This window comes from Pseudofrankia asymbiotica (genome assembly GCF_001983105.1).
GTDB lineage: Bacteria > Actinomycetota > Actinomycetes > Frankiales > Frankiaceae > Pseudofrankia > Pseudofrankia asymbiotica.
In genome coordinates this window covers 115,343-173,013 of sequence record NZ_MOMC01000024.1, presented here as the reverse complement: position 1 = coordinate 173,013, position 57,671 = coordinate 115,343, and the positions used below count along the sequence as shown (strand labels likewise).

The following is a 57,671-nucleotide window of genomic DNA, read 5'->3' as shown; positions in this document are numbered from 1 at the left end:
GCAGCACGGTCATGGTGTGCGCGTAGACGTCCTTGTGCTGGTGATGCTCGTCGATCTCCATTCGCAGTCCCGGCAGCTCGGGCAGCGTGGCGGCGGCGGCGCCGACGTCGACCAGCCGTCGCAGGCCCGCGACCGGGTCGGCGGAGATGATCAGCTTGCGCAGCTCGTCCCGGATCCGCTCCGCCGAGACGATCTTCAGCCGCTCGGCGCGCGCCGTCATCGCGTCGACCAGCTCGGGGGTGGGGGCCAGGCCGAGCTGCGCCTCGAACCGGATCGCCCGCAGGATCCGCAGCGGGTCGTCGTCGAGCGAGACCTCGGGCGGACCGGGGGTGCGCAGCACGGCACGAGAAAGGTCGGCCATGCCGCCGAACAGGTCGACGAACTGGTGGTCGGGGACCGACACGGCCATCGCGTTGACGGTGAAGTCGCGCCGGACCAGGTCGCCCTCGAGGCTGTCGCCGTAGGAGACGGTCGGGTTGCGCGAGTCGCGGTCGTAGTTCTCGGCGCGGTAGGTGGTCACCTCGAGGCGGGCGCCGCGACGGGCGAGGCCCACGGTGCCGAAGGCGATCCCTGCCTCCCAGGTGGCCTCCGCCCAGCCCCGGGTCATCTCCAGGACCCGCTCGGGCCGCGCGTCGGTGGTGAAGTCCAGGTCCGGGGCGCCACCGGTTCCGCCGATCCCGGTCAGGCGGCCGAGCAGGGCGTCGCGGACGGTGCCGCCGACGAGGTGCAGCGCGTGCCCGTGCGCCGCGAAGATCCGCCCGAGCTCGTCGGCGAGCGGCGGTACCTTCAGCATTCCGGCGACCACGCGCTCAGCCGAGTCGCGCGGATTGTCGAGACTGATCACAGACACCTGACCAGGGTAGCGGCCACCGCCGGCACCCCCTAACGGTTATCCGATCATGACCAGGACCGGTGCCATCACGCGGACCGCGCTGTTCTCGCGGGGCCCGGCCGGGGCTCTCGCCGGGGCCAGCCTGGACGCGATGACTGCCCTCCGGCGCCAACCCGCCACCCCACCGCTCCTGAACTGGTACCAACTGCCGCCATATGCGCCAACCCAGCGGCCAGGCGGCGCCCAGCTCACGCCCCATTCGGACAAGCCGGACAGTCGCCGGGGACGACTCATCCGATGCTCGTACGATCGTTTTATGCCGGCGTCGTCGTCCCCCCGTGGCCGTCGCCGGCTGCGTCGGATCGAGGAGACGTCGGCAGGTGGTCTCGTGCTGGACGCCCGCTCCAACCACGCGAAGGCGGCCCTGATCGCCCGGCGGGACCGACGTGGCCGGCTGCTGTGGTCCCTGCCGAAGGGGCACGTCGAGGGCGGCGAGACCAACGAGCAGGCCGCGGTCCGCGAGGTCGCCGAGGAGACCGGCGTGACCGGGGAGATCGTGGCGGCGCTGGGCACCATCGACTTCTGGTTCGTCACCGGCCGCTCGCGCGTCCACAAGACGGTGCACCACTACCTGCTGCTGCGCACCGCCGGCGAGCTCTCCGACGCGGACGTCGAGGTCACCGCCGTCGCCTGGGTCCCGCTCGACCAGGTGGCCGGAAGGCTCGCCTACGCCGACGAGCGGCGGCTCCTGCAGGACGTCCCCGCGCTCCTGGCGGCCGGCGCGTGACCCGTCCCGGCGCGCGGCGGGTGAGAAGGCCCGCGTACCTGGCGGTGGCGGTGGCCCTGACGGCGGCGCTGACCGGGCTGCCGGCGGTTCCGTCATTTGCTTCATCCACAGCATCCACAGGGTTGTCCACAGCCTCATCCACAGGTCGGACCGCCAGCCCGACCGCCGGTGCCTCGAGCTCTTCCGGTACATCGGGCGCGGGCTCGGCGGCGGACTCGACGCCGGCAGCGGGCTCGGCACCTGCGACGCCACGGACCAGCGTCGTCCTGGACAACTACCTGCCGGTCGCCTCTCCGGGGGTGYCGCTCACCCTGAGCGGGCACGTGGACCTCGCGCCCTCGGATCCAGGGCAGGACCTCGAGGTCGAGGTGCGGGTGATGAGTGGGGGCATCAGTCTGGACGCGGGCGGCCGCGCCAAGCTCGAACAGGTGCGAGCCAAGCCGACGAGCGTCAGCTACCTCCCCACCCCGCTCACCGACCCGAGGCCTGTCGGGCCCGATCACAAGTTCACGTTCGACGCCACGCTGGATCGCCAGAAGATCAACAAGATTCAGCTGACGATCTACCCGATGCAGGTCTCCGTCCGGCGGTCGGGGACCCTGATCGCGGCCGCCTACACGTTCCTCGTCTGGGCGCCACCGCAGCCGACGCTGAAGGCGACCGCGGTCTCGACCGTGCTGCCGCTCTCGGCCCCGCCGAAGCTGCGCTCGGACGGGATGCTGACCGACGACAGTCTGGCCAAGGACATCGCGCCAGGCGGTCGGCTGTCCCGGCTGCTGGACGCGCTCGACCCGACCAGCGGGCAGAAGTCCGCGGTCGCGCTCGCCCTCGACCCGACGCTGTTGAAGACCCTGCGGGTGATGGCTGCTAAGGACGCGTACGGCACCCCGGCGGTGTGCGCGACGGGTCCCGGGACCTGCTATCACTTCGCGAGCCCGAGCGGTGTGCGGGAACAGCCCTTGAGCACGAACGCGGCCAATTTCCTGGACCATCTGACCGCGTTCGCCAAAACCCGGGGCAACGTCGTGTTCGCGTTGCCCTGGGGCGACGTCGACCTTGCCGCGCTCGTCCACGCGGGCGAGCTCAACGACGCCCTCCTGGCGGTGAAGACCGGTCGCATGGCCGTGGCCAAGGCGCTCGGTCTCGACGACGAGGACACTGTGAAGGCCGCTTACCCGGTGGACGGGCTCGCCGACAGCGCGACGCTGGCGTTCCTCGCCGCCGAGGGCGTCGACATGACGACCGTCATCATGGACGACCGGCTGCTGCCGGCGGCGAGCAGAGGCGTGACCCCCACCGCGGTCACCACCCAGTCGACCTCCGCGGGCCAGATCCGCGCGCTCGCGGCCGACTCGAAGCTCACCCAGCTGGTCACGGCGCCGGGGGCCGAGTCCAACGAGCCAAAGGCCCTGGGCGACATGTTCGCCGAGCTGGCCATGATCACCTCGGAGAAGCCGAACCAGAACCGGCTCGCGGTGCTGGCGCTCCCCCGCGACTGGAACCCGTCGGCACAGGTGGCCCAGCAGGTGCTGCATGCCCTCGGCTCTCCGGCGGGCTCCGGCTACCAGCCCTTCTTCCAGCCGACGGCGCTGCCCGTCACCCCCGTGAGCACGGGCGGGGCCGCGAGCGGAGCCGGCGGCGACTCGACCGGGAGTACCCCGCCATCGGTCACCACGGTGCCCGCGGACAAGACCCGCCTCCGGCTCACCTACCCGCAGTGGGCGGCCGACCGCGAGATACCGACGGACTACGTCAAGGCGGTGGAGCATCTGCGCGACGAGGCGGAGCTGCTCGACCCGGTCCTGTGCGCGCGGATCGACGACCGGGTCAATCCTGCGGTGATCATTCACCCCGCGACGTGCACGCTGCGCGACGACGTCATCAGTCCCATGAAGAACACCCTGCTGACGGCGCTCTCGGTGCAATGGCGTGCGGACAGGCCTGGCGCCGTTCATCTGAGCCAGGAGGTCGACGGCCGGACCAACCTGATCCGCAGTGGCATAGAGTTCCGCGCCTCGGAGAAGGTCACCCTGACCAGCCGCGAGGGCACGGTGCCGCTGACCGTGAACAACATCAGCGACACCCACCCGGGCAACGCCTACCCGATGACCGTCGTGCTGCGACTGTCATCCAACGACAAGACCCGGCTGCGCTCGCCCTCCACAATCCCCATCACCGTGCAGCCACACGGTGTCCAGCAGGTACTGATCTCCGTCAGCTCCGACGCGGCCGGCACGTTCCCGGTCGACGTCCAGGTGCTGACGCCGGACGGCAAGCGGCTGACGACCCAACCGGCACGGGTCCTGGTGCGTTCCACCGCCTACGGCACGATCGCCTCCGCGATCACCTACGCCGCCGTCGGGCTGTTCGCCGCGGCCGTCCTGCTGCGCCTGGTCCGCCGGCGCCGCCGCCGAGGCGCGAATCGCCACGGCGGCGATGGACCCGGCGAGCCACTGGCCGGTGGTCCGCCGACCGGCGAGCCGCCGACGGTGACCGATGGCACCCGAACGGACCCGAACGCCTCGCAGGTCACCGACCCTCCGACAACACCTGTGCGCCGGATCCAGGCGAACGCGGCAGGAACACAACGGACCGAGTCCGAACGCGCCTACGCTGGCGGGGTGCCAGCCAACCCGAGCGAGCCGTGAGCCCGGCCGACGGTCCCGACGGCCCCTCCGGGCCGCGGCACCGCCGGGGGACCGGCCCGACCCGCCGGGACGACCTGTACCGCGAGGAGCAGCCCTACCGGGACGACCGCTACCCCGACGTCGAGCACCCGGATGCCGGCTACGGCGACGCCCACCGCCCCGGCGCGCGGTATCGGGACGACCAGTACGAGGACGGGCGCTACCGCGACGGCCAGTACCAGGGCCGATACCGCGACGAGCGCCACCCGGACGACGGCTACCGCGGGCCTCGCCGCGCCGACGAGCGGTACCGCGAAGACCCGTACCAGGACGACCGGTACCAGGACGACGTCCCGGCGGGCCCCACTCGCCGGCTGCCGGCCGTGCCGCGGACGCCTCCGCCGTCCGTGCCACCACCCCCATCACCCCCGCCGGCCGCGCAGCCGCGACGGCCCTCGGTGCCTCCCCCGTCTCCCGCTCCGTCGATGCGGYCACGCCAGCCCTCCGTACCCCCGCCACCGCCACCGCCGCCGTCGCCGTCCAGGCGGTCCGTGCCGCCCCCCGTGTCACCGCAGGGGCCGACGAGTCGGCTGCCGGGGCCGCCGGGCACACCGCCACCGGGCACACCGCGCCCGGCCGAGGCACGCCCGACCACCCCGGTCCGCCGCGACAGCCGCCCGCTCGGCTCGCACCGCGCCGACGGCCGCCGCGGCACCCCGCCGCCCGAGCCGCCGCGCCAGCCGCGCCAGCGTGGAGACGATCCGGGCCGGCAGGCTCGACCGGCCCGACCTCCCAGGTCGGTGCCGCCGGACCGTCCGGTGGCACGCACGGACCGCGCCGCCGGCCGGATGGCCGACCAGACGATGGTGGTCCCCCGTACCGGGCGCACCGGCCCGCGCCCAGCGCGGAACGCCGGGCAGGCGGGGTCCTCCGGGCCGGCGGGCGGGCAGCGGAAGGGCGGCCTCGGCCGGGCCAGCGGCGTGATGGCGCTCGGCACGATCGCCTCGCGCGCGACCGGCTTCCTGCGCACCATCGCGGTCGCGGTCGCGCTCGGCACCGGTGCGGTCGGCGAGGCCTACAACGTCGCGAACACGATCCCGAACATCGTCTACGACCTGCTGATCGGCGGCATCCTGACCAGTGTCGTCGTGCCGGTGCTGGTCCGGGCGTCCAAGGAGGACCCGGACGGCGGTGACCGGTTCGCCTCGTCGCTGCTGACGCTGATGATCCTGYTGCTCGGCGGGGCCGCCGTCCTCGGCATGATCCTGGCGCCCCAGATCGTCGCGCCGTACATCGGCCATCCGGGTCCGGAGCGTGACCTCGGCGTGGAGATGCTGCGCTGGTTCATGCCGCAGATCGTCTGTTACGGCATCGGGGCGACGATCGGCGCGATCCTCAACGTGCGCGGCTCGTTCGCGGCGCCGATGTTCACGCCCGTCCTGAACAACCTGGCCGTCATCGCCACCTGCGTCGCCTTCACCTATGTGATCTCCGGGCCGCGCCCGCCGCAGATCGACGGCCCGAAGACGATCACCAACACGCAGACCGTGGTGCTCGCGGGCGGCACGACGCTCGGCGTCGTGCTGATGACGATCGCGCTGCTCCCATCGCTGCGCAAGGTCGGTTTCCGCTACCGCCCGCGGCTGGACCTGTCCCACCCCGGACTGCGCAACGCGATGCGACTCGCCGGCTGGACGGTCCTGTGGGTGATCGTCAGCCAGCTCGGCTACGTGGTCATCACCCGGCTGTCAACCGCCGTCACCGCGAACGTCATCTACGCCTACGGCTACCAGCTCTTCCAGCTCCCGTACGCGATCATCGGCGTGTCCGTGATCACCGCGCTGCTGCCGCGGATGAGCGCGCACGCCGCCGACGGCAAACGCGCCCTGGTGCTCGACGACCTGTCGACGGCGACCCGGCTGAGCCTCACGGCGATCGTGCCGGCGGCGCTGTTCCTGCTGGCGCTGGGCCGCCCCATCGCGGTGGCCGTGTTCAACCACGGCGCCGTCGAGCACGACTCGGCGGTCGCCATTGGCGACACGCTCTCGGCGTTCGCCGTGGCCTTGGTGCCATTCTCGGTGTTCCAGCTGCACCTGCGGGTCTTCTACGCCCATCAGGACAGCCGGACGCCATCACTGGTGAACATCGGTGTGGTGGCGGTGAACGTGCTGGCCGCCGTGGCGCTGAGCCACCTGCTGCCGCCGGAGCACCGGGCGATCGCGCTGGCGCTCGCGTTCAACGTCGGCTACCTGGCCGGGCTGTGCGTGACGATCGCGCTGCTGCGCCGCCGGCTCGGCGGGATGGACGGCGATCGAGTGATCGCGACGCTCGCCCGGATCAGTGTCGCCGCCGGCATCGGGGCGGCTGCGGCCAGCGCCGTCGCTCACGGGCTGCGCGACGTCCTCGGCGACGGGCTCCTCGGCTCCTTCACGGCGGTGTTCGTCGGCGCGCTGGTCGGCCTGCCCCTGTTCGTCGGGACGGTCACGCGGATGGGCATCCCCGAGGTCCGGGCGCTGACCCGGATGGTTTCCCGACGTTTCCGCCGGGGCTGAGAGAGCCATCGGGGCGATCCCCGTAAACTAATCTGGGAACATCGCCAAACGGCCAGCAAGAGCCATCGCGGGTGCGCCAGACTCAGGTCGAGTGGCGCCAGGGCGAGCGGCGCGGGAGGACGAGGCCATCGGGTGCGCCGTCAGGAGGCGCTGCCCGCGGGCATCGACCGCCGCTGGCCAGGCGATCACAGTGGCGACGGTGCCACGGATCCGGGGACGACGGAGGCGTTGTGGTCGAGGCAGGCAACCGGCCGCAGTCCGCGGACGTCGACAACGACGTGACAGTCAACGCCTCGTCCGGCGCGGGAGCGGCCGATAACGGCACCCTCCTCGCGGAGTCCGTCCTCGACCGCCGCTACCGCCTCATCGGTGTACTTAGCTCGCGCGGTCCGGTCACGCTCTGGCGTGGCGACGACACGGTGCTGACCCGGCCGGTCGCGGTCCGCGTCGTCGAGCACGTCGACGACGACCCGGCGCGCCGTGAGGCCGCCCAGTCGCTCTTGTCGGCCGCGGTGAACTCCGGCCGGCTGGTCCACCCGGGCGCCGCGTCCACCTATGACGCGACCGTGACGACGACCGACAACGGCCAGGTCTCCTACGTCATCACCGAATGGGTCGACGGCCGCACGCTGCGCCAGCTCGCCCAGGAGGGCCCGCTGCGGCCGGAGCAGGCCGCCGCCGTCGTCCTCGGCGCCGCGCGCGTGATCGCCGCCGCGCACGAGCGCGGGCTACGCCACGGTGGGCTGCGCCCCGGCGACGTGATCGTCTCCAGCCATGGCACGGTCAAGGTCATCGACCTCGAGGTCGGTGCCGTGCTGGCGAACATCGACGGGACAGGGCCGACCGAGCCCGAGGACCGTGCCGGCACCGAGGCCGCCGACGTACGCGCGCTCGGCGGGCTGCTCTACGCCGCCCTGACGGGCGCCTGGCCGCTGTCCGGGGACACTGGCCTACCGGAAGCCCCCTACGGCACGTACGGCCGCCTTCAGAGCCCGCGCCAGCTCAACCACACGGTCCCGCGCGACCTGGACGCGATCACCATGGCCGCGCTCAGCGGCGACGAGTCGGCCGGCGAGCCCATCACCACCGCCACCGACCTGATCGCCGAGCTGGAGGCGGTCACCCCGGTCGAGGCGCTGCACGACACCGGCCTGATGACGTTCGGCGACGAGCCGCCGGGCACCGAGGCGATGACGCCGGGCTACGGCGGCTCGGACGGCTACGGCCCCGACACCGCGAGTCTGCCGTCGACGGCGGGCTTCGCGACGCCGGCGCCGGACCGGGACGACTACGGCCGCGGCGGCTACGACGACGGTGGCTACCGGGGTAGGCGCTACCAGGACGACTACGACGACTACGACCGCGGTCGGCGCGGTGGCGGCTACGACGACAACGGCTATCCGCCCCAGCAGCGCGGCTACCCGCCGGCCGGGACCGGCGGCCAGCGGCCGCGCTCGGGCCGGCCCCCCGCCAACCAGCAGCCCCGGCGACGCGCACTGCCGATCATCATCGCGATCGTCGTCGTCGCGGTCATCGCCGGCGGCATCGTGCTCGMCCTCCAGCTCAGCGGCGGAGGAGACGGCGACAACACGGCTGACGGTCCGACCCCGTCCGTGACGGCGACGCAGGGGGCCGTCCTCCCTCCGGCGAATGTCACCTCCTACGACCCGCTGGCTACCGGTGCGGACAAGCTGGAGAACGAGGACGTCGTCCACAACGTCATCGACGGCAACCCGCAGACGCAGTGGACGACCGAGCGATACAAGTCGGCCGCGTTCGGCTCTCTCAAGGCCGGCCTCGGGTTCCTGGTCTCGTTCGCACAGCCCCAGCACCCGAGCTCGGTCGTGGTCACGATCGGCTCCCTGGGGCCGGTCACGTTCGAGCTGCGCGCCGGCGACACGGAGAGCCCGGACATCAACGGCGCGTACCAGGTGGTCGGCCAGCCGGTCACCGGGCAGGCCAACACGGACGTGACCATCCCGGTCCCGAGCACGACGACAGCCAAGTACTGGGTGCTCTGGATCACCGGGCTGCCGCCGGACGGGTTCAAGGCCTCGATCGCCGAGATCAAGTTCCTGTCCTGACCTGGCCGTCGGCGAGCACCGTCCCGGCCGCATGCGATGCCTGACCAGACCGGCGAACCCATACCGGGCACCTCTCTCGACGTGTCCGGCGGGGCCGCCGGGGCTCAGAGCACGGCGGTCCCGGCGGAGCCGCCCCCACCGGCACAGGTCGGACGGGCCGACCGGGACGACCATGCCGAACCGGTCGAACTGGCCGACTCGACGTGGTCGTCCGATCCGGACGCGGAGCTGCTGCGCAGGCATGTCGACGGCGACCCGGCGGCGTTCGCCGAGCTGTTCCGAGCCAATGCCGACCGTCTCTGGTCAGTCGCCTACAGGCTGCTGCACGACGCCGAGGACGCGGCCGACGCGGTCCAGGAGGCGATGCTCTCCGCCCACCGCCGCGCGGCCGGGTTCCGCGGCGAGTCGACGGTGCGCACCTGGCTGCACCGGATCACGGTGAACGCCGCGCTGGACCGCCTGCGTCGCAGGGCCGCCCGCCCGATGACCGTGCCGATGCCGACCGGCCCGGACGGGGTCGAGCACGAGCCCGCCGACCCGCGCGACGCGCACGCCGAGGGTGAGCTTCGCCGCGACATCGAGAGCGCTCTGGCCAGGCTGCCACCGGCGTTGCGGGCCGCCGTCGTGCTCGTCGACATCGAGGGAATGCCCGTGGCGCAGGCCGCGGCGGCGCTCGGCGTGCCGGTCGGGACGGTCAAGAGCCGGGCCGCGCGCGGCCGGGCGCGGCTCGCGGAACAGCTGGGCTATCTGCGTCCGGGGAACCACCAGGCCGTCCGCTCCGTCTTGGAGAGGGGGGAGGTGATGGGCGGTGGAGCCTGACGCACGCGGCGAGCCGACGCCGCGCCATCCTGACGGCGAGCTGCTGGACGCGTACGCGGACGGCGAGCGCACGCCGGGCTCCGTCGACCGTCATGTCCGGGCCTGTGCCGACTGCCAGCGGGCCGTGGTCGCGCTGCGCAACGTACGCGTCGAGCTCTCCCGGCTCGCGCCCATCACCATGCCGCCGGACGTCGCCCGCCGTATCCAGGCGGCCCTGTCCGCGGCCCCGGCGTCGACGGCCCCACGGCCCGATCCCGCCGGCTCGGATGACCGCCGCGACCGCCGCGACCGCCGCGCCGAGCGACGCGCGCCTGGCCGGGTGAGACGGCCACCGACCCACAGCGGCACCGTCAGGCACCTCACGGCCCCGCCGCACGCCAGGTCGCCCGTTCTCCCCCGGGCCGTCCGGCCCGAACGGCTCGCGCTGCTGGCTGCCTGTCTGCTGGTCGTGGTCGCCGGTGCGGGGCTGTTCGTCGTCTGGGGGCACAACAGCGCGTCCTCTGACCTCTCGACCTCGAGCGCCGCCATGTCCGCGGACGACAGGGCCGCCGACGCCGGCGGCTCCGTCACCGAGGCGGGCGGCCAGGGCGCCGCCGCGCCGTCAGCGCCGTCAGCGGCGCTTCTCGCCAGCAACCTGATAAACGTCGCCGACAGTCGCGCCGTGCTGAGCCCGGACGCCGTGGCCCGGCACGCCAAGGACCTGCTCGCCGGCCGCATAACGATCGCCGGCTACACCAGCCTGGGTACGACCGTGGTGGCCGATGGCCAGGCCACCGGCGACCCGTCCGCCACAGCCGCCACAGCCGCCACAGCCGCCTGGAAGGCGGTCGTCACCCCTGGTCTGCTCGGCTGCTACGGGAAGCTCGCCACCAGCGTTGGTGCCGTGCTGGCGATCGACCGAGTCAGCTACCGTGGCCGCGATGCCGTGCTGGTCGTCTTGGACATTCAGGATGTATCGGGCACATCGGGCGTTCCCATGACGCCGGAGACGGGGCCCGCGGGCCAGGGTGGTGCGATGGYCGCGGCGCCCGGCGCGGTGCCGCCCAGCCAGGACCGGGTCCAGCTGACCGTCGTCGACCTCGGCTGCGACGTCAGCCACCTGGCCGGCCACACCTGGTACGACGCGTCCGCCACCAGGGCTTGAAACGATATTGTCGATGCCTGTCCCTGGCCGCCGGAGTTCCCGCTGGATCAATGACCCCCCAGCTCGCCGACCCCCCAGATCAGCTTCGCCGGCCCGCCGCGAGGTTCGGGGCGGGTACGAAACCCGCGGAGGCGGTGGGAAGCCATCAGCGGTCGCTGCCGGCCCCGCTCGTACCGTCGGCCCCGGGGCAGGGCCAGCCCTGCCCCGCACGACTGTCTCCAGCTGCCGGGTCGGCGCGAGGCGTCCGACGACGGGACACGGAGTTCCCGCCTTCCGGCCGGTGGTAGAGACAGGAATCTCTGGTAACCCCGCGCGGTTAGCGTGACAGCGGCTTCGGCCGCGATGTGAAGGGAGCAGCGCGTGACAGCGCAGGACAGCGGAGTCCGGGACGTCATCATCATCGGCTCCGGGCCGGCGGGCTACACGGCCGCCATCTACACGGCGCGCGCCAACCTGCGACCGCTGGTGTTCGAAGGCGCCGTCTCGGCGGGTGGCGCGCTGATGACCACCACCGAGGTCGAGAACTTCCCAGGATTTCCCGAGGGCATCCAGGGGCCCGAGCTCATGGACGACCTGCGCAAGCAGGCGGAACGCTTCGGAGCGGAACTGGTCCCCGACGACGTGACGGAGGTCGACCTCACCGTCACTCCGAAGGTCGTGAAGGTCGGCGAGGAGGTCCACTACGCCAAGGTGGTCATCATTGCCACCGGCTCGGCCTACCGGAAGCTGGACGTCCCGGAAGAGGACAGGCTGCTCGGCCGCGGGGTCTCCGCCTGCGCGACGTGTGACGGCTTCTTCTTCCGTGACCAGGACATCGCGGTCGTCGGCGGTGGCGACTCGGCGATGGAGGAGGCCACCTTCCTCACTCGGTTCGCGAACTCCGTGACGGTCGTCCACCGCCGGGACAAGCTGCGCGCCAGCGCCATCATGGCCGACCGCGCGCGCGCGAACCCGAAGATCAAGTTCCGCTGGAACGCGGTGGTGACCGGGCTGGAGGGCGACCACAAGCTCTCCGGTGTCCGGCTGCGCGACACGGTGACCGGCGCGGACGACAAGGTGGACGTGACGGGCCTGTTCGTCGCGATCGGCCACATACCGCGCTCCGAACTGTTCCGCGGCCAGGTAACCCTGGACGACGAGGGCTACGTTCTCGTCGACGCCCCGTCGACCAGGACCAACCTGGACGGCGTCTTCGCCGCGGGCGACGTGGTCGACCACATCTACCGGCAGGCGATCACCGCCGCCGGTACCGGCTGCGCGGCCGCCCTCGACGCCGAGCGCTGGATCGCGGACCACGAGACCGGCGACAGCTCGACCGCGCCAGCGGCCTGAGACGACACCGTCCCCACGACACAAGGAGAGATTGATGGCAGGAGCCACCACCCCGGTGACGGACAAGACGTTCGACGCCGAGGTGCTCAAGAGTGACAAGCCCGTACTGGTGGACTTCTGGGCCGAGTGGTGCGGGCCATGCAAGATGGTCGCCCCCGTACTGGAGGAGATCGCGGCGGCCCACGCGGACTCGCTGCGGGTCGTCAAGCTCAACATCGACGAGAACCCGCAGACGGCGCGCGCGTACCAGATCATGTCGATCCCGACGATGGCCGTGTTCGTCGACGGCGCGATCGCGAAGAGCATCGTCGGCGCGAAGCCGAAGCGTGCTCTGCTGAACGACCTCGCCGAGTTCATCTGATCTCGCGCCGCTGCATGGCCATGGCCTCCATGCCGGTCCCGGCCGCCAGGCCCCCTCGGCCCGTCGGTGTCATCCCTCGCGGAGACGCCGGCGGGCCGAGTCCGTTTCCGGTCGCTCCGTCCGGYGATCGAATCGCCGCTCAGCGGAACCGCCGGCCGATCCAGGCCCAGAACGGACCGCGATGGTGGGGCCGGGTGGACTTGGGACGAGCAGGAGCTCGGCGGCGAGAAGGAACTAGGCGGGACAGTCACGCCCGCGACCGCGGGTGGCCCAGCCGCATCGCCTACGCTGGTGACCCGTGAAGCTGCTCCGGCTCGGTGACCGTGGTCCGGGCGTGGCCGATGTACGCGCGGCCCTGACGCATCTGTCGTTCCTACCAGCGGCCCCCCGGCAGCCCGGTGGCGAGGGCTCGGAGAGGCCTGGCGCAGATCTGTTCGACGAGAGCCTGGACCGCGCCGTGCGCGCGTTTCAGCAGAGCCGCGGGCTGTCCGTCGACGGGATCATCGGGCCGGACACCACCCGCGCGCTCGACGAGGCACGTCACCGGCTGGGTGACCGGCTGCTCTATTACGTGGCCAGTCGGCCGTTCGTCGGCGACGACGTCGCCGCGCTGCAGACGCGGCTGTCGAGCATGGGCTTCGACATCGGCCGTAGCGACGGCATCTTCGGCCCGCGCACGGAGGCGGCCGTCCGCGATTTCCAGCGCAACCGGGGCCTCGAGCCGGACGGGCGCTGCGGCCCCCAGACCCTCCGCGAACTCAAGCGGTTGGAACGTACGGTCACTGGCGGCCGCCCGGATGTGCTGCGCGAGTCGACGCGGCTGCTTGTCCGAGGACCCTCGCTCCTCGGCACGGTCGTCGCCATCGATGCCGGCCACGGGGGCGAGGACGCCGGTGCCGTCGTACCCGGGCTGAACGAGCGGGACGTGGTGGCGGACCTCGCCGGTCGGCTGGAGGCCCGGCTGCGGTCGTCCGGCCTGGAGACCTTCCGGGTGCACGCCGACGACGAGTCGCCGGACGACGCCGAGCGGGCCAGGCGGGCCAACGAGCKCGGCGCCGACGTGCTTATCTCACTGCACGCCGACGCCAGCGACTCGCCCAAGGCCGAAGGTGTCTCCTGCTACTACTTCGGCAATGCCCACGGCTCGTCCGCGGTGGGCGAGCGCCTCGCGATGCTCATCCAGAAGGAGCTCGTCTCCCGGACAGACATGCTCGACTGCTGGACGCATCCCAAGACCTGGGAGCTACTGCGCCGGACCGCCATGCCGGCGGTCCGGATCGAGGTCGGCTACCTCACGAATCCCCGCGACGCCGCCGCCCTCGGCTCAGCCGATTACCGCGCGACCATCGCCGAGGCCGTCCTCACCGCCATCCAGCGGCTGTATCTGCCGCCCGAGCAGGACGCGCCGACGGGTCAGCTCCGGGTTCCCCGGGTCGCCACCGGCCCCTGAACTCACGCCGTCTGTTTCACGTGAAACGGGCGGCGACGTCCACCGCTCCGGCGCTAGCGCGATCGGGGCGTCCGGATGGCATCGCACACCGAAGTCTCCTTGAACCGAAGAAGACCATGGCTCCGCGACGTGCCATCCCGGCTGAACGATGTGACCTCCACGCCCTGTCGGCGTTTCACGTGAAACGCCGACAGGGCGTGGGGCGCCTCACTGACCCTCCGCCCCGTCAGGAAGATTCCCGGTGCGGCGCCTAGGCTAGAGCCAGCTGCCTGGATCCCTCGACGTGMGGAGCGCTACCGATGAGTCGTCGCGTCGCGAACATAACGCTCGACAACATCGACGACCTGCCTCAGCGGTGTCGCCGATGTGTGTTCTGGGAGCTCGAACCGGTTGCCCGCAGCCGGGCCGAGGAGGCCGGCGGCACCGATCTGGAGAAGGAAGCCTGGGTCTCCTCGGCGCTGCTGGAATGGGGAAGCTGCGGGAAAGTCATCTACGTCGACAACGCGCCCGCGGGCTTCGCGATGTATGCGCCGCCTGCCTACGTACCCCGTTCGATCGCCTTCCCCACCAGTCCCGTCAGCTCGGACGCCGTTCTCCTGATGACGGCGAAAATCGTCGACGAGTTTGCCGGGCAGGGCCTTGGGCGCGTACTCATTCAGGCGATGGTGAAGGACGTCATTCGACGCGGTTACCGCGCGATCGAGGCATTCGGCGACCTCCGCCAGGACGAGGGCACCCGCTGCGTCGTGCCGGCCGACTACCTGCTGGCGGTGGGCTTCAAGACCGTCCGCCCGCACCGCCGCTGGCCCCGGCTACGGCTCGAGGTGAAGAACGCCGTCACGTGGCGCGAGGACGTCGAGGTCGCCCTGGAGCGCCTCCTCGGTTCGATGACCCCCGAGGGCATCCTCCGCCCCATCGGCGGCACGCCGTCCCCGACGCCCGCGCCGGCATGAGAAAGGGCCATCTTCCGCCTAGGTGGAAGATGGCCCTTCGAGGGCGTGACCGCGCTCAGATGGTCTCGCTGGGGACCATGGCGGCGACGATGCGTTCCAGGTCCTCGAGGCTTGCGAACTCGACGGTGATTTTGCCCCGGTTGCGGCCCATGTCGACCTTCACCTTGGTGTCCAGCCGGTCGGCCAGGCGCTCGGCCACCTGGGAGAGCGCCGGGGGAGCCTGGCGCGGTGCCCGGGGTGCGCGCTTGCGTGGGCCCTCGTCGCCCAGAGCCACGATCTCCTCGACCGCCCGCACGGAGAGTCCCTCCGCGACGATCCGGGTGGCGAGCCGGTCCTGGGCTTCCGGATCCCCCAGGGCCAGCAGTGCCCGGGCGTGGCCCGCGGACAGCACGCCGGCCGCGACCCGCCGCTGGACCGCCGGCGGCAGGCCGAGCAGCCGGATCGTGTTCGTGACGTGCGACCGGGACCGACCGAGCTTCGTGGCCAGCTGGTCGTGGGTGGCGCCGAACTCCCGTAGCAGCTGCTCGTAGGCGGCCGCCTCCTCCAGCGCGTTGAGCTGCTGGCGGTGGAGGTTCTCCAGGAGCGCGTCGCGCAGCATCGCGTCGTCGGCGGTGTCCCGGATGATGGCCGGTATCTCGGTGAGGCCCGCGAGCTTGGAGGCGCGCCAGCGGCGTTCGCCCATGACCAGTTCGTACTGGTCCGGCAGCACCTCGCGGACGACGATCGGCTGTAGCAGCCCGACCTCGCGCAGGCTCACCGAGAGCTCCTCGAGCGCCTCCTCGTCGAAGTTCGTCCGGGGCTGGCGCGGGTTTGGCGTCACCGAGTCCACCGGAACCTCCCGGAAGACCGCGCCGTGGACGGGCACCGGATCGGTGCCGATCCGGGAGCCATTCGCGCCGCCGTTGCCGTTGCCCGCGTAGCGGTCGTAGCCACCCTCCGGCGCGGTCGGGATGAGCGCGCCGAGCCCCTTGCCGAGTCCGCCGACCCGCCGGGCTGGCGGGCTCACCGGTTCACCGTTCCGCGCGGCGCCTCGACGCCGCGCTCGGCCAGTTCGCGGGCCGCCGCGAGGTAGGAGAGCGACCCGCGGGAGACCGGGTCGTACGTCAGCGCCGACTGGCCATAGCTGGGGGCCTCGGCGAGCCGGACGTTGCGAGGGATGGTGGTGCCCAGCACCCGGTCGCCGAAGTGCTCCTTGACCTCCTGGACGACCTGGTCGGCCAGGCGCGTCCGAGAGTCGTACATGGTGAGCAGGATCGTGGTGAGCCGCAGCTCCTGGTTCAGGTGGGCCTGCACCAGGTCGACGTTACGAAGCAGCTGGCCGAGGCCCTCCAGTGCGTAGTACTCGCACTGGATCGGGATGAGGAGCTCCTTGGCCGCCACCAGCGCGTTCACGGTCAGCAGGCCCAGCGACGGCGGGCAGTCGATGAAGACGTAGTCGACCTCGTGGGTCAGCGACGCGATCGCGCGGCGCAGCCGGCCCTCCCTGGCCACCATCGAGACCAGCTCGATCTCCGCGCCAGCAAGGTCGATCGTCGCGGRGGCGACGAAGAGACCCTCCGCCTCGCCCGACTTCGCGACCACCTCGTCCAGCGGTCGGTCGCCTAGCAGCACTTCGTAGATGGACGGCACCCCGGAGCGGTGATCCACGCCGAGCGCCGTGGAGGCGTTGCCCTGCGGGTCGAGGTCGATGACCAGCACGCTGACGCCGTGCATGGCCAGGGCAGCCGCCAGGTTGACGGTCGTCGTGGTCTTGCCGACGCCGCCCTTCTGGTTGGCGACCGCGAAGATTCGCTGTCGGGTCGGTCGTGGGAAAGGTCGTCGCCGTTCCATAGTCAGTGCTTCCACCGCCGCTGCCGCCGCCGCTCCGATCGGGGTCGATGGGTCCAGAGGGTCCAGCCCCAGCCCCGTCGACGCTGTTTCACGTGGAACATGTCCGTCCGCGTGCCCGCCGTTGCTCTCGTGTCGTCTGTCCCCGTTGCTGTTCACGCTKCCTGCCATCGTGCCGGTCTCCGACGCCGCGTCGCCCCGCCCCATCGGCCGCTCGTTCCGCGGAGATCAGGCGAGTGGGTTCAGCCAGCCGATCATTTCCACACATCAGGACCCGCGGATCCCGCCATCCCTGCGAAAGCAGGCCGTCTCGCGCCTCGGCAAGCTCCTCGTCGACTCGCGAACCGCGCATGGCAAGCATGACACCCCCCGGTCGAACGACCGGAAGCAGCATGCCGCCCAACCGTTCCAATGGAGCCACCGCTCGGGCAACGGCTACATCCCACCGTAGCCCGTCTTTCCCGACACCGACATCAGGAGCGCGCCCACGCAGCACGGACATCCGGTCCGCGCCGTCCAAAGCGGCGACCACCTCCCGCAGGAAGATCGTCCGGCGCTCCATCGRCTCGAGGAACACCACCCGGAGATCCGGCCGGACCAGCGCCAACGGCACCCCGGGAAGTCCGGCGCCACTGCCGACATCGACGACGGTCACGCCCATCGGGACGACCTCGGCGAGCACCGCGCAGTTGAGCAGGTGCCGGTCCCACAGCCGGTCGGTCTCACGCGGGCCGATCAGCCCGCGCTCGACGCCCGCCGTGGAGAGCAGCTCGGCATACCGAACCGCGCGGTCGAGCGCCTCACCGAACACCTCGGCCGCCATCGGCGGTGGGGCCACGACCTCGCTCACCGGGCCACCGCGCAGGGGAGCCGGAACTCGGACAGGGACCAGGACAGAGGACAGGCCGCCAGGCAGCCACGCAAACGCCGCACCCACCAAGCATCCACGACGTGCCCGGCTCTCGTCGCGAATGGTCAGTGGCAGTGCACAAGTGTCGTGAGTGTTCCGGTCAACGGGAAGGCGCGAACCTCGCTGGGGCACCARCCGGCGCGGCGGAGGTCGGCGAGGTCCGCGCGCGTGGCCGCCACATCCGGCTCGAAGACGAAGAGCAGGACGCGCCGCGGGGCGGGCGAGCGGGCCGCGACGTCACGGGCGACCTCCCCCTCACCGGGCCGGGAGAAGAACAGCGTGTCCGGCCGGGGTATCCGGGCGGGCTCGCCGTGGGCGGTCCGAGCGGGGAGAGCGGCCGGCCGACGGGGCGCGTCGTCGCTGGCCTCCATGGCGTAGATCCAGCCGGGGCGCATCAGCCGACCCCCCACGACCACGAGGTCGCCCGGCCGGTAGAGCCGGCGGGCCGCGATCGCGGCGTCGATGGTGAGGTCCAGGCCGCGCAGCCGGTCGCGCTGCTCGTAGAGCCGGCCGTCACGAGCCGCCGAGGACACCTGGGCGCCGATCCCGGCGGCGACGAGCGCCACGACGACCACGACCCCCGCCGCGCGCCAGAGCGGCCTCCGGCCGGGCACGGCCTCGCCGCTGTCGGCTCCGGGGTTCGCCGAGATCCGGGCCGCGTGCCCGCCGCCCGCTGGGAGAGCGCCTTGGCCGGCGGCCGGGTCTACCTGGGCAGGAATCTCTCGCGGCAGGGAACGGACGTCGTCCGCCGAGATAGTCACTGAAAGTGACTCGACAACTACGTGTCGCCTAGGGGTAGGAGTACCAGTCCTGACGATCTTCAACATGCGGTGAATCAGGTCCGCGGCACCCGCGACGACCACAAGAACGATCAGCGGGACCAGGAAGAGATTGGTCCGGGTCGGGCCGAAGGGCCAGAACCGGACCGCGCTCGCGGCGAGCATCGCGAGCTGCGCGCCGCCGAGCGCGGCGAGCACCTGCCGGCCGTCGTGCCGCCGGGCGAGCAGCGCGACACCCGCCAGCCCGCAGAGGACGACGGTCGGGGCGAGCAGCCAGAGCGACACCCAGGTCCCGTCGGTCGGCGGGTGCAGCAGGCTGGGGTCGTAGCGGTCGATCCCGGGCGGCGTACCGGTCACGAAGTCGCGCAGCTGTCCGCCGATGAAGGAGAGACCGCCGCCCAGCCCCCGCCCGGCGAGGAACTGCGCGTCCCAGTAGTGCCCCAGCCGCTGGCTGGACTGATGACCGACGAAGAACAGCGTGTTCGCCCCGGTGAGCACCAGGGCGGGCAGTGCCTCCAGTGCCCGCCATCCGCCCGCCGCGAGAGCGCCGCCGGCATCCGCCCGAGAAGCCCGGCGAGCGCGGACCATCGCGGTCACCAGGTCGGCCGCCACGAGCGGAGCGATGACAAAGACTGCTGGGACGGAGAGCAGGCTCACAAGGCCGGCAGCCGTCCGTCTGGCCAGCCGCCCGTGGTCCAGGCCGCCGCCGGCCCGCCCGTCCGAGACACCCGCGGACCCGGCGCCGCGGGCGGTCCCGCCCTCGGCACCCATCCACAGCAGGACCGCGACGACGGCGGCGAGCATCTCGACGGTGTAAGGCTTGAGCTGCGTGCCAAGGTCGAGAAGCGTGCTGTTCAGACAGATCCACAGGGCGGCGAACGCCGCCGGCACCGGGCCGGTGAACCGGGCCGCGAGCAGCACGATCCCGATGCCCAGCAGGGGCAGCGCGACGAACCCCGGGAGGCGCAGCACCCACGCGTGCCAGCCGAGCAGGTCACCGCCGAGGCGTTCTATGACCACCCAGCCGACGGCCGACGGGGTGTTGGCCCGCGCCAGCTCCGACCAGAACGACCCGAGCGGCTCGCCGACGAAATGGCCCCGCCAGATCTCGTCGTACCAGAACGGCCGCCGCAGGTAGGCCCGTAGCACGACATCCAGGGCGACCAGTACCAGGCCGACCCCGCCGGCCCACCGGAGGTCGCTTCTCCCCGTGCGGACGACGCGGGCCGTCAGGCGGCGGCGCGCGTCGCCGCCTGAGACGTCGCCGCCTGAGATACGGACGGCGCGCGCGGAGTCGCCGGGCTCGGCGCGGTCATCATTCCGGGTGGGCAGCGGGGAGCCTCGGTCAACGGACAAGCCCGATCGCCCTCCAGAAAAAGTCGGTCCGGCACGGGTGCACCCGTGCCGGACCGACCCAAGCCAGGCCGTCGGGCATGCCGACGGCTTCTGACGATCGCCTCAGACTGGCATGACGACGACGCAGCGGTTGGGCTCCTCGCCCTCGGACTCACTGCGCACGCCGTCGACGCTGGCGATGACGTCGTGGACGACCTTGCGCTCGAACGGGGTCATCGGCGCGAGCTTCTCCTTCTTCGTCCCGTCGACGACCCTCCTGGCCACCTCCGCCGCGAGCTCGCGCAGCTCGGCGCGGCGGCGGGCACGATGGCCGCCGACGTCGAGCATCAGCCGGCTGCGCTCGCCCGTCTTCTGCAGCACCGCGAGCCTGGTCAGCTCCTGCAGGGCCTCCAGGGTCTCCCCGCTCGGGCCGATCAACTTCTCGAGGCCGTCGCCGACGACCGCCACGACCGCGCGGCTGCCCTCGACGTCCAGGTCCAGGTCGCCGTCCATGTCGACGATGTCAAGCAGACCCTCGATGTAGTCGGCGGCGATCTCGCCTTCCTGCTCCAGGGCAGTCAGCCGCTCCTGCGTGCTCGTCGACTCGTCTGCCAGCGACAGGTCCTCGTCGACGTGGGCGGCGAGGTCGGAACCGCTCATCAGCGCAACTCCATGGGTAGGTGGGCCGCCGTCGGCGGCGGTCCCTCGTTCAGGACACACCAGGTCGGCCGGCTGCCGGGGGAGGAACCACGATCGCTCACCGCCGTCCGCCGGGACGCTTCCCCTTGCCGCCACTCTTGCGCTTCGCGGCCGGGCGCGACCCGCCGACATGCCGGGTGACGCCGGCCGGGACGGGTGTCGGAGCGGCGGCGGCGTCCGCCGATGGCGAGGCCTCCGGGCCGGTGGTGCCCACGTCCTTCACGGCGGCGTCCTTCACCGCGGCGTCCTTCACGCCGGCGGACGGCTGCGCCGCCCGGTTCGACGCACCACGCGGCGACCTGGTGCCAGCTGGAGCGGAGCCGCTCTTGGCGGCGGTGGAGCCGCTCGCCGGCGTCGCGTTCCGCTTCGCTCCCGCTCCGTTCGTGGTGGCCGGCGGCGTCGCCTTGGTCATCGAGGTCTGCCGGGTGCCAGCGGCGGTGCCCTTGCCCTTGGCGCGGGCGCCAGGAGCCGGCTTGGCGCCCGGCGCCGGCCGCGAGGGGGCCGGGCGGTCACTCACGGCGGCGGCGGTCGCCGGGCGGGCGCCGGGCAGCCGGCCGGAGGCGTCCGGAGTCGGTGCCGGCATCCGCTTGATGACGTAGAACTGCTGGCCCATGCTCCACAGGTTGGTGGTCAGCCAGTAGATCAGGACGGCGATCGGGAACCGGAAACCGAAGATGGCCAGCATGACCGGCGAGCCGTAGAGCAGGACCTTCTGGACCATCGCCTGCTGCGGGTCGGTCGGCCCGGTACGGGCCATGATCTGGCGCTGGGTGAAGAACGTCGTCGCGCCCATCAGGACGATGAGCACGACGGCGACGATCTTGACGTGCGTGCCGTTCGCGTGCAGGAAGTCCAGCAGGCTCGACTTCGACGTGAACGACGTCGCCAGCGAGATGCCGAACACCTTGGCCGACGCGATCTGCTCGACCTGATCGGCGCTCAGGCCGACGCGCGGCCGCCAGATCAGCGCGCCGCCCGGGCCCTCGTTCATCGGCGACAGGTGCGTGAAGACGTGGAACAGCGCCAGGAACAGCGGGATCTGCAGGAAGATCGGCAGGCAGCCGAGCAGCGGGTTGCCGTGCTCCTTCTGCAGTTCCATCATCTTCTGCTGCATGACCTGCTTGTCATGCCCGTACTTCTCCCGGATCTCCTTGATCCGAGGCTGCATCAGCTGCATCGTCCGCTGCGACTTCACCTGCCGGACGAACAGCGGGAAGATCAGGATACGGACGCAGACGACCAGGAGGACGACGGAGAAGGCCCAGGCGAAGAAGCTGTCCTGGCCGAAGATCGGACCGAAGCCCTTGTGGAAGAAGACAATCGCGTTCGCCGCGAGATGGTAAAGCGGATCCAGCACCGGTCTAACTCCTCCAGGCCCCTCGGGCGGACTGTACAGGTACTGGGTCGTACCCACCGCGGGATAGCGGCTGGCAGCGCAGCAGGCGCCAGCAGGCAAGCAGGCCGCCTCGTACCCCGCCATGCATACGAACGGCCGACAGCGCGTAGGCGCTGCACGACGGCTCAAATCGACAGGCGCCGGCCGAACGTGGCGACCAGACGAGCTGATAGCCGCGGACAAGGGCGGCGAGCAGCCACGCGAGTGGGCCGCGGACGGCGCCGGAACGGTCACGCGCGACTCGCGGCAGCCACCGGCTGACGGCGGCGGACGCGAGCGTGAGATCGAGGAGCGCGAGCACCCCGAGCACGCACAGCGCGCAGGCGGGGCCGCTCATCGCCGGCTCCGTCGCCGCTCGTCCGAGCCCGCCGGCGGGCTCGCGGCCATGTCATCCGGGACGCCGGCGGTCGCGCCAGGTCTGGTCATGGCGGCGCTGCCTTTGGCCGGGTCATCCGACTGGCCCGTGGCCGGACGCGGCTTCGCCGTCGTCGCGCGGGCACGGGCCGAACGGTCCTGGCCGGACCGTGCCCGGCCGGCGCGCATCGCCGCGAGGCCGCGGTCCAACGCGCTGCCCAGTTCGGCCGAGCTGGCCTCGGCCGAGGCCGGCAGCGCGCGGATGACCAGCAGGGTGCCTGGCGGCACCGAGGCGAGCCGGGAGCGGGTCTGCTCCCGCAGGCGACGACGGACCCGGTTACGAGTCACCGCCGTACCGACCTTGCGGCTCACCACGAAACCGGCCCTGGCCGGGCCGGAATCACGGGTGCTGAGGGCATGAACGATCAGCGGCGAACAGCTGAACCGGCGGCCTTCCCGCCCAATTCGGGCGTGCTCCTCCCGGGAGCTGACACGCGAGCGGACGGGAAGCATCGGAGCCGGTAACCGAGCGCCGGCGAGGTCCGCCTCAGGCGGACAGTTCGCGGCGACCCTTGCGGCGGCGGTCGGAGATGATGGCGCGGCCGGCACGGGTACGCATCCKCAGCCGGAACCCGTGGGTCTTGGACCGCCGACGGTTGTTCGGCTGGAAGGTGCGCTTGCTCACGTGACGACTCCGGGTAACAGGCGGTCAGGGACGCGACAGGCAGACGCTGTCCGTACTCAGGCTACGCCAGTGGCGGCCCCAGTTCGACGCACGCATCGATGTAGAGGGCGCCACGCGCCCGATGGACGTACTCGAGGTACCCCTCGAGCGGTCCGGTGGACGCGCGCTGACCCCAGTTGGGGATGAAACCGCTGGCGACGCTCTAGTTTACACAGCCTCCGGGTCGCCCCTTGCCGACGCTCCCGCTGACCGCCCCGCCGTCTTCCTTCTCCCCAGAGGTGCGGTCGGTAGAGAAGGCGCAGTCGGTGGGATAGGGGCTGCCGTGCCGGCGGCACGCCGGATGCGGTGTCATGTCCGTACACAGGTTGTGGACGACGATGTGGAGAACCCGGCGCGGCGCGTCGTGGTCCCGTCTGAGTCCCACCGAGTCCACTCGTCGTGCGCTGGTCGAGGGACGCGACCCCGCGTCGCGCTCCCGGACCCCGCGTCCGCCGACCTGGCCAACCCGCCAAGGAGTACCCGTGACCGACCGCGAACCGCCCTCCGTCACGGGTTCTCAGCGTCAGCTGCCGCTGGGGGACGACCCTGACCTGCACGCGGTCTGGCGGCAGGCGGTGGCCGGGGTGGCCGACGGGACGCTGTCCGCTCAGCAGCGGGCCTGGCTGCGCCTGACCAGGCCACTCGGCCTGGTTCAGGACACCGCGCTGCTCGCGGCCCCGAACGAGTTCACCAAGGATCTGCTCGACTCCCGGCTGCGCCCGTTCCTGGCCACCGCGCTGACCGCCGCGTACGGCCGGGAGATCCGGGTCGCCGTCACCGTCGAGCACCAGACGGATCCAGAGCCGATGACGGGCCCGATGGTGCTGCCGTCGCCGCCGGTAGCGGTCACGCGCGAGCGCGAGGATCTGGGCCACGACGGCATCGGCCGCGGGGGCGGAGCCCAGGACCATTTCCTCGACGCGTCGGCGCCGCCGATCCAGCGGGTCGCCGCCGGGCTCGGCCGCGACCCGGAGCCGCGGCCGTCCGAGCCGGCCCGGCTCAACCCCCGGTACGTCTTCGAGACGTTCGTCATCGGCGACAGCAACCGGTTCCCGCACGCCGCCGCGGTGGCGGTCGCCGAGGCACCCGCGAAGGCATACAACCCACTGTTCATCTACGGGGACTCGGGGCTGGGCAAGACCCACCTGCTGCACGCGATCGGCCACTACGCGCTGAAGCTCTACCCGGACTCCCAGGTGAAGTACGTCAGCACCGAGGAGTTCACCAACGACTTCATCAACTCGATCCGGGACGACCGGCAGCAGGCCTTCCAGCGGCGCTACCGGGACATCGACGTGCTCCTGGTCGACGACATCCAGTTCCTCGAGAACAAGGAGCGGACGCAGGAGGAGTTCTTCCACACCTTCAACGCCCTGCACGACACCGAGAAGCAGCTGGTCATCTCCTCGGACCGCTCGCCCAGGCAGCTCTCGGCCCTCGAGGACCGGCTGCGCAGCCGGTTCGAGTGGGGACTGATCACCGACGTCACGCCGCCGGACCTGGAGACCAGGATCGCGATCCTGTCGAAGAAGGCGGCCACCGAGCGGCTGCCGGTCCCGCCGGACGTGCTGGAGTACATCGCCACCCACATCGAGCGCAACATCCGTGAGCTCGAGGGCGCGCTCATCCGGGTGGCGGCGTTCGCCAGCCTGAACAAGTCCCATGTCGACCGCACGCTGGCCGAGATCGTGCTGCGTGACCTCATCCCGGACGCGACCAGCAGCGAGATCACCGCGACCTCGATCATGAACGCGACCGCGGCGTACTTCGGGGTCTCGATGGAGGACCTGTGYGGGACGTCACGCAGCCGGGTACTGGTGACCGCCCGCCAGATCGCGATGTACCTGTGCCGTGAGCTGACGGACCTGTCACTGCCGAAGATCGGCCAGCAGTTCGGCGGCCGGGACCACACGACGGTCATGCACGCCGACCGCAAGATCCGCGGYCTGATGGCGGAGCGCCGCGCCATCTACAACCAGGTCACCGAGCTGACCAACCGCATCMGCGCCGAGACCCGCCACCTCTGACCTCTGCCGCCGGTCACCGCGCCCTCCGCTCCACGGCACGTCACGCCGACGCCCCAAGATGCCCACAGGCTGTGGACATCTTGGGTATACGGAGTTGGCGGGTGTTCGCGCGCTCGAAGACCTCGTCGCCAGGTCTCGAGGGCGTAAGCGTTCGCCCTGATTCTGGCTGACTAGTCCGTTCTGATTCCAATTGACTAGGACGCCGGGGTCCGATAGGCCCCGTTCTCATTACTTCGCTCATCGATCCGTCGAGCGAGACCCTTCTCGCGCAACCAGCCCGGACCGTCCACAACAAACCGCCGAGCGCTCCCAGCTGCCGCGAGACCACTTGGGTGGTATTCACCCACAGCTTGTGGACAAGCCTGTGGACAAGCTGGGGGTGACCTGCGGACAACCGGGCCGAGAAGCTGTGGAGAACTGGGGGGCAGCCTGGGGACGACGTGGGGGCAACCGGTGGATGAACGGTGCATGGCGCCTGGGGACAAGACCGCCCTGTGGACGAAGACCGGGTTGGCCCACAGCTCCACCCACACGATCTCCACCGGGCTCCAGGGCCTCTGACCTGCGCGAACGCTGGTTATCCCCAGTTTCCACAGGCCCTACTACTACGACGATCATTTAAATTTTCAGAGAGATCAAAGTCTGAAGAGCTAGGGCCTGGGGATGAAGCGCTCGGTGCCTCGCCCGGCTCGCCGCCGCCGCACCGGCCGCACCCGCCGCACGAGGGCAATGCCCACGGCGGGGCCGCTCTGGTTCCCAAGCGGACAGCCCGCCGCTGCCCTGCCGGCAGCGGCTATGGGACGCTTTACCCCCGATGGCGGGTCCACACGCCTTTCGACGAGGGACACAGCGGGAGTACCGAGCGGGCGTCCGTCGTTGGCCCTTCACCGTTGGCCAAGGTGTTTCATGTCGGTGCCCATCTGGCCGCACCCCGGTGAGACCGGAGCTGGGCCGGCGAGGTGGCGGGCTGACGGCCGCGGCGTCTGGTTGTGGCCACGTCCCGGTCCTGACGGGAAGCGGCTGGGTTCTTCGTCGGGCCGCCCGCGTCGATAGTTGCTCTGTGTGATCGCCTGCTTGCATGAATGACTGGACCGCTCGCAGAGCTGTCGGAGGGCTCTGAGATGCTGGTTCGGTTCGTCGCCGCCAGAGGGAGGCAGGCATGAGGTTCCGGGTTGAACGGGACGAGTTCACCGAGGCGGTCGCCTGGACCGCGCGCAGCCTGCCGAGTCGCACGGCTACGGCGGCCCAGCAGCAGGTGCTCACCGGCCTGCTGCTCGACGCGAGCGGGCCGGGCCTGGTGGTCGCCGCCTTCGACTACGAGGTGGCCGCCCAGGCGAAGCTGGAGGCGACGATCTCCGAGGAGGGCCGGGCGCTCGCGCCGGGCAAGATGCTCGCGGAGATCACGAAGCAGCTGCCGGCCGCGCCGGTCGAGGTGTGGACCGAGGGCAATGGCCTGGTGATCGCCTGCGGCAACGCCCGGTTCACCCTGCGGACCATGCCCGTCGAGGAGTACCCGGCGTTGCCTCCGCTGCCGCCGATCACCGGCTACATCGAGGGTGGCGCGTTCGGCGCCGCGGTCTCCCAGGTGGCGGTCGCCGCCGGCAGGGACGACACGTTGCCGGTGCTCACCGGAGTGCGGCTGGAGATCGAGGGCGATGTCCTGACGCTCGCCGCCACCGACCGCTACCGGCTCGCGGTCCGCACCCTCAAGTGGCGCCCGGAAAGCCCCGACGCGGCTGGTGTCGCGCTCATCCCGGCACGCACGCTGCTCGACACGGCCCGGTCGCTGTCCGGCGGCTCGGTCGAGGTCGCGATCGCGCTTGGCACCGGTCCTTCCGGCGAGGCGCTGGCCGGTTTCGCTGGTAACGGCCGGCAGACCACCACCCGGTTGGTGGACGGTCAGTTCCCGCCCTACCGCAAGCTGCTGCCCGACTCGTGCCCGCTGATCGCGGCGGTGGAGAAGGCCCCGCTGCTGGAGGCGGTCAAGCGGGTGGCGCTGGTGGCACCGAAGACCGCGCCGGTGAAGCTCGCGTTCACCGAGGACCACCTGGAGCTGGAGGCCGGTAGCAACGGCGGCGAGGCCCAGGCGTCCGAGACGCTGCCCTCGACCTACTCCGGCCCGGACCTGGCGGTCGCGTTCAACCCGGCCTACCTGCAGGACGCGCTGAACGCGATCGACTCCGACCAGGTCGAGTTCGGTTTCGCCAGCGCCGACGACGCCGAGGTCGCCGCGAAGAAGCCGGCGATCCTCACCGGCAAGGGCGCAGGCGAGGGCGAGGCCCCCGACTACCGCTACCTGCTCATGCCAATCCAACTGAACGGCTGACGCTCAGCGACCCATCGCACCCGGTCCAGCGCAACCAGCCCGGCCAGAAACGCGAGGAGGCGTAGGAGGCCGGCAAACAGCGCGCCCGACGGCTGGAGACGCGCCAACCACGGGGCAGCCAGGCAACCCAGCCCCATCGCACCCAGGCAGGGCACCCAAACCAGCTGAAAACGCAAGGAGGCAGTAAAAAGCGACCAGCAACGGGACCGGAGGGAGCAGCCAAAAGCGTGCACATGACGCATCTGCAACTGGTTGATTTTCGGTCCTATCCGTCGCTTGAGCTGACCCTCCCGCCCGGGGTGGTCACGTTCGTGGGATCCAACGGCCAGGGCAAGACGAACCTGCTCGAGGCCGTCGGCTACGTCGCGACTCTGGGCAGCCACCGTGTCTCGGGCGACGTGCCGCTGATCCGGGAGGGCGCCGAGCACGCCGTGATCCGTTCCCGCGTCGTGCGCGGTGAGCGGGCGGCACTGGCCGAGATCGAGATCCTTCCCGGCCGGGCGAACCGGGTCCGGCTGAACCGTCGCCAGCTCTCCCGGCCTCGTGAGCTGCTCGGCCTGCTGTCGGTCGTGCTGTTCGCGCCGGAGGACCTTCAGATGGTGAAGGGCGACCCGGCTGCCCGTCGTCAGTTCCTGGATGAGCTGCTGGTCGCGCGCTCTCCCCGGCTGGCCGGGGTGATCGCCGACTACGAACGGGTGCTGCGTCAGCGGACCACCCTGCTGCGCGCCAGGGGCGACCTGCGCACCCTGGACTCCTGGGACGAGTCGCTGGTCCGGCACGGTGCCGAGCTGCTCTCCGCCCGGCTCGCGCTCGTCGACGAGCTGCGCCCCCAGATCGCCGCGGCCTACGCGGCCGTGGCCGGAGCCGAGACGTCGACGCCCGTCGGCGTCGACTACCGGTGCTCGGTGCCGCTGCCCGAGGGCGCCGATCGGGAGGCGATCGCGGACGCGATGCTCGCGGAGCTGGCCACCCTGCGGCCGCGGGAGGTCGAGCGCGGCGTGACGCTGGCCGGCCCGCACCGCGACGAGCTGGTCCTGTCAGTGGGCGGCCGCCCGGCCCGCGGCTACGCGAGCCATGGCGAGTCGTGGTCGCTCGCCCTGGCGCTGCGGCTGGCCGCCTTCGAGCTGCTGGGCGCGGACGACCGCGGCCCGGTGCTGCTGCTCGACGACGTCTTCGCCGAGCTCGACACGCACCGCCGTCGGCGGCTCGCGGAACTGGTCGCGCCGGCCGAGCAGGTGCTGATCACCGCGGCCGTCGACGCGGACGTGCCAGCGGAGCTGGGGGGGCCACGGTTCACCGTGCGGACGGGGGAGGTCAGCCTTGCCGACTGAGCCAGGCGAACAGCCAGGAGAACCGGCGACGGACGGCCGGCCCGGACTGGCGGCATCGACCGGCGTGGCGACGCCCAAGGGGGCCGATCTGGCTCGCCAGGTGCTCGCCGCCGCGAAAGCGGATGCCAGGGCCCGGGCCCGCCCGGGYGGCCAGGCGGGCCGGAACCCTGACGGGGGCCCCGGCGGCGCGCCCCCCTCGCGGCCCGGCGCCGGTCCTGGGGACCCGGATGGAGACGACGACCGTGACCCACCGCGCAGACCAAGGCTGCCGGGAATCGCCGCGCCGGGGCGGGAGTGGCGAGAGCCAGCCTCCCTCGGCACCGCCGTCGCGCGGATGCTCGCGGCGCGTGGCTGGCGGGGGAAGGCGGCCGACTCGACGGTGCTGGCCCGGTGGGACTCCATCGTCGGCCCGGACATCAGCGCGCACGCCACCCCGGTCTCGCTGCGTGACGGGGTGCTGGAGCTCGCCGCGGAGTCGACCGCCTGGGCGACCCAGCTGCGTTTCCTGGCCGGCCGTATCCTCGGCGAGCTGCGCCGTGAGCTGGGCCCGGACGTCGTCACCCGGATCAACGTGCGCGGGCCGTCGGCGCCTTCCTGGCGGCACGGGCCCGCCCAGATGCCAGGCGGCCGGGGTCCTCGCGACACCTACGGGTAAATGGCAGGTCAGCCGTTCCGGAGGCGTCGCTCGCGCCGATCCCCTCGATTGTCTCGCATCGTGACGGTCTGATCCGGCAGCGTTCCGACAGACGAGCCATCGGCCCGTGGCCGGGCTCTGAGCGCGTGGAATCGGCGTGGATCGGCGCCACAGCACGCGGGGCGCGCCTCGCGTAGGGGGATTCGGCCAGTCCTCCATCGGGTCGCTACGCGGACGTCAGGCGTCACCCTGCGTCTGTTATGGCGGGTTGCCGGGTAGACTGATGAGGACTTCGGYCCATAACGAGGGGGCCTTGACGAGGGGACCCAGTGCGTGGCGTACGACGCTAGTTCGATCAAGGTTCTCGAGGGTCTCGACGCGGTCCGCAAGCGGCCAGGCATGTACATCGGGTCCACCGGCGAGCGCGGCCTGCACCACCTCGTCTACGAGGTCGTGGACAACTCCGTCGACGAGGCGCTCGCCGGGTACTGCGACACCATCAGGGTGACGCTGCTGGCCGACGGCGGCGTGCGCGTCGTCGACAACGGCCGCGGCATCCCGGTGGGCATGCACCCCACCGAGAAGCGGCCCACGGTCGAGGTCGTGCTCACGAAGCTGCACGCCGGCGGCAAGTTCGACGGCGAGTCCTACGCCGTGTCCGGTGGTCTGCACGGCGTCGGCATCAGCGTCGTCAACGCACTGTCGACCAGGCTCGACGTCGAGATCAAGGTCGACGGCTTCACCTGGCTCCAGACGTACACCGCGCAGCGCCCCGGCCCRCTCGAGAAGGGCGCGCCGCTGAAGAGGGGCCAGCGCACCGGCACCACCGTCACCTTCTGGGCCGACGAAGAGATCTTCGAGACCACCGAGTACAAGTACGAGACGCTCTACCGCCGGCTGCAGGAGATGGCGTTCCTGAACAAGGGCATCTCCATCACGCTGCGGGACGAGCGGCCGGAGGAACCGGCCGAGGTCACGTTCATGTACGAGAACGGCCTCGCCGACTTCGTCACCCACCTGAACGCGACGAAGGAACCGATCCACAAGACGATCATCGCGCTCGAGGCCAAGAGCAAGGGCATCGAGGCCGAGCTCGCGATGCAGTGGAACGCCGGCTACAACGAGTCGGTCTACACGTTCGCGAACACGATCAACACGCACGAGGGCGGCACCCACGAGGAGGGGTTCCGGGCGGCGCTCACCAGCGCGGTGAACGTGTACGCCAAGGACCAGAACCTGCTCAAGCCCGTGAAGGCCGGTTCGAAGAGCGGCGACGAGCGACTGTCTGGCGACGACATCCGCGAGGGCCTTACCGCGATCATCTCCGTCAAGCTCGCCGAGCCGCAGTTCGAGGGCCAGACGAAGACGAAGCTCGGTAACACCGAGGCGAAGAAGTTCGTCCAGGAGATGTGCTACTCCGCGCTGCGGGACTGGTTCGACGCGAACCGGGTCGAGGCGCGGGCCATCGTCTCCAAGTCGCTCGACGCGCAGCGCGCTCGGATCGCCGCCCGCGCCGCCCGTGACCTGACCCGGCGCAAGGGCCTGCTCGGCGGCACCGGCCTGCCCGGCAAGCTGTCCGACTGCCAGTACACCGACCCGGAACGCTGCGAGGTCTACATCGTCGAGGGCGACTCGGCCGGCGGCTCGGCCAAGGGCGGGCGCGACTCGAAGTTCCAGGCGATCCTGCCGCTGCGCGGCAAGATCCTCAACGTCGAGAAGGCCCGCATCGACCGGGTACTCAAGAACGCGGAGGTCCAGGCGCTGATCCAGGCGCTGGGCACCGGCATTCACGACGAGTTCGACATCGCCAAGCTGCGCTATCACAAGATCGTGCTGATGGCCGACGCCGATGTCGACGGCCAGCACATCCGGACGCTGCTGCTCACCCTGATCTTCCGGTTCATGCGCCCGCTGGTCGAGGCGGGCCACGTCTTCCTGGCGCAGCCTCCGCTCTACAAGATCAAATGGGGACGAGAGGACTGGGAGTACGCATACTCCGACCGGGAGCGTGACGGGCTCGTCGAGCGCGGCGTCGAGACCGGTCGCAAGCTGCCCAAGGACGCGATCCAGCGGTTCAAGGGCCTCGGCGAGATGAACGCGACCGAGCTGTGGGACACCACCATGGACCCGGACAAGCGGATCCTCCTGCAGGTCACGCTCGACGACGCCGCGGTGGCCGACGAACTGTTCAGCGTCCTGATGGGCGAGGACGTCGACGCCCGTCGCAGCTTCATCCAGCGCAACGCCAAGGACGTCCGCTTCCTCGATATCTAGCTGGGGTGAACTGTTCGCTGACCGAGGCGGGTAGCCCTGTTCGCTGGCGTGGGGCCAGCTTCCCGGTAGCCCGCGATGTCTGCCCGGGGGGGGGCGACCCCCTGGAACCCCCGATGTCGGGCTTCGCCCGACGAAATGGGCTGACCCTCTGCCGCAACTTGTCTGCCTCGGGAGGCGAGTTACCGGAGCCCGCTGGTGCGGATCACCAGGGCTCCGGGGAGCGAACTCTCGACGCCGGGTTCACGCAACATACGAACTTCAGAACGACATAACCGTCTAAGCCTGCTTGATCTGGGAAATATCCGATCAGCTCCGCACTGCCTTGGAAGGACATCGTGGTCGACGTACTACCGCCGCCTGGCGACCGGATCGAACCGATCGGCATCGAAGTCGAGATGCAGCGGTCGTACCTCGACTACGCGATGTCGGTCATCGTCGGGCGGGCCCTGCCCGAGGTCCGCGACGGCCTCAAGCCCGTGCACCGCCGGGTGCTCTACGCCATGTACGACGGCGGCTACCGCCCGGACCGGGGGTACTTCAAGTGCTMCCGCATCGTGGGTGACGTCATGGGTAACTACCACCCCCACGGCGACACGGCGATCTACGACACCCTGGTGCGGCTCGCGCAGCCGTGGTCGCTGCGCTACCCGCTCGTCGACGGCAACGGCAACTTCGGCTCGCCGGGCAACGACCCGCCCGCCGCCATGCGGTACACCGAGGCCCGCATGGCCGCGCTCGCCATGGAGATGCTGCGCGACATCGACGCGGACACCGTCGACTTCGCGCCGAACTACGACGGGCGCTCCCAGGAGCCGCTGGTCCTGCCGAGCCGGTTCCCGAACCTGCTCGTCAACGGCGCCGGCGGTATCGCCGTCGGCATGGCGACGAACATCCCGCCGCACAACCTGCGCGAGGTCGCCGCCGGCGTCCAGTGGGCCCTCGACCACCCAGACGCCACCGACGAGGAACTGCTCGAGGCGCTCATCGGCATCGTCAAGGGCCCCGACTTCCCGACCTCCGGACTCATCGTCGGCCGCTCCGGGATCGAGGACGCCTACCGCACCGGCCGCGGCAGTATCCGGATGCGCGCCATCGTCAACGTCGAGGAGAACAAGGGCCGCACCCAGCTCGTCGTCACCGAGCTGCCCTACCAGGTCAACCCGGACAACCTCGCCGAGAAGATCGCCGAGCTGGTCCGCGACAACAAGGTCTCCGGCATCGCCGACGTCCGGGACGAGACCTCGGCCCGGATCGGCCAGCGCCTGGTCATCGACCTCAAGCGCGACGCCGTCGCCAAGGTCGTGCTGAACAACCTGTACAAGCACACCCAGCTGCAGGACACCTTCGGCGCCAACATGCTGGCGATCGTCGACGGCGTGCCGCGTACCCTGCGGCTCGACCAGATGATCCGCTACTACGTCGAGCACCAGGTCGACGTCATCGTCCGGCGGACCCGCTACCAGCTGCGCAAGGCCCGCGAGCGCCTGCACGTCCTCGAGGGCCTGCTCATGGCACTCGACCACCTGGACGCGGTCATCTCACTGATCCGTAACGCCGAGTCCGCCGATGTGGCGCGGCAACAGCTGATGGACGGCCGCTACGCCTCGACGGGCGCCACCATCGAGGATCTGGCGCCCTACCGGCTCTCCGAGATCCAGGCCACCGCGATCCTGGACATGCAGCTGCGCCGCCTCGCCGCCCTGGAGCGGCAGCGGATCATCGATGAGGCCGCTGAGCTGCGCGCCCGGATCGCCGAGCTGGAGGCCATCCTCGCCTCGCCGCAGCGGCAGCGCGAGATCATCAGCGAGGAGCTCAAGGAGGTCGTCGACAAGTTCGGCGACGAGCGGCGCACCCGGATCGTGCCGTTCGAAGGCGAGATGTCGATCGAGGACCTGATCGCCCAGGAAGACGTCGTCGTCACGGTCACCCGAGGCGGCTACGCCAAGCGCACCAAGACCGACCTGTACCGCTCGCAGAAGCGCGGCGGCAAGGGCGTGCAGGGTGCCGCGCTGCGCGAGGACGACATCGTCGAGCACTTCTTCGTCACCACCACGCACCACTGGCTGCTGTTCTTCACGAACAAAGGCCGGGTGTACCGGGCCAAGGCGCACGAGCTGCCCGAGCAGGCCCGCAGCGCCAAGGGCCAGCACGTGGCGAACATCCTCGCCTTCGGCCAGGACGAGCGCATCGCCGAGGTGATGGCGATTCACGACTATCAGGCCGCGCCCTACCTGGTGCTCGCCACCAAGCGCGGGCTGTGCAAGAAGTCCGCGCTCGCCGACTTCGACTCGAACCGCACCGGCGGCCTCGTCGCGATCAACCTGCGCGAGGACGACGAGGTGATCGGAGCCAGGCTCGTCGGCGCCGAGGACGACCTGCTGCTGGTCAGCCGCAACGCCCAGTCGATCCGGTTCCACGCCGACGACGAGCAGCTGCGCCCGATGGGCCGCGCCACCGCCGGAGTGATCGGCATGCGGTTCGACGCCGCCGACGAGCTGCTCTCGCTCGCCGTTGTCAAGCAGGACCTGCGGGCGGACCTGCTGGTGGCGACCAGTGGCGGCTACGCCAAGCGGACGCCGCTGGGCGAATACCCGATCCAGGGCCGCGGCGGCAAGGGCGTGCTCACCGCGAAGATTGTTCCCAGCCGGGGCAACCTGGTCGGCGCGCTCGTCGTCGAGCCCGACGATCAGCTCTATGCCATCGCGTCGAACGGCGGCGTGTTGCGTACCGTGGCCAAGGACGTTCGTCGGGCACAGCGCCAGACGATGGGCGTGAAGCTGATCGACCTTGAGCCCGGTGTGCAGGTCGTGGGTGTCGCGCGTAATGCTGATGCCGAGGACGTCGAGGGCGACGAGCCGGCGGCCGGCTGACCTGCGGGGCTGACCGGGAGCTGAGGGGAGACGCGTGAGCGACAAGGACGAACGGCCGGGCAGGTCCGGCGCGCTCCCAGGGACCGCCACCGACGGCGAGAACCCTGATTCGGGCGCCGGCAACCCGTTCTTCGAACGGCCGGGGAGCAAGAACGACGCGGCCACCGGCCGGCCGGCCGGCGACGTGACTCCTGCCCGGACGGCGACGAAGACGCCCACGAAGTCGCCCACGGCGCCAGGAGCCGGCTCGGGTGGGCCCGACGACGAGAAGACCGCGGTGGTGCGAGCCGTCGCCGCTCCGTCCTCGGCGCCGGCCACGGCGAAGAAGGCCGCGGCGAAGTCGACCACTCTCGACACGACGCCGGCGGTGGCACCACCGGCCGCCGCCGCGGCGGCCACCACGACGGTCGCTACTCCGGTCGCACCCCCTCCGCCCGTCGACAAGGGCGGTTCGAGCAAGGGCGGTTCGAACCGCGCCGACCGGTCCGAGCCGTATGCCGCGGCTGGCCGTGGCGCGCCGGCCAAACCGGCCGGAGCGGACCAGCAGGCGCAACCTCCGCGCGACCCCGACACGATGGCCATCGTGCGTAACCCAGCCCGGGGCCCGGACAAGGCGCGTGACGCCAACCGGGATGCCCGTGCCCGCGGTGGTGATGTTCCCGAGCGTGCGGAGCGGGACCGGCCAGGGCGCTCCGCGTCGCGGCCAGAACGCTCCGACCGTCCGACCACGGGCGCCGAGACTCGTAAGGTCGCCGCGGTGGCCGCCCCCAGCCCCGACCCGGACCGGACCCTTGCCGAGCCGGCGAAGCCCGACCTGGCCAAGCCGTCCCGTGGGCCCGCCGTCCCGGCCGAACGCGTGCCGGCACCTACCTCCGGCTCCCGCCCCCTCGGCTCCGTCGGTGGTCCGGTACCCGACCGCGGCCGTCCCGCGGCCGACCAGGAGTGGGCCAGGCCGCCACGTGCGGACCGGCAGGAACCCGGCGGCGCGGCCGGTCCCCCCGGGCATCCCACCCACCCGGGCCAGCCCGGCCGGTACGAGCGGCCCGAGCCGGCACGCCAGGACCGCCAGGACCGCCAGGGCTACCAGGACGACTACCTGGGCGGCGAGGAGGACGACCCGAACCAGGCTGGCCGGCGGRCCAAGCTACGGCTCACCCGCGTCACCCCGCTGACCGTGACCAGGCTGGCGTTCGCGTTCTCGCTCTGCGTCTTCCTCGTCATCATGGTCGCCGTCGCGGTGCTCTGGTTCGYCCTGAACTCGATCGGTGTCTTCGACAGCATCTCCGATGCGGCCGGCACACTGAACCCYGAGAGCCACAACGTCAGCTCCTGGCTGTCATTCGGCCGCGCCATGCAGGTCAGCCTGCTCATCGGCGCGATCAACGTCATTCTGATCACGCTGCTGTCGACTCTCGGCGCACTCCTGTACAACCTCTGCTCAGACATGATCGGCGGCATCGAGGTCACCCTCAGCGATCGCTAGTGGCGGCCGGCGGCGCCGCCTACAGCGGCGCCGCCATCCTGTAGTCTTGGCACCGGCGCGACCTTGGCCCTCACCTTGGGGCATCTAGTAGGGTGTGCCACACAGGCGTAACACACGGACCTATAGCTCAGTCGGTTAGAGCGCTTCCCTGATAAGGAAGAGGCCGGTGGTTCAAGTCCACCTAGGTCCACGAGCTGGCCTTCCTTGCTTGCCGACTTTGTCGGCTTCGCCAGCAGCCGCGATTTCGCCCCGGGGCCGAGCCCCGGACCCCACGCCAAGGGGCTCCGCCCCCTGGACCCCGAGCTGGCCTTGTGGTGCGGTGCTTCTGATTCTTGCGGGGCTTTGGGCTGCCGGTGAGGCGGCCGGTCTTTGCTGCTCGTTGACCTTCGGTCAACTTCGGCTGGGCCGTTTTTTGCTCCCGGGCTAGCAGGGCTGTTGGCTCGCTCCTGGTCCTTTTCGCCGTTATGGATGGCAGACCATCGTCGGCGTTGACTGCGTGCGGCAGTCGGGGTCCGGTGCGGTCCGGGGGCCTCCTTTGGTATCTGGCGGGGCCATGGACCGGGGCCGCGAGGCGCATAGTCCCACATGGGGACACCATCTGTGTATGTCTCGGTTCTCTGAGTAGCTGTGGTGCGCGGACAAGATGAGAGGAACCCGGACTCTGGCTGGCGACGGCAGGGGGCGACGCTCGCCGGGCTCGGCCTCCGTCACGCCCAACYGTCAGCAGGGGAGACCAGGGTGAACCAGCGGATCGTCCAGGCCGGKACCAAGCTTCGTTCCTATCCGGCCCTTCGGAGCGCGGTGGTCGGGGCCAAGGACGCGCTTTTCCAGGCGAAGATCGCTACCAGGGTGCTGCGGAGCGCTCCGTTTGTCATCGAGGACGAGTTTGGGATAAGGCTCCTGATACCGCCGTATATGCGTCCCACGGCCCGCCAGCTCGTCCATCGGCACGCCGACCGGGCGCCCTTCGCGCTGATGTCCACGTTGCTGCGGCCCGGGGACGTCGTTCTCGACGTCGGCGCGAACGTCGGCGTGTATGCCGTCCACGCCTCGCGCCATGTCGGACCGGACGGCCGGGTGTACGCCTTTGAGCCGGTCCCGGCCACCGCTGGCCGGCTGGCCGAGACGCTCGCGATCAACGGCTGCCGCAACGTCACCGTCGTCCGCGCCGCCGTGACGGATCAGCCTGGAACGATCACGATGAACGTCTATTCCGATCCGGTCCACGCGGACTGGAACTCGATGGGGAAGCACCCGATGCGTAGCTACGCCGGCAAGGAGGTGCACCCCGACCTCACGGCCGAGGCGCGTGCCGAGACCCTCGACACCTGGGCCGCGGGTGCGGGCATAGATGACGTCGCGTTCTGCAAGGTCGACGTGGAGGGCTTCGAGCGGCACGTCTTCGCCGGGGCGGCAAGGCTGCTCGCCGAACGGCGCATCCGCGTGATCGCCTTCGAGATCAGCGAGGACCCGCTGGCCGGCGAGGGTGGCACGCCATCCGACGTCTTCCTCGCGCTCACCGGGCATGGCTACAAGATCCTCCGTAGTGGCGAGGTGGGGAGCCCCCTCGTGGGGCCGATCGATCCCCACGAGGAGGAAAAGCGGCTGATGAGCAAGCCGACTCCGCGGCCGTTCGTCGCGAACTACTTCGCGGCGCTCGATCCGGCCGCCGTCATGGCCGCGCTGGACACCGTGACCCTGGGCCGCTGAGCCTTGACGAGGTGTCTCGGAGGCGTATCCCTCTTCTAGCGCCGGTCAGATGTGCCTCGGGGATGGGTGGTGCTGTGATGCCACCCACTCGGGCCTGGGGCGGTGCCGACGGTCGCGAAATGTGTGCGATATTGTCGACAATCTCTGCTGGCGGAGGCGACGCCTGCTGGGCAGGCCCGGCTTTCCGCACGTCAGCGTCGAGGACGTCGCCCCGTCGGGCGCGTCGCCGTGGTGGAGGAGTTCGTGGCTGATTCCCAGGTGGAGGGTGCCGCCGGTGTCAGGGTCGCCGCGGACGCCCTGCGTGACTCGCTCGCGCGCGGGGACCTGGCGCCCGGTCAGCGGCTCGTGGAGGGCGACCTCGCCGAGATGTACGGCGTGACCAGGGCCAGCGTGCGAGCGGCCCTCATCGACCTCACCGGCGAGGGGCTGGTCGAGCGGATCCCGAATCGGGGCGCACGGGTCCGGGTCGTCGCGGTGGAGGAGGCCGTCGCCATCACCGAGTGCCGGATGGTGTTGGAAGGCCTGTGCGCCGCCCGGGCGGCGCGGGCGGCCACCGACGACGAGATCGCGTCGCTGACCGCGCTCGGTGATCAGCTCGGTGCGGCGGTCGCCGACGGCGAGCCGCTGAAGTACTCGGACCTCAACCGGGAGCTGCACCGCCGGATCCGCGACATCGCCGCTCAACCGGTGGCGAACCAGGTGCTGGACCGGCTCAACGCCCAGCTCGTCCGGCACCAGTTCCGGCTCGCGCTGCGGCCTGGACGTCCGCAGGTGTCGCTGCGCGAGCACCTCGCGATCATCGCGGGCATCGCGAGCCGGGACCCGGAGGCGGCGGAGGCGGCGGCCCGCGCGCACGTCGCGAGCGTGATCGAGGCTCTCCGCCAGACCGACACGGCCTGAGCCGCCACCTGGGCGCCCGCCGCCGCGCCGACGGTGACGGTGACGGTGTCGCCGGAGCTGGCCGCGGCACCGGAACCCGCCGGCCCGGAACCAGCAGGCTCTGGGCTGTCGGAGCCTCCGCAGGCGGTGAGGACGAGTGCGGTAGCCGAGCAGGCGGCCAGCAGGACATGTCGCCGGCTCCATCGGGACACGAGGCCGAGGGCTCTTCCGCGCATGGAGGCTCCTTAGGGATCGATCATTTGGCCCCCACAAACTGCCGGAATGGCCGACAGATTGTCTACAATTATGTCGTAGATTTTTTGACCAGGATCGCGAGGGTGCTCGGCGATCGGGTCGCCGCGTTGGGTAGCCCACCGATCGCTTGCTTAACGTGATTGATAGCTACTTATCGTGTCTTGCTGCTAACGCTGCTGAGGAAGGGCGCGGAGGCGAAGGTGGTGTAGTCGCCGGCCGCGGACAGCCTCGTGACGGATCTCTGGGGAGATAGGCCCAACAGATCCGATCTGGAGGAAGATCGGACCAATCTGTCCTAATGTGACAAGTCACGGCGCTGCTCTCGACAGGTTGGCGAGAGAGCGCCTGAAACTTGGGAGGGCGCACCCTTGCGGATCGCGTTGCTGTCGTACCGCAGTCTTCCGACCTGCGGGGGCCAGGGTGTGTACATCCGTCAGCTGTCCCGTCAGCTCCTCGAGCTCGGCCATCAGGTGACGGTGGTCAGCGGGCCGCCGTACCCGGACGTGGACGAAGGGGTCGAGCTCCAGCAGCTGCCGAGTCTGGACCTCTGGGGCGAGGCGGATCCGTTCCGCTGGCCGTCGCCGCGTGAGCTGCGCGACGTGGCCTCGATGGCGGAGTTCRTGATGATGCGGACGGGACAGTTCTCCGAGCCGCTCGCGTTCAGTCTGCGCGCGTACGAGGCGCTGCGGCCCCGCAAGGGCGTCCCGCCGCCTTTCGACATCGTGCACGACAACCAGACCCTGGGCTACGGGATGCTGAGGCTGCGCCAGGCGCTGGCGCCGCACCGTATTCCGCTGGTCGCGACCGTGCATCACCCGATCACCGTCGACCGCCGGCTGCATCTGGAGGCGACGAAGGGGATGAAGGCCCGCTTCGGCGTCCATCGCTGGTACTCGTTCCTGCCCATGCAGGCCCGGGTCGCCCGCCGGCTGGACGGCATCGTCATCCCGTCGGAGAGCTCGCGGACCGACATCATCGCGGACATGGGCCTCACGTCCGACCGGATGCACACCGTCCCGCTCGGCACCGACCACGATGCGTTCTCCCCGGACCCCTCCATCCCCAAGGTTCCCGGTCGGATCGCGGTCGTCACCAGCGCCGACGTCCCGCTCAAGGGGCTTCTGGTGCTGCTGGAGGCGCTGCCGAAGATCAGAGCCGAGCGGGAGGACGCGCACGTCGTCTGCGTCGGCAAGGCCCGTCCCGGTGGCGCCGCCGCGCGCATGGTCAGCGAACTGGGGCTGACCGACGCGGTTACCTTCCGGTCCAACCTCGAACAGTCCGAACTCGTCGACCTGCTGCGGTCCGCCGAGGTCGCGGCTGTGCCCTCCCTCTACGAGGGTTTCAGCCTGCCGGCCGTCGAGGAGATGGCCTGCGGCCTACCGCTCGTCGCGACCACCGCCGGAGCGCTGCCGGAGGTGACCGGTCCGGACGGCGAGGCGGCCCTCACGGTGCCGCCGGGCGACGCGGACGCCCTGGCCGTGGCCATCAGCCGGCTGCTTGGCGACCCGGAGCTTCGGGCTCGCCTTGGCGCCGGTGGGCGCCGTCGCGTCGAGGAGCGGTTCTCCTGGCAGGCCGCGAGCGCCGCGACGGCCGAGTGGTACGCCGAGCGAGTCGCGGCGCTTCGGTAACCGATGCTGACCGTTGACTTCGACCAGTTCCCGGTAGGCCCCGGCGACCGTGTGCTCGACATGGGCTGCGGGGCCGGACGCCACGCGTTCGAGGCTTATCGCCGCGGCGCCGACGTCGTGGCGCTCGACTACTCGTTCGACGACGTGGTGGCCGTGGGCGGCATGCTCGCCGCGATGGCCGCCGAAGGCCAGGCGCCGGAGCAGGCCAGGGCGGGCGCCGTGCGCGGCGACGCCTTCGGCCTGCCGTTCGCGGACGCGACGTTCGACCGGGTGATCGCGGCGGAGATCCTCGAGCACCTGCCGGCGGATGAGAAGGCGATGGCCGAGCTGGTCCGGGTACTGCGCCCCGGCGGCCTCGCGGCCGTGACCGTGCCGGCCTGGCTGCCCGAACGGGTGTGCTGGGGCCTGTCCAGCGGCTACCACTCCGTCGAGGGCGGCCATGTGCGCATCTACCGCCGAGACGACCTGGTCGGCCGACTGACCGCCGCCGGCCTGGAGTACGTCGGCGGGCACCAGGCTCACGCCCTGCACTCGCCGTACTGGTGGCTGCGTTGTCTCGTCGGTGTCCATGACGACGACCATCCGGCCACGAAGCTTTACCACCGCCTTCTGGTGTGGGACATGATGAAGCGCCCGAGGCTGACCCGGTGGACCGAGCAGGCGCTCAACCCGGTGCTGGGGAAGAGCGTGGTGCTCTACCTGCGCAGACCATCCGTCGCGGCTGGCCCGGCGTCCGAGCCGGGGGAGGCTCAGGCAGCGGCCGCCGCGTTCGCGAAGCTGGAGGAGAGCGGCCGTGGTGTCGGCTGAGCAGCCCGATCCGCACCTGGTCCGGCCGGACGGGCTCACGATGCCCGACCAGCTCGTCGGGACCGRCCAACGGCCGGGGTGGCCCGATCGGATCATGCTGCCCGAGTACCCAGCCCGGCCGGCGCCGGCCCCATGGCCCGCGCCGTTGCTGAGCCGCGCCGAGATCGTGGCGACGGCCGACGCGCTCGTCGCCATGCAGGAACCGGATGGCGCGATCCCGTGGTTCGCGGGCGGCCACACCGAGGCCTGGGACCATCTCGAGTGCGTGATGGCGCTCGAGATCGGTGGCCGGGACGACGCCGCCCGGCGGGGCTGGGAGTGGCTCGTGCGCAACCAGCGTCCCGACGGCTCGTGGGCGGGCAGCACCGTCGCCGGCGTCGTCAAGGAGGACCACGCCGACAGCAACCAGTGCGCCTACGTCGCCACCGCGGTCTGGCACCACTGGCGGCGTACCGGAGACCGCGCGTTCGTCACCCGGATGTGGCCCGTGGTCCGGGCCGCGCTGGACTTCGTCGTCGACCTGCAGGCACCCAGCGGCCAGATCTGGTGGGCCCGGTCGGTGGACGGCAGCCACTATCCGGCGGCGCTGGTCACGGGATGCTCGAGTACCCTGCACAGCCTGCGCTGCGGGCTCGGCCTCGCCGAGCTCGTCGGGGAGGCGCAGCCCGGCTGGGAACTGGCCACCGGGGCGCTCGCGCACGCGGTGCGAGCCCATCCCGAGTACTTCTTGCCGACCGACCGCTGGTCGATGGACTGGTACTACCCGGTGATCGGCGGCGTGTTGAAGGGCGCCGAAGGCCTGGCCCGGCTGCGTGCGCGGTGGGATGACTTCGTCGTCGAAGGCCTGGGTATCCGGTGCGTGGACGACGAGCCGTGGGTCACCGGCGCCGAGACGTGCGAGCTCGCGATCGCGATGCATCTGGCCGGGGAGACGGATGCCGCGCGCACCCTCGTCCTGGACATGCAGCACCTGCGCCACGACGGCGGCGCCTACTGGACGGGCTGGCAGTTCGGGGCCGGCTGTCACTGGCCGGTGGAACACAGCTCCTACACCGCGGCGGCCGTCATCCTCGCCGTCGACGTGCTCGCCGGCGGCATCAGCGAGGGGGTCTTCCGCGGCGACGACCTGCCAGAGCCGATGACCGTCCTGGAGCCCATCCAGACCGGGGGCAGGTCCCAGACCGGGGCCACCGCCCTGCCCGCGGGTCGGATCCCGCCCCTGCCGCGTAACGGGGAACAGCTGGAACTGGCCTGCGACTGCGAGCCGGCCCCGCTGCTCGCCACCTGGGCCAGGGGCCCGCTCGCCGACCGTCTCCTCGAGGGCGGCCGCCGGAGCACCCGCCTGTCGGGCGCCGAGCGTCCTCCCCACGCGGTGCCGGGGTAGAGTCACTCTCGGTGAGCGTTTAGTGACAGTTCACGGAAGTTAACTGGTAATAAAGCAGGTGGCCGGGCTGCTGGGGATCACCAGGTGAGCGGCTCGCTAGGCGACGCGGTCGAGGACGCGCAGGGATCCGGTGCGAGAACGCTCCTTGAAACCGTCCTCCAGCGCTCGCAGGAAGATGTGGTACGGGGCCTGGCCGCCGTCCGCGGGGTCGGAGAACACGTCGTGGATCAGCAGCGTGCCGCCCGGCGCGACGTGGTGCGCCCACGCCTCGTAGTCCGCCTGGGCCTGGTACTCGGCGTGCCCGCCGTCGATGAACAGCAACGAGACGGGTGTCGTCCACCAGCCGCCGACCTGCTCCGTGCGCCCGATGACGAGGGTGACGACGTCCTCGACGCCCGCCTCCTCGAGGTTGCGGCGCAGGAAGGGCAGCGTGTCCATCCGGCCGGTGCGCGGGTCGACCACCGTTGGGTCGTGGTGCTCCCAGCCGGCCTGGTTCTCGTCCGAGCCGCGGTGATGGTCCACCGTCACGACCTGAGCCCCCGCCTCCCGCGCGGCCGCCGCGAGGTAGATCGTCGACTTCCCGCAGTAGGTGCCGACCTCGAGGATCAGCCCACCCGCCGGCACCGTTCTCGCCGCGGCGTAGAGCGCGTCCCCCTCGTCCTCCGGCATGAACCCCTTCGCGGCCAGCGCCGCCCGCCGCAACCCCTCATCCACACGGTAGGTACTACCAGAAACAGGCCCGCCGGGCCGCCGGCCTGGAGATCAGCCTGTGCGGTCGGAGTCGCCGACCGACGGCATGGCGCGGGCCCACTCGGCCCAGTCGGCCAGTGCCTGGAAGAGCCGGACCGTCCGTGGCGGCGGTGAGCACCTGAAGGGCCTGCCGAACGTCGATATCGTGATCTTGGATGTCACCGGCGGGACAGTGTTCGCGCCGCGGCAGAGCAGATCACCGCCGCGCGGCGGGATCGGGGTCTGCGAGCGGTGGCGAACAACGCCGGGGTGATTGTCCACGGTCCGGTCGAGCTGCTCGCCGCCGGCGAGCTGGAACGCCAGTTCGCCGTCAACGTCTTCGGCGCGGTCGACGTCGCGCAGGCGTTTCTCCCGCTGCTGCGAGCGGGCCGCGGCCGCCTGGTGAACATCAGCGCCCCGAGCGCGAGCCTCGCGATCCCCTTCGCCGGACCGATCTCGGCGAGCAAGGCGGCGCTCGACTCGTTCTCCGACGCCGCCCGCGTCGAACTGGCACCCTGGGGCATTCACGTCGTGACCGTCGTCCCCGGAGCCATCGAGACCCCGATCTTCACCAAGGCCGACGCCGCCGCGCAGGCCGCGCTGCGCGAGGTGGACCCGGGCAAGGCCGCCCTGTACAGCCGTCAGCTCGAGGCCGTCGCCGGCGCCCAGGCGGCGATGAGGACCTCGAAGCCCCAGACCGTCGCCGACGCCGTGCTGCGCGCGATCGAGGCCTCGAAGCCGAAGGCCTACTACCTCGCCAATGCCGACGCCCGCGCCGCCGCGATGCTGTCCCACCTCCCGACCCGGACCAAGGACCGCCTCCTGACCCGCATGCTCGGCCTGCGCRAGGCAGCCGCAGTGGCGTCGTAGTCTGTGGATCCGTCCTGGCCGCCTGGTCATCCGCGGCAGGGAGGTCGCCGGGCTGCGAAGCCGCTAGACGAGTAATTCCAGTCTCTTGCCGGTGGTCGGTGGCGATCAGGCACCGAGAGACCTGGACCGTCGTGCCCCAGGAGATCCGGCCATGGCCTGTGGGGGCGAAGACCGCCATGCTGAGCACCACACCCCATGGGCGGATGACGGGCGGCCCCAGAGACCCTGACTCGGATCGAGTCAGGGGGCTCCAGGTCTCGCGCCGTGCCTGGGCCCGGAAGMCCGCCCGTGCCCAGGCACGGCTCGCCCAGACTTCGGACTTACTCGTCTAAGTCCCCCTGTTCCAGAGCCGCCCGATCCCATTCCTGGCTACGGTGGGAGCTTGTGAATCGTCCCGCTTCGGAGCGTCATTGGGTCGACTGGCACGGGCAGTACGACGTGACGGGGTCGTCGCTGAGCCGCCGCCTCGCCATCGTCCAGCGGCGCATCCGGCAGGCGCTGGACGACCAGCCGCCGGGAGAGATCCGGGTCCTGAGCATGTGCGCGGGCCAGGGCCGCGACATCCTGGGCGCACTGGTCGACCATGAGCGTCGTGACGACGTCCGGGCCAGACTCGTCGAGCTCGACCCCGACCTTGCCGCCGACGCGGAGCGGTCGGCGCGGTCCGCCGGGTTGGACGGCGTGCGGGTCGTGGTCGGGGACGCATCGGACCTCGGCGTGTACGAGGGCATCGCCCCGGCGCACATCGCCCTGGTCTGCGGAGTTTTCGGCAATGTCAGCGACGCCGACGTGCGGCACACCGTCGAGCAGCTGCCCCGGTTGTGCCGGCCGGCCGCGACCGTGATCTGGACACGTCATCGCCGTTCGCCTGATCTCACTCCCACCGTGCGCTCCTGGTTCGCCGCCACCGGGTTCGAGGAAGTCGGCTTCGACGCCCCGGACGGCTTCCGGATCGGCGTGGGAACCCACCGCCTGGCCGGACCGACGCTGCCCTACCGGCCCGGCATCCGGCTGTTCGACTTCATCGGCGACGGCAGCGGCGCCCACCACTAGCGAGCAGCGCCCGGGTCCGGTCCCGGTTTGGATCCGGGTCGGTCCACGTTCACGACGGCCGAGGCTTCGGCTGGCCCGCTCGGGACGTCGCGGATCACCCGATGCGAACCGCCTCCGGAAGCTGGTAGACGGCGAACGGGGCGTTGATGACCGGCGCGGCGACGTTGCGTACCGGGGTGCCGGCGGGAGTCACGCCGACCTCGGTCCCGTAGTGCACGTGGCCGTGCAGAGCCAGCGTGACCTGGCGCCGGCCGCCTGGGACCGGGCCGCGGAGGTGTTCGTCGCTCATCCGGTGGTCAGACGTCCCGGGCCCATGAGCGCCGTCTGCGCCGGTCGTCGCGCCGGCCCGGGGTTCCCCGTCGATCGCGTCGCCGAGGAGGTGACTGCCCAGGAACGGGTACAGCTCCAGCGGCTCACCCACCAGGGTGTCCCGGGTCGGCGCGTAGTGCGTGAGCGCCACCCGCAGGTCGACGTCGAGCTGCTCCAGCGCGGCTCGCAACGCCTGCGCGGTCGTCGCGGCGTGCCGGGCGAACGCCCTCATTTCCTGCTCACCACTCGCGACGACCGCGCGACCGGTGAAACCTCCGGCGAATCCCTTCACGCCGGCGATCCCGACCTGCCCCGCCGCGGTGTCGACGACCGTCGACGTCCCCTCCAGCACGGTGACGCCGGCGCCGGTCAGCATCTCGGCGAGTACCACCTCCTCGCCGCGGTCGTAGTCGTGGTTCCCGAGAACGGCGATCACCGGCAGGTCCAGCCCAGCGAACAGGTCGCGGGCCTCCGCGGCGGAATCGAGGCTGCCGTCCTCAGTCAGATCTCCGGCAAGTACGAGGATGTCGGCAATGTCGGCCGCGCGCTGATACATGGGCCGAAGCCGGGCCGCGGCGCCGGTGGTGACGTGAAGATCTCCAACTGCCGCGATTCGAACCATGACCCGATCGTCCCCCGCGCTGGTCCGCCGGTTCGCGGATTAGGCGATCTGGCCCGGTTCCGTACGGCGTCGGCGGCACCGACCTCGACGACCTCGGCCTTTGGCGCCCCAGGCGTTGAGGCCGTTCAGGCAAAGCAGTGTCGCCTTATCCGGAATAGAGGTAACTGTCCTCGATCTCGGTGATCGTCGCCTTGGGCGGGGGCATGAACCCGAGCTGGACCACCTGTTCGGGAACCGCCGCGGCCAACAGCCAGTCGGCCGCCACGTGTGCCCGGTTGGTGCCCGCGCCGAGGGCAAGCAGGTGGTAGGCGCGGGTGACCGCGGCGGCCGGGAGGCCCGAAAGCCGGATTCCGAGCGGGTTGGCGACCGCGTCGGTGCCACCGAGGTCGACGACGAACCCGAGGCCGCGGTGGCGGTACGGCCGCGCCGTGCCATAGCCGAGCGAGGCGGCGACATTGCGCCCGGCGGCGGCCCCCTGGCGGACCGCGTGCTGCGCGGTCTGCCCGGCCGGTGCCCCGTCCCTGGTCACGTCGGGTACCGCCGCCGCGTCGCCAAGGGCGAACACGCCGGCCGCGCCGGGGACGTCGAAGTACTCGTCGACGACGAGACGGCCTTTGACGGTCTCGGTGCCCACCTTCTCCATCAGCGGGTTCGGGGTTATGCCCGCGCACCAGACGAGGGTGTGGGCGGGCAGGATCTCGCCGTTGTCCAGCGTGATCGAGTCGGCGGTCACCTTCGACACGGAGGTCTTCAGCCGGACCTCCACCCCGCGTTCGCACAGCACCTTCATCGCGCCGGCGCCGAGGGCTTCGTCGAGTTCCGGGAGCACTCGTGGTGCCAGGTCGAGCAGGATCCAGCGAAGTTCGTCGGACGTCAGCCGGGGGAAACGCTCGAGGACATCGGTGCTGAACCGGCGCATCTGCGCGGCGAGCTCGGTCCCGGTGTAACCGGCGCCGACCACGACGAAGGTGCAGCGTGCTCGCCGCTCGGCGGCGTCGGTGCACGTGTCCGCATACTCGAGCTGACGCAGCACGTGGTCGCGCAGATAGACGGCCTCGGCGAGGTTCTTCAGACCGAGACCGTGTTCGGCCAGGCCGGAAATGTCGAAGGTCCGGGTGAGCGAACCGGGCGCCAGGACGAGACGGTCCCAGCGGAGCTCGGACGTCGAGCCGTCGTTGCCCTGAACGGTGACTGTACGGCCGGCTACGTCGATGTCGACGGCATGACCCGACCGTAGGACGGTTCGCCGCAATGCGCCGCGGACCGACACGGCCAGATGCCGCGGTTCCACCTCGCCGGTACATACCTGGGGAAGCAGGGATGTGTAGAGCAGGTGGTCCGTGGGAGAGACGAGCTCAAGGTCGGCCGCGCCGGCCGGTACCCGTGCCTCAAGGTGGCGCAGGACGCCGAGGCCGGCGAACCCGCCACCGACGACGACCACACGCGGCGACCCGTCATGCGCGGTCGTGCCGCCGGTGGCTGCTCGGCCGCGCCGCTGACCTTCGGCGGGGTCGCCCCCGCGTGGCCCCGCCATACGGCCGCGGACACGCTCGGCCATACGTGTGGCCCGCGCCACCGCACTGGAGTTCCTCACGTCCGGTTCTCCTCTCGCTCCTGCCGTGCCACCGTCCTGCCTGCCATATCGGCGCCGTGCCCGGGCAACGCCACACAAACCCCCGGCGACGCCCCGAAGCCGACTCCTCGACGCCCCGTCGAACAGCTTCCTGACACCCTGCAGAGTTCGCGGCCGCGAGGCCACTCGTGATCTCTGATCGGCCCGGCGGGCTCTCATGCTCACCCTCGGCGCGCATCGTCCGGGTAGGTGGCGGGCCCCCTCCGCGGAGACGGCGCCCGGCGTCGAAGGGGCTGTGGGCCGTGATGCGGTGTGCGTGGGCGGCTCCTGCCTCGGGGCACTGCCGGCCGGTGGGTGTCAGATGTGATGCCGCTCCGCGAATATCCACCCGYCGCCAGCGCCATCAAAACCAAGATCAGTCAGTCGTTGCGCGTCGCCGGCTGCGCCCAACGTCTGACTAATCTTGAAAGACCGTTCTGAAATCTGAAACTGTTGAACGTCGTCAGCCGTGGCACTACTCGGGGATTGTTTCCACCGGCGGAAACACCGAACGCGCGGTGACCGTGGCTGGCGGGCGTCCCCCCGCGAGAACGACCACCCTGACGGTTGGACGCGACGTCGACCGCCGTGGTTCCCCGATGTGGTCAATGCTCCTCGGGTCTCGACCATCAGACAGAGAAGCGTTCTTGCTCGCGCCGCGTCGGCGAGCCAGCCGCTCCAGCACCACGCTCGGCCGGGACTGGTCGATCTTCACACGAGGCTCAGAGCGCAATCGCCGCGACAATCACGCCGCCTACGGTGAGAACAATGTTGAGCAGGGCTATGAAGGCGCCGACGATTCCCGCGATCCTGGCGGCTCCGCCAAGCGGCCGGCCACCGCGGGTGAGACCCGCCAGCCACGCCGCGCATCCACCGAGCAGGCCGGGAGCCCCGGACCAGAACACCACCAGAGTGGCGACCGGCCGTACCAGCAGACGGCGAGTCGTCTGGCTTCTGGTCGGCCTCGCCTCGGCGGCCAAGCGGTCCCCGGTGTAGGTCTCTCATCGCTGGCGCAACATGCCGGCATCCTGGGTGGCGGGTTGACGGTCACCGCCTCCGCTCCGAAGGGAATGCACATGCGGATGGTCCTGCCCACCACCGAGCCGGCCGGGACATGATTCAGTGTCCTTGTCGTCGATGWCCATCCCGTCGTCCTCACCGGCCTGACAGCGCTCATCGGATCCGACCCTCAGCTGTCCGTGTTCGGGACTGCCCGATCCGCCGCGGCCGCCCGGGAGCTGCCCGGAGATCACGGACCGACTGTCGCCGTGGTGGATCTGCAACTGCCGGACGGCGACGGTATCTCCCTCGGCATCGAACTCAGACGACGGTGGCCGGCGCTGCGCGTACTCATCCTCACCATGCACGCCGACGACGCCACCGTGATCCAGAGCCTCGCCAGTGGCCTGAACGGCTACCTTCTCAAGGACGCCGACCCCGAGGACGTCCTCGCCGCGATCCACTCCGCCGCCGGCGGCTCTTTGGTCGTCGGGCGGGGCGTCAGCGCCGTCGTGGTCTCCGCGGCGGCGGCGGCCCCACGGACCGATGCGCTCGCGGCATTGCACGCGCGGGACCTGGAGCTCCTGGACCTCATGGTCGAGGGGATGTCCGTCTCCCACATCGCGGCTCGTCTCTCGGCCCGGGCGGACCCAGGGGCTCCGAGACCCGCCGACCAAGGGATCCCACGGCACGCGTCACCGGGAACCCGCGTCCGCGCTGTCGACAGCCAAATGACCGAAAGCGTCGCTCCAGGCCGCATACCACTGGCGAAACCACGGATGGGACTGCGCGAGCGGGACGACAGAGCGCACCGTCTCCTGGTAGTACGAACGACGTTTCTCCGGCCGAGGATGCGTGTCCAGTCGCTGCACGTTGCTCAGCCGGTCCGCCAGCTTCACCAAAAGTGCATCATCCGGGGCGCTGAGCAACCGTGTCAGATATGCCGCCCGCACCTCCTCACGTGTCTGGCCCTCCGACGGTGCGGGCTTGGTCACCCAGTCGACCAAGCCCGCGACGCGGTCACCGAAGCGCTCGCGCACATCCTCCAGCGAGCACTCCGTGTCCTCGACCACATCGTGGAGCACGGCCGCGCGCAACACGTCGATGTCAGTCGTTCCGATCGCCTCCACCAACACACACACGACCTCGAGCAGATGCTCGACATAAGGCTCACCCGCCGGCCGAGTCTGGTCCCCGTGCCACCGAACAGCGAAGGCGACCGCCTCATCCAGCGAGGCCAGATCCTGTTCCGCGATGCGCCTGGTCAATCGCGCACGCACGGACGGCCAGCCGGCCGCCGCCTCGAACACCTGCAACATGCCCCGAGCTCCCTTCACGTGCCGCGGCGACCGACAAGCGGAACGTCCTCGCACACGATCACATCAGGACACTACTAGTGACCCACGACATGCCCGTGTCTGCYGAAATCTCGCGGTCTGACCAGAGCAAACCGGACGGYGGCGTACGGCTGGGGTCCGACTGCTGCGATCGAAACTCGCAGCTCACACGAGATTCCGCGGGCTACTGGCCGCCGAATCGGATTGAAGTATGGCGCCCGTGGGTGGTGTCCGAAGAGATCGGAATTCTGGCTGCCTCGGGTTTGAAGGTGACTCCGGGACTGGCCTGACTCGGACGACCCTGGCGAACGCTCGTAGTGCCTGGCTACACAGTTGGCCAAATAATGATCTGCACTGGCCCCGGGAAGATCGAGCGAAGCTCGATCACGTGGGGTCCGGGGGTCGCCCCCGGGACAATATCGCGGCTGGCGGCGAAGGTGCCCGAAGGGCACCGAGCATGCTTAGCCAGCTCGTGGAGACGGGGAGACTCGAACTCCCAACCCCTGCCTTGCAAAGGCAGTGCTCTGCCAGTTGAGCTACGCCCCCGTACCGTGCGGCTCGCGGAAGCCGCCGATCCGGCGGTCGCCCAGCGGCGCGCGGCTCCAAGCGTACGACATGCGGGCACGTGGTGAGGAGACTCCAAGTACCTATGGCGTCGGGGCTCGCGCTCGCGCCGTTGATCAGCAGCGGCCCATCTGGTCCAGCCAGGACGCGAGTAGTGGCGGCAGCCGGTCGTAGCAGGCGGGACGCGTCGACGGGGTAACAGGCGTCGGGGCTGGTGCCGGCGGCGGAGCGGAAGCGGGCTGTGGTGCTGGGACGGCCGTGACGGGCCGGCGAGGCGGGATCGGGCGGGTCGTCGAGGTCGCGGACGCCTGGACGCCGGGCGCCGGGTTGGCCGAGGGCAGGCCTGGGAACGCGAGTGACGTCGGGGTGCTCGACGAGGTGGCGGGTGCGCGGCCAGTGCCATCCGGCGCGGGGAATCCCGCGTTTGGGGACGGCGCTCGGCTGCTGCCGGGACCGACGGTGAGTAGTACGACGCCGGCTACGATCATGACAACAGCCGCGGCGACGAGGGCGATTGTCGTCCGGCCGATCGGGCTGTGGACGTAGGTGCCCGTGCGCAGCATGTTCACCCACTCCCGAAGGCCGTGGCCGCGAGGTTCATCGGCGCGCTCGATAGGAATCAGGAGCCGAGCGGTCCCGTAAGGGATCTCGTCCTCATCGAGGGGCGGGGGGCCGTTGGCGGCCCCGTCCGGCCAGTTCCGTTGGTCGATCTTCACCAAATCGTCGGGTGACGAAGGACCGTGGATCGTTGGTCCTCCGCCGGCCGTATCGGCCGTATCGGCCACGGTGCCAGCGGCGTCGGCCTGGTCAGCGGTGATGTCCCCGACCTGAGTGCTCGCTTCCGCCGGGCCGGCGTCCGCGGCCTGGGCGGCGTCCGCGGCCTGGGCGGAGACGGTGGGATCAGGGTCCGTGCTCGTCGGCGCCGTGTCACTCGTGTCGAGGGATCCGGCGGCCACGTTGTCCACCTGGGTCTCGGGCGAGGTGCCGGACTCGGCTGGAGCGTCCTGGTTGGCCGGGGCACCGTCGTCCTCGTCGCGGTCGGCGGCGGTGAGGACGACGGTCTCGCTCGTACCGCCGTCGTCGCCGGACCGGGTCGCACCGGCCGCCTCGGATTCGTCGACGGTCGGTGGCTCGGCCGGCGAGAGGGTTTCAAGGCCGCCGTTGTCGGTCTCGGTCTCGGTCTGAGCGTTCTCAGTTGGGCTGGGCGTCAAGGCATGGGATTCGGACTCGGACTCGGACTGAGCGTTCTCAGTTGGGCTGGGCGTCGAGGCATTGGATTCGGTCTCGGGCTCGGCCTGAGCGCTCTCGATTGGGCTGGATGCAGAGGCATCGGAGGCGGGCGGGTCCGCGAGGGCGAGAGGAACGAGGAGAACGTTCCCTTTCAGCGTGGCTTCCGGGTCGCCGTCGCCGTCGACGTAGCAGTCCTCGGGTGAGTGCGGGTCGGCCCCGGACGCGAGGTCGTTCGAGGCGGGCAGGGAGGCCCCGAACGGGGGCTGAGCGGGCGAGCGGGCGAGCGTCCGGCGGGACCGGAGAAAAGCGCCGACGCCCGCGGCACGGCGCCGTGCCGCGGAGGTGACCCGGGCATCGTTGGTCGCACCAAGCTGCTCTGTCTCTTGCGACGGGATGGTCTGTTGATGCTCACGGCGGCTGTTGTCGGCGGGGCTGTCGGCGGCAGCGGTGTTCGCGGAGGGCTCCGGAGTGGGCCACGCCGGGCCGATTGCGCTGTGGGAGACAGGAACGGCCGGCGAGACCGCGCCAGCCTGAGGCGCCTCGTCCTGGGGCGCAATCCCATCCTGGGAAGAGACGCGGGTCGGGCCCGGACGGATTGTCACGGCGTCGTGGGCCGAATCCGATCCCGCGTCTCCCGCGTCGCCGTTGTTCCAGCTCCCCGCGGCCGCTTCGTTCATCGTGACGTGCCCCTGTCGCCTACTTCTCGCGCGAGTCCGCGCGCCGTACGGCGGCGGAGCGCGGTGCCTGGGCGCTGACTACAGGTTCTCACGGTTCCACATGGCGGTAGATGACCGTCGACCAGCCGGGCGAATCGGCGCCCACCAACAACGGACTATCAAGGTCCCGTCGGCGGAGCGGCGGTGCGCGGGCATGAGGCGCGGCATCCCTGTCTGCTTGGCTGGTGCTGGTGCTGGTGCTGGTGCTGGTGCTGGTGCTGCCGGGGGCGGGGGCCGGGGCGGGGGCCGGCGGCTACTGCCTGTTGCCGGAGGCGGAGACGGGCAGACGGGGCAGCGTCGGGTCGAGGTAGCGCAGCCGCTCGCGCACGTTCACCGCCAGGTCGCGGAACTCCTGGTAGCACTTGCGCACCTGGGTCTGGGCCGCGGCGAGCGCGCCGTCGCCGGCTCGCAGCTCGAACATCGGCTTGCGGGCATCCTGGGCCAGCGGCATCAGTGCCTGGTAGTGCGGCAGGTTCGCGATCTCGAACGACCTGTCGAAGGGGTCGGCGCGCGGAGAGCCGAGCACCGACGTCGCGAACACCTCGGGGATCCTGTCRAGCCAGCGGTCGTACGCCCGCACCGGCCGGTCCCGGCCCGAGGCCGGCTGCATGATGACGTACCCGATCGGCATCATCAGGGCGCGCGGCGCCGCGATGCGGTCGGGCACCTTCGGTAGCACCATGCCCTGCCAGGTGGAGCGCCAGTCCCGCAGCGTCGGTCCGAGGTTGCGCAGGCCGCGCAGCGAGAACAGGTCGGCACCCAGCGGCATGAGCACGGTGTCCGCGGACAGCAGCGCGGCCCGGTTGATCGCGCCCAGGTTGGGCCCGACGTCGATGAGCACGATCTCGGCGCGGACCGCGCGCCCGCCGTGGTCGACGACCCGATGCAGCGCGGTGGTCGTGCGCAGCGCGGCGACGTCCTTGCCGAGGAAGCTGTTCGGCCACGCCGCCGACAGCTTGTCCTCGAAGACGGAAAGGTCGACGTCGCCCGGCAGCAGCCAGACGTTGTCGTCGACGGAGACGGGATCGAACAGCGCGACGTCCCCGACACCCTCCATGATCGGCGCGATCGCCGTGGCGATGGTCCCCGTGCCGGCGGCGATCCGCGGGCGCCGCCCGCCGCCGAGGATGTCGAGGTGCCGCGGGGCCGAGGACCCCGTCGAGCCGAGCCCGGCGTTCGCCGGCGACCCGGTGGCGCCCTGCTCCTGCCACAACGTCGCGAGTTCGTCCTCGTCGAGGAACTGCGCGGTCAGGTTCGCCTGAGGATCGAGGTCGACAGCGAGCACCCGGTGCCCCTGCCGCGCCAGCATGTGCGCGAGATGGAAGGTCAGCGTCGTCTTGCCGACGCCACCCTTGTTGTTGAACAGCGCCATCGTGATCAACGCCGGCCCCCTCGCGCCGCCCACCCGGCCCGTGTCAGCCCGAAGCCGCCACGTGTCGGCCGGCAGCGCGGGGCCCCGCCGTTCTCGCGCCTTTTTCGCCCGGGCCCGGCGGAGTCGCGCAGCTGAGCATCCGTGCGCATGCGGCGGCCCTGACGGCCAGGAAAGCCGGTYATACCGGCATGTTGCGCGCGCACCCGACCATTGTCTCCCTACCACCCCGCCCCGGCGCATAGCCAGGGTCGTCGGCCGCCGTCATGGGCCGCGGTCCGCCACGGTGACCATCACGGTGACCATGCAGGGGATCCGTGGTGACCACGGTGACCACGGCCGGGTCACGCTGGGCCGGCCCCCTTTCCGCCCGTCCCGGACGGTCCAGCCGGCCTGGCGGAAGGAGGGCAGAGCAGGCGGAAGGAAGAGGACCGGCGTCGGAGGCAGTGGCGACATGGTGCGGGACGGTGCCCACCAGTGGGCGCCGTCCCTGGGTGGACGCCGTGCCGTGAACAGGCGGTCGCGAGTAGGCGGGGTCGCGAGTAGGCGGGTGAGGAGCGCTCCCTGGACGCTCAGCCCGAGGGGGCCAGCGGTGGCCATTCCGTCGGGGTGGCCGCCGTGGGCAGCCGGCCGAGAAGCCAGCGCAGTGTCTCCAGGGTCGAGGCTCGCACGGTGACCATCCGTGGGCCGTCGCCGAACGCGCGTGACGGCCGGTCGCCCGGCGCGAGCAGCACGGTGACCTCGGGTGGCAACCGTTCCGAGAGGCGGGCCGTGCTCCACGCCCACTCGGCGTCGACGTAGGTGGCCGGCAGGTCGGCCCAGCCAGGGCCGCCCCTGTCGATGAGCCCGAGGTCGACCAGGTGCACCTCGACCTCACGCCAGCGCGCGAAGACCAGGTCGGTCAGGCTCGTCGGTGCCCTTCCATGGTGCGCGATCCCGGTCCGCCAGACGTCGACGTGCGTGCGGTCCCAGGCGCGCTCGAGCGCCGCGATGGCCCGCGCGAGGTCATCGCGGATCAGCCGCGCCGGCCGGGCGGCGGCCACGTCCAGGTCCACGCACGAGTCCGAGCCAGCGCCGGGATCACGGCCGGTCGCCGCGGACTCGAACAACCTGATGTGGGTGTCCGCGTCCTGGGCCAGGTGGCTCAGGACATGCCCCACGGTCCAGCCGGAAAGCAGCGACGGGCGGGCGGTGACCTGGTCCTCGACGGCCGAGGCGAGGGCGAGCAGCCGCCGATGGCCGGTGAACGCCCCGGCGAGCAGGTCATGGGGGATGGGCGACGGGACATAGCCGGAGCCGACCGGCATGGCGTGCGTCTCCCGCGCGGACGGCGGGATGCCTGGCTCCCGGGTGCCGGGCCGAGTCTCGGTGGCCACCAGCTCACGATGGGCTACCGCGCGCCGCCCGTCCAACCGGCGGTCGTCGCCGAGCTGTGGCGGCGGCCAGGCCCAGGACCACACCGCGAGATCACACGTCCGCGGGCGGACGCTGCCCATCCACAGGGACACCGTCCGCTCTGTTCCACCGCGTCCTTGCCGGTGCTGACCATCAAGCGTCCTCGCGACGCTGACCATCAGAGGGGCAGCGTCGCAAGGACGTCGTCCTGCCAGCGAGACGGGGCTGGACGGGGGCGAGACGGGGATTGTGACCGGGGAACGGTGACCCTCGGTGGAAACCGCCGCACGATGGCCCGTCGGCGGTACCCGTGGCTGGCCATCGTCGGCCGCGGCCATGGCCCGCGCCGCACCCGCGGCGATCTCCACACGGTGCCCACCGGCGGTCGGTGCCGCCGGCCCGATGGCGCCTGTTGACCGTGCGGCATCGCCGAGTGGCTGCGCGGCCTTGCCAAAGACGCTGACCACGGGTGGGCACCGAAGAACGTTCTCGACAGTGCGCGGGCCCATCCCACCGGTGGTCAGCGGGAGCTTCGCCGGACACGCTCCGCCCGCGCGCTGACCACCAGAGGGGCAGTGCCACGCCAGGACTACGCGTCCTGGAATCCGTTCGTACACAGACGGTTTCCCTGCGCGAGCAGTGTCACGGGGTCTCCCGAGGCCGTGTCCCGCGTCCCCGACCCGGTCCATGCAGGTGGCRGCGTTGGCGATGTCCCCGGCCGGCCGTCGCGTGACAAACGAACGAGAGTGGAATCCCTGGTCCGAGGCGCCGGTGGGCTCTGATTCGGCTGGGAAATCGAACCTTTACGTCGGATCCCTTGTCGAGGCATCGTTCCGCTGTCAGTCTGGCTCGGCGCCAGTGCGCAACTTCTACGGGTTGCCGCAGATCTGTCACAGAAAGTAAGGAAGGCGGGTGCGAGCTTGGCGGTGACCGCGGACGAGGGGCCAGCGTCCGCCGCGGACGCGGTGGACGCTGCGAGGTCGGTGTCCACCCAGGTGTCCACGACGGTGCCCACCGATGGAACGGGCGCTGCGCCGCCCGCGATCGAGCTGGTCGGCGTCGCGAAGGAGTACATGTCGCGGCGCGGCGCGGTGGCCGCCGTCGAGACCATCGACCTGCGGATCGCCGAGGGCGAGTTCTTCTCCCTGCTCGGCCCGTCCGGTTGTGGCAAGACGACCACACTGCGCATGATCGGCGGGTTCGAGGAGCCCAGCCGTGGCCAGATCCTGCTGCACGGCCTGGACGTGACGTCCGTCCCGCCGAACAGGCGCGACGTCAACCTGGTCTTCCAGAGCTACGCGCTCTTCCCGCACCTCGACGTCGCGGGCAACGTCGCGTTCGGCCTGAAGCGCAAGGGTGTCGCCCGCGGCGAGGTACGCCGCCGGGTCGGCGAGATCCTCGATCTGGTCGAGCTCGGAGCGCTCGCCGACCGGCGGCCGCGGGAGCTCTCGGGCGGCCAGCAGCAGCGGGTCGCGCTCGCTCGCGCCCTCGTCAACCGGCCGCGGGCCCTGCTGCTCGACGAGCCGCTCGGCGCCCTGGACCTCAAACTGCGCCAGACGATGCAGATCGAGCTGAAGCGGATCCAGCGCGAGGTCGGGATCACGTTCGTCTACGTGACGCACGACCAGAGCGAGGCGCTGACCATGTCGGACCGCATCGCCGTCATGAACAAGGGCCGGATCGAGCAGCTCGYCGCGCCGCGCGACCTCTACGAGCGGCCACGCACCCGGTTCGTCGCCGGCTTCATCGGCACGTCCAACGTGTTCCGCAGGTCCGTGCGCACGGTGACCACCGACGAGACCGGTCCGGTCGCGATCCTGGACGCCGGCGCGGACGAGCGGCTGATGGTGCCTGTGCATGCAGGGCTCGGCGGCGTGGTCACCGGGTCGGTGGTCGAGCTGACCGTCCGCCCCGAGAAGATCAACATGACCGCCGACCGGCCCGACGGTGACGTCTGCGTGTTGCGCGGCCGGGTCACCGAGGTCGTCTACCTGGGCACCAACACCACGTACACGGTGTTCACCGCCGGCGGCGACGAGATGACGGTCTTCTGGCAGAACAGCGCGGACGCGAGCGACCTCGCGGGTCGCGGGGACGAGGTGTGGCTGTCCTGGCGAGAGGACCACTCCTACGCGCTCGCTCCCAGTGACGCCGCTCCCGCCGCGGCCGAGGCACCGAGTGAGCCGGTGTCCGCCGCCGGCTGAGCCGTCTGCGCCCTGCACCCCCTGAGCCGCCTGGGCTGCCTGGGCCGCCCAAGCACAGCGAACAACGCTAGTACCAATGCATCTCGCGG

At 71.0% G+C, this 57,671-nt stretch carries 42 protein-coding genes, 2 tRNA genes and 1 pseudogene (1 of these 45 cut by a window edge); 27 read left to right on the top strand and 18 right to left on the bottom strand.

Going from position 1 to position 57,671, the window contains the following annotated elements:
* A protein-coding gene (locus BL253_RS13395; protein WP_241834755.1) for a CCA tRNA nucleotidyltransferase crosses the window boundary here: on the bottom strand, nucleotides 1–793 show its 5' portion. Its footprint begins 632 nt before the window's first position; 793 of the gene's 1,425 nt are visible here — the first part of the coding sequence; it begins with the start codon at nucleotides 791–793; the stop codon falls past the left edge of the window.
* Nucleotides 794–1,148: 355 nt separating this feature from the next.
* On the opposite strand from BL253_RS13395, the gene BL253_RS13390 reads away from it, so the two are divergent.
* The 10 genes from BL253_RS13390 (at nucleotide 1,149) to BL253_RS13345 (ending at nucleotide 14,941) form a co-directional block, all read left to right on the top strand.
* A complete protein-coding gene (locus BL253_RS13390) occupies nucleotides 1,149–1,619 on the top strand; it encodes an NUDIX hydrolase (protein WP_076816817.1) in 471 nt (156 codons plus the stop codon).
* Nucleotides 1,616–4,267: a DUF6049 family protein gene (locus BL253_RS43710; protein WP_241834754.1), complete on the top strand. Its 2,652-nt coding sequence runs from the start codon at nucleotides 1,616–1,618 to the stop codon at nucleotides 4,265–4,267. The genes BL253_RS13390 and BL253_RS43710 overlap by 4 nt, the downstream gene beginning before the upstream one ends.
* Nucleotides 4,264–6,798, top strand: coding sequence for a murein biosynthesis integral membrane protein MurJ (murJ, locus tag BL253_RS39300; protein ID WP_081438274.1), 2,535 nt, complete (start codon nucleotides 4,264–4,266; stop codon nucleotides 6,796–6,798). The genes BL253_RS43710 and murJ overlap by 4 nt, the downstream gene beginning before the upstream one ends.
* A gap of 230 nt (nucleotides 6,799–7,028) precedes the next feature.
* Nucleotides 7,029–8,882, top strand: coding sequence for a protein kinase family protein (locus BL253_RS13375; protein WP_076816813.1), 1,854 nt, complete (start codon nucleotides 7,029–7,031; stop codon nucleotides 8,880–8,882).
* A gap of 36 nt (nucleotides 8,883–8,918) precedes the next feature.
* A complete protein-coding gene (gene sigM, locus BL253_RS13370; RefSeq protein WP_081438273.1) occupies nucleotides 8,919–9,701 on the top strand; it encodes an RNA polymerase sigma factor SigM in 783 nt (260 codons plus the stop codon).
* Nucleotides 9,691–10,845, top strand: a complete 1,155-nt coding sequence (locus BL253_RS13365) for an anti-sigma factor family protein (protein WP_076816812.1) — start codon at nucleotides 9,691–9,693, stop codon at nucleotides 10,843–10,845. Before sigM ends, BL253_RS13365 begins: the two co-directional genes overlap by 11 nt.
* A gap of 360 nt (nucleotides 10,846–11,205) precedes the next feature.
* Nucleotides 11,206–12,177, top strand: coding sequence for a thioredoxin-disulfide reductase (gene trxB / locus BL253_RS13360; RefSeq protein ID WP_076816810.1), 972 nt, complete (start codon nucleotides 11,206–11,208; stop codon nucleotides 12,175–12,177).
* A gap of 34 nt (nucleotides 12,178–12,211) precedes the next feature.
* Nucleotides 12,212–12,538 carry a thioredoxin gene (gene trxA, locus BL253_RS13355; RefSeq protein WP_076816808.1) on the top strand — a complete coding sequence of 109 codons (327 nt, stop codon included), beginning with the start codon at nucleotides 12,212–12,214 and terminating at the stop codon, nucleotides 12,536–12,538.
* A gap of 298 nt (nucleotides 12,539–12,836) precedes the next feature.
* Nucleotides 12,837–13,988, top strand: a complete 1,152-nt coding sequence (locus BL253_RS13350; RefSeq protein ID WP_076816806.1) for an N-acetylmuramoyl-L-alanine amidase — start codon at nucleotides 12,837–12,839, stop codon at nucleotides 13,986–13,988.
* Nucleotides 13,989–14,287: 299 nt separating this feature from the next.
* Nucleotides 14,288–14,941: a GNAT family N-acetyltransferase gene (locus BL253_RS13345; RefSeq protein WP_076816804.1), complete on the top strand. Its 654-nt coding sequence runs from the start codon at nucleotides 14,288–14,290 to the stop codon at nucleotides 14,939–14,941.
* Nucleotides 14,942–14,996: 55 nt separating this feature from the next.
* Here the strand turns inward: BL253_RS13345 and BL253_RS13340 are convergent, their stop codons facing one another.
* The 9 genes from BL253_RS13340 to rpmH form a co-directional block, all read right to left on the bottom strand.
* Complete coding sequence (locus BL253_RS13340; RefSeq protein ID WP_076816803.1) at nucleotides 14,997–15,947, bottom strand: ParB/RepB/Spo0J family partition protein; 951 nt, start codon at nucleotides 15,945–15,947, stop codon at nucleotides 14,997–14,999.
* Nucleotides 15,944–16,771, bottom strand: coding sequence for a ParA family protein (locus tag BL253_RS13335; protein WP_076816801.1), 828 nt, complete (start codon nucleotides 16,769–16,771; stop codon nucleotides 15,944–15,946). Before BL253_RS13335 ends, BL253_RS13340 begins: the two co-directional genes overlap by 4 nt.
* An 88-nt stretch (nucleotides 16,772–16,859) precedes the next feature.
* Nucleotides 16,860–17,591 (bottom strand): 16S rRNA (guanine(527)-N(7))-methyltransferase RsmG, encoded by a 732-nt coding sequence (gene rsmG, locus BL253_RS13330; protein ID WP_076816876.1) that lies wholly within the window; start codon nucleotides 17,589–17,591, stop codon nucleotides 16,860–16,862.
* Between the two features lie 152 nt (nucleotides 17,592–17,743).
* Nucleotides 17,744–19,813 carry a hypothetical protein gene (locus BL253_RS13325; RefSeq protein WP_241834752.1) on the bottom strand — a complete coding sequence of 690 codons (2,070 nt, stop codon included), beginning with the start codon at nucleotides 19,811–19,813 and terminating at the stop codon, nucleotides 17,744–17,746.
* A gap of 102 nt (nucleotides 19,814–19,915) precedes the next feature.
* On the bottom strand, nucleotides 19,916–20,452 hold the full coding sequence (locus BL253_RS13320) for a Jag family protein (RefSeq protein ID WP_076816799.1): 537 nt from the start codon (nucleotides 20,450–20,452) through the stop codon (nucleotides 19,916–19,918).
* A 97-nt stretch (nucleotides 20,453–20,549) separates the two neighbouring features.
* The gene (yidC, locus tag BL253_RS13315; protein ID WP_076816797.1) at nucleotides 20,550–21,848 is read right to left on the bottom strand and encodes a membrane protein insertase YidC; all 1,299 of its coding nucleotides are present in this window, start codon (nucleotides 21,846–21,848) and stop codon (nucleotides 20,550–20,552) included.
* Nucleotides 21,849–21,852: 4 nt separating this feature from the next.
* Nucleotides 21,853–22,224: a membrane protein insertion efficiency factor YidD gene (yidD, locus tag BL253_RS13310; protein WP_076816795.1), complete on the bottom strand. Its 372-nt coding sequence runs from the start codon at nucleotides 22,222–22,224 to the stop codon at nucleotides 21,853–21,855.
* Nucleotides 22,221–22,754: a ribonuclease P protein component gene (rnpA, locus tag BL253_RS45130; RefSeq protein ID WP_081438271.1), complete on the bottom strand. Its 534-nt coding sequence runs from the start codon at nucleotides 22,752–22,754 to the stop codon at nucleotides 22,221–22,223. The genes yidD and rnpA overlap by 4 nt, the downstream gene beginning before the upstream one ends.
* Before the next feature lie 34 nt (nucleotides 22,755–22,788).
* Complete coding sequence (gene rpmH / locus BL253_RS13300; protein WP_076816793.1) at nucleotides 22,789–22,926, bottom strand: 50S ribosomal protein L34; 138 nt, start codon at nucleotides 22,924–22,926, stop codon at nucleotides 22,789–22,791.
* 521 nt (nucleotides 22,927–23,447) lie between these two features.
* On the opposite strand from rpmH, the gene dnaA reads away from it, so the two are divergent.
* The 13 genes from dnaA to BL253_RS13235 all read left to right on the top strand — a co-directional run bounded on the left by dnaA (nucleotide 23,448) and on the right by BL253_RS13235 (nucleotide 42,573).
* Nucleotides 23,448–24,992, top strand: coding sequence for a chromosomal replication initiator protein DnaA (gene dnaA / locus BL253_RS13295; protein ID WP_076816792.1), 1,545 nt, complete (start codon nucleotides 23,448–23,450; stop codon nucleotides 24,990–24,992).
* A gap of 1,159 nt (nucleotides 24,993–26,151) precedes the next feature.
* A complete protein-coding gene (gene dnaN, locus BL253_RS13290) occupies nucleotides 26,152–27,318 on the top strand; it encodes a DNA polymerase III subunit beta (RefSeq protein WP_076816790.1) in 1,167 nt (388 codons plus the stop codon).
* A gap of 227 nt (nucleotides 27,319–27,545) precedes the next feature.
* Complete coding sequence (gene recF / locus BL253_RS13285) at nucleotides 27,546–28,649, top strand: DNA replication/repair protein RecF (RefSeq protein WP_076816788.1); 1,104 nt, start codon at nucleotides 27,546–27,548, stop codon at nucleotides 28,647–28,649.
* A complete protein-coding gene (locus BL253_RS13280; RefSeq protein WP_241834751.1) occupies nucleotides 28,639–29,304 on the top strand; it encodes a DciA family protein in 666 nt (221 codons plus the stop codon). Before recF ends, BL253_RS13280 begins: the two co-directional genes overlap by 11 nt.
* Before the next feature lie 312 nt (nucleotides 29,305–29,616).
* Entirely contained in the window at nucleotides 29,617–31,557 is a 1,941-nt protein-coding gene (gene gyrB, locus BL253_RS13275; protein WP_076816787.1) for a DNA topoisomerase (ATP-hydrolyzing) subunit B, read from the top strand.
* 335 nt (nucleotides 31,558–31,892) lie between these two features.
* Nucleotides 31,893–34,427 carry a DNA gyrase subunit A gene (gene gyrA / locus BL253_RS13270; protein WP_076816785.1) on the top strand — a complete coding sequence of 845 codons (2,535 nt, stop codon included), beginning with the start codon at nucleotides 31,893–31,895 and terminating at the stop codon, nucleotides 34,425–34,427.
* 34 nt (nucleotides 34,428–34,461) lie between these two features.
* The gene (locus tag BL253_RS13265) at nucleotides 34,462–35,910 is read left to right on the top strand and encodes a DUF3566 domain-containing protein (RefSeq protein ID WP_076816783.1); all 1,449 of its coding nucleotides are present in this window, start codon (nucleotides 34,462–34,464) and stop codon (nucleotides 35,908–35,910) included.
* A 116-nt stretch (nucleotides 35,911–36,026) separates the two neighbouring features.
* A tRNA-Ile gene (locus BL253_RS13260) sits at nucleotides 36,027–36,100 on the top strand.
* Nucleotides 36,101–36,648: 548 nt separating this feature from the next.
* Nucleotides 36,649–37,620, top strand: coding sequence for an FkbM family methyltransferase (locus tag BL253_RS13255; protein WP_076816781.1), 972 nt, complete (start codon nucleotides 36,649–36,651; stop codon nucleotides 37,618–37,620).
* A 243-nt stretch (nucleotides 37,621–37,863) separates the two neighbouring features.
* Nucleotides 37,864–38,520 (top strand): GntR family transcriptional regulator, encoded by a 657-nt coding sequence (locus BL253_RS13250; RefSeq protein WP_076816870.1) that lies wholly within the window; start codon nucleotides 37,864–37,866, stop codon nucleotides 38,518–38,520.
* A 602-nt stretch (nucleotides 38,521–39,122) separates the two neighbouring features.
* Entirely contained in the window at nucleotides 39,123–40,382 is a 1,260-nt protein-coding gene (locus BL253_RS13245; RefSeq protein WP_076816779.1) for a glycosyltransferase family 4 protein, read from the top strand.
* 3 nt (nucleotides 40,383–40,385) lie between these two features.
* Entirely contained in the window at nucleotides 40,386–41,189 is an 804-nt protein-coding gene (locus BL253_RS13240; RefSeq protein ID WP_076816778.1) for a class I SAM-dependent methyltransferase, read from the top strand.
* Entirely contained in the window at nucleotides 41,176–42,573 is a 1,398-nt protein-coding gene (locus tag BL253_RS13235) for a prenyltransferase/squalene oxidase repeat-containing protein (protein WP_076816776.1), read from the top strand. Before BL253_RS13240 ends, BL253_RS13235 begins: the two co-directional genes overlap by 14 nt.
* Before the next feature lie 96 nt (nucleotides 42,574–42,669).
* Here BL253_RS13235 and BL253_RS13230 read toward each other — a convergent pair whose 3' ends face one another.
* Nucleotides 42,670–43,287 (bottom strand): class I SAM-dependent methyltransferase, encoded by a 618-nt coding sequence (locus BL253_RS13230; RefSeq protein ID WP_076816774.1) that lies wholly within the window; start codon nucleotides 43,285–43,287, stop codon nucleotides 42,670–42,672.
* Between the two features lie 231 nt (nucleotides 43,288–43,518).
* Here BL253_RS13230 and BL253_RS13220 point away from each other — a divergent pair, with 231 nt between their 5' ends.
* Together BL253_RS13220 and BL253_RS13210 are read left to right on the top strand one after the other, a co-directional pair.
* On the top strand, nucleotides 43,519–44,172 hold the full coding sequence (locus BL253_RS13220) for an SDR family NAD(P)-dependent oxidoreductase (protein ID WP_081438269.1): 654 nt from the start codon (nucleotides 43,519–43,521) through the stop codon (nucleotides 44,170–44,172).
* 384 nt (nucleotides 44,173–44,556) lie between these two features.
* Complete coding sequence (locus BL253_RS13210; RefSeq protein WP_076816768.1) at nucleotides 44,557–45,225, top strand: class I SAM-dependent methyltransferase family protein; 669 nt, start codon at nucleotides 44,557–44,559, stop codon at nucleotides 45,223–45,225.
* A 94-nt stretch (nucleotides 45,226–45,319) separates the two neighbouring features.
* Here BL253_RS13210 and BL253_RS13205 read toward each other — a convergent pair whose 3' ends face one another.
* Both BL253_RS13205 and BL253_RS13200 read right to left on the bottom strand, forming a co-directional pair.
* Complete coding sequence (locus tag BL253_RS13205) at nucleotides 45,320–46,156, bottom strand: metallophosphoesterase family protein (RefSeq protein ID WP_076816766.1); 837 nt, start codon at nucleotides 46,154–46,156, stop codon at nucleotides 45,320–45,322.
* Nucleotides 46,157–46,301: 145 nt separating this feature from the next.
* A complete protein-coding gene (locus tag BL253_RS13200; RefSeq protein ID WP_076816764.1) occupies nucleotides 46,302–47,750 on the bottom strand; it encodes an NAD(P)/FAD-dependent oxidoreductase in 1,449 nt (482 codons plus the stop codon).
* A gap of 1,181 nt (nucleotides 47,751–48,931) precedes the next feature.
* Here BL253_RS13200 and BL253_RS43700 point away from each other — a divergent pair.
* Nucleotides 48,932–49,168, top strand: a pseudogene (locus BL253_RS43700) (response regulator); the annotation flags it as partial.
* Nucleotides 49,169–49,462: 294 nt separating this feature from the next.
* Here BL253_RS43700 and BL253_RS13185 read toward each other — a convergent pair.
* From BL253_RS13185 to BL253_RS13165, 5 genes are all read right to left on the bottom strand, one after another.
* Entirely contained in the window at nucleotides 49,463–50,086 is a 624-nt protein-coding gene (locus BL253_RS13185) for an HD domain-containing protein (protein WP_076816869.1), read from the bottom strand.
* A 491-nt stretch (nucleotides 50,087–50,577) separates the two neighbouring features.
* Nucleotides 50,578–50,650: transfer RNA gene (locus BL253_RS13180), tRNA-Ala, on the bottom strand.
* Between the two features lie 134 nt (nucleotides 50,651–50,784).
* Nucleotides 50,785–51,879 carry a prolipoprotein diacylglyceryl transferase gene (locus BL253_RS41820; RefSeq protein ID WP_131831489.1) on the bottom strand — a complete coding sequence of 365 codons (1,095 nt, stop codon included), beginning with the start codon at nucleotides 51,877–51,879 and terminating at the stop codon, nucleotides 50,785–50,787.
* Between the two features lie 988 nt (nucleotides 51,880–52,867).
* The gene (locus BL253_RS13170) at nucleotides 52,868–53,995 is read right to left on the bottom strand and encodes a ParA family protein (RefSeq protein WP_076816867.1); all 1,128 of its coding nucleotides are present in this window, start codon (nucleotides 53,993–53,995) and stop codon (nucleotides 52,868–52,870) included.
* A 560-nt stretch (nucleotides 53,996–54,555) separates the two neighbouring features.
* Complete coding sequence (locus tag BL253_RS13165; protein WP_241834750.1) at nucleotides 54,556–55,359, bottom strand: maleylpyruvate isomerase N-terminal domain-containing protein; 804 nt, start codon at nucleotides 55,357–55,359, stop codon at nucleotides 54,556–54,558.
* 945 nt (nucleotides 55,360–56,304) lie between these two features.
* Here BL253_RS13165 and BL253_RS13160 point away from each other — a divergent pair.
* Entirely contained in the window at nucleotides 56,305–57,582 is a 1,278-nt protein-coding gene (locus tag BL253_RS13160) for an ABC transporter ATP-binding protein (protein ID WP_076816758.1), read from the top strand.
* The last annotated feature ends 89 nt before the right edge of the window (nucleotides 57,583–57,671 follow it).

Bases quoted from the DNA above. Each gene is read 5' to 3' on its own strand.
- BL253_RS13390 (WP_076816817.1), top strand. From the start codon at position 1,149: ATGCCGGCGTCGTCGTCCCCCCGTGGCCGTCGCCGGCTGCGTCGGATC.
- sigM (WP_081438273.1), top strand. From the start codon at position 8,919: ATGCCTGACCAGACCGGCGAACCCATACCGGGCACCTCTCTCGACGTG.
- trxA (WP_076816808.1), top strand. From the start codon at position 12,212: ATGGCAGGAGCCACCACCCCGGTGACGGACAAGACGTTCGACGCCGAG.
- BL253_RS13345 (WP_076816804.1), top strand. From the start codon at position 14,288: ATGAGTCGTCGCGTCGCGAACATAACGCTCGACAACATCGACGACCTG.
- BL253_RS13320 (WP_076816799.1), bottom strand. From the start codon at position 20,452: ATGAGCGGTTCCGACCTCGCCGCCCACGTCGACGAGGACCTGTCGCTG.
- yidD (WP_076816795.1), bottom strand. From the start codon at position 22,224: ATGAGCGGCCCCGCCTGCGCGCTGTGCGTGCTCGGGGTGCTCGCGCTC.
- rnpA (WP_081438271.1), bottom strand. From the start codon at position 22,754: ATGCTTCCCGTCCGCTCGCGTGTCAGCTCCCGGGAGGAGCACGCCCGA.
- dnaN (WP_076816790.1), top strand. From the start codon at position 26,152: ATGAGGTTCCGGGTTGAACGGGACGAGTTCACCGAGGCGGTCGCCTGG.
- BL253_RS13240 (WP_076816778.1), top strand. From the start codon at position 40,386: ATGCTGACCGTTGACTTCGACCAGTTCCCGGTAGGCCCCGGCGACCGT.
- BL253_RS13205 (WP_076816766.1), bottom strand. From the start codon at position 46,156: ATGGTTCGAATCGCGGCAGTTGGAGATCTTCACGTCACCACCGGCGCC.
- BL253_RS13185 (WP_076816869.1), bottom strand. From the start codon at position 50,086: ATGTTGCAGGTGTTCGAGGCGGCGGCCGGCTGGCCGTCCGTGCGTGCG.